The following is a 41,025-nucleotide window of genomic DNA, read 5'->3' as shown; positions in this document are numbered from 1 at the left end:
ATAAAAACTCATTTAAATCACTTTGCTATTAAGTACAAATTGATTCTTAGAGCGAACCAGATTGCTTGGCAGGAGCTTAAAAATATGGCAGCTTAAAATTGACCGTGCGTAACATGAGTTACTTAGATAATTTCAAGCCACAAAAACGGTCAAAATGATGTATAATTATACATAAGAAGGTTAAAGGAGAATATTATGAGACCAGGAGATAAATGCGACCATCCTGAGGTAATAGAATTTGCCCATATTTGTGCAGTTTCCCCTGATGCGGATGGTGCTAAAGAAATATGCGAGCTATTAAAAACCACTACAGTAACTGTAACAAAAAGTAAAACTAAAAAGAAAAAAATAAACAAAGATAAAATTTTAGATAAAGAATTGAAGGATACCTTTCCTGCTAGCGATCCAATAACACATTATTAAGCATGGCATTCCGCTTAGCAGTCCTTAAGTCCAAGGTAAAGTTTTACTTAGCTAGTTGAATTAAAGATTTAAGGGCTGCTTCACTTTCTTTTTCTGCTGCTTTAAAATTCATTTCCACCGAAAAACCTAAATCTTCATGGAGTTTTGTATCCACGGGATTATTAATAAGCGCAGTGGTTCTTTCTATTAACGCATTTAAAGCAATTTCATCCATATAGGTTAAGTATTGTTTTTGATTTTTTAACATCTGGGTAACGGTAACAAACAGAGGATATTTCAATAAATAGACGGCCTCTTTTGCATTGTTGTGTTTATTTATTATCCCTTGTTGATTATATAGATGAGTAAATTCAACTTGATCAGGAAAAAAATCTTCATTTAGAAAATCATCTTGATAGTAGTCTTCACAAACAGCTCTATAGTATAAAAATAATTCGTTTTTTGGATTTGGTTGAGTAATTTTATAATAACCTTGAAACACAATTGGTTTAGACCACACCGCAACCAGTACGGTAGTTTCAATATCAGCAGACAAGCGAGAGAATGAGTCCATTTTTTAGTTATTTTGTAGTTTTTATTATTATACGTGGCATAAATGTATTTTAAAATAAATTTTAAACCCTTAAAAATCATAAAAAATTAAAAAATACTTGACAGTACCGCGTCCGCTCATTAAACTGCAAACCTTCCTGGGGTTATAGCTCAGCTGGGAGAGCGCTTGCATGGCATGCAAGAGGTCGGCGGTTCGATCCCGCCTAGCTCCACCATCAACATGGTTGCATGTTGATGGAAAGAAAAAGTCTAGTCCCCATCGTCTAGAGGCCTAGGACACTGCCCTTTCACGGCGGTAACAGGGGTTCGAATCCCCTTGGGGACGCCATTATGGCGTTAGATTAGTAGTAAATGTAGTTGTTATAAAAGTAATATTTCTTAGGTCCCCATCGTCTAGAGGCCTAGGACACTGCCCTTTCACGGCGGTAACAGGGGTTCGAATCCCCTTGGGGACGCCATTAATTTGGTATCAATAAAACAGCTATTCCTTTTGGTTAAATGATCTGGCTCCTTCCCATTTAAGGGGGCAGCGATAATCACCCGCAGAGTACCTTAACCCGCACTTGATAATTTTCAAAATTCCTAAACCCATAAGCCCGTCGTTGTATTAGTTTCATCTTTCGATGAAAGCCTTCTGTTATTCCATTTGATTTAGTAAACCGCACATTAACTATGTTGCTACAAGGAATGGATTTAAAAATCAGTGGTGGCAAGCTCATTTGAGTTCATGCTTCTATTGGTCGGGTGAGAACTCGAGCCACACCGTAGGTTGGGCCGTTCGGCCCAACAATGATATTGCAAGTCCCCAATGATAAACATGGATGATTAAGGCGTGTTGGGCCGAACGGTCCAACCTAGAATAATCTTTCATTCTCAATTCCCTGCCCGACTTACTTTTCGTCTACCTAAGTATTTAAAGGGATGCGCTCATCGAAATTCAAAGATAAACTAGGCTTGACTTGAAAAAGCCCCCGCATAGGGTAAATAAGCGAGGGCAGTTTTTTTTAAATTAAGAGTATTTATGTTACAAACGTTCAAAAATGGTACGCGTATTGAAGCCAAATAACCGTTCATGCATGCGATAGGCATATTCATCAGTCATATTTGCTAAATAATCGCAAACCACTCTAAAGGCCTCGGTTTCATCTTGCGCTTGTTTGAATAAAACCCGGTTCTTGTTATCTAATAAACTACCTGGATTGGAGCTTATAGCATCAAATAATCTTAAAACTACCGTTTGTCCTCCATACTCAAAAGTACGAGCTTCTTGCGAATCAATTACATGATGATAGATGCAATCCATTAAGTAATTAAGAAGAAGGGCTGCTTCAGGAATAAGCTCAATATTGTACTTAAGTAAATTATTTTCAAAGGCTTCATGGGTGGTAATGATTTGCGTAGATGTAATAAAATAATTCACCATTTCTCCAATAGCTTGTTTACGTAAACACAGCTCTTGAGAAAATAAAGAATCAAGCAAGCGTTCTTGATGCTTGGCGAGTAGAGTATTACTTAAAAGCTGTCGAAATTCCGCAGTATCGAGTTGTGAACGATTAATTAGACGTAAATGAACAGCATCTTCTAAGTCATGCACGCCATAGGCAATATCATCCGCAATGTTCATAATAGAACAATCAAAGCTACGATAAGCTGATTTACCTGCTTGGGTGCCCTGAGGTTCTTTAATTAAACTTTGAAATAAGGAACGATCCTCATCCGTGAAGGGTGATAATAACCAATCAATTTCCATTTGTTCACAGTCAAAATAAGCTTTTGGGGGGAGCCAATCATTGACTTTAATGGTTTTATGGATTGATTCGTGAATTGGTGGTCGTTGGGGGGCGATAACCATTGAGCGTGCTACGGGATATTTTAAGATACCCAATAGGGCTCGACGAGTTAAATCTAAACCATAGGCTCCGTAACTGTTTTCTACCTTCGTAAGCAACCTTAAGGTTTGGCCATTACCTTCAAACCCTCCATAGTCGCGCATCATGTAATTTAAGGCAACTTCACCGCCATGACCAAAGGGGGGGTGACCTATATCATGTAATAAACAAATTACACTAACTAAATCATCGTTAGGTAATAAATTGCCTAAAATGGGTTGTTGTGTTTGATTAATGATTAAATTTCTGACAATACTTCGACCTATAGAATCAACTTCTAAAGAATGAGTAAGACGAGTACGATGAAAATCACCTTCATCAGTTCCTAAAATTTGAGTTTTTCTTTGTAATCTTCTAAAGGAAGGGCAGTGAATAACGCGAGTTCGGTCACGTTCATAAGGATCTCGATGGTCTTGAGCTCCTCGCTGATTGGTTTGTCCTGAGCGTCTATGAGTCCACATAATTTATTCTAATTAAAAGAGAATAGTGTACTTTATGATAGGACAATGATCTACAGCACAAAATTGTAAACTCTCCTATAATAAAGAAAAGAATAATTATAAGAAGAGGGACGATGATGAACTACAAATGGAAATATCTTGCATTAGGTTTATCTGCACTTAATTTATGTTCTTGTATGGTGACTGATAATGAAGGTTATTCACCTAGTTATCAAACTTATGCTTATGATAATAGTCAATTGTATCCACAAAGCAATTATTCTTACGATAGCTCCTACCGCTATCAAACGAGTGGGCAAATGGTAACTGTCCCCGACTCCTACCACGTGGGGGAATACCATTCACCGGTTTCTTTTAAAGATCGAGATAAAACATGGGTAAGTGACCAAAATCCTCAAGGTTATACCATTGAAGTAGCTGAGGGTGAAAAGGCATCACAAGTGGCGCAAAAGTTGTATAAAACACCAAAAAATGATCGAATGGCGCAAGTAAAATACCAAGCTAATGGTAAACCTTATTATAAAGGGGTTTACGGCACTTATCCGGATGCAGCATCAGCACAAAAGGCTCTCGATGCTTTGCCTGATGATGTAAAACAAGGAGCTAGTGTCAAAAGTTGGAGTTCAGTGCAACAGAATTTAGAGTAGTCAACCTTTTCTACAAGCTGAAATAAAGTTAATGACTAAAAGTAAGTTATACGCCAAGGGTAGAGTATAACTTACTTTCGCAAAAGAGAGTTTAAGAATAGAACCCTTCTAGCCGGGCAAACCCATCTAAATAGTGAACAGTTAAGTATTGTCTACGTACCGCGCTTTATGCGCGGTATCCAGACCATCGCGTGTGAGAATAGGGACTGGCTTACCCGCATGAAGCATGAAATGAAGGCTGTTCGGTCACTAATTTTAGAATTAGATGAGTTTGCTCCAACCTCTCTAGCTTAATAAAGCGATTTTCTCATTTCCAGTGACTTCAGGTTCCAGGCTATCTATTTCGTCTAATTCTACGCCTTCTTCATCGCCTGTGACAGGGGTATCTTTTAGCCGAGCCTCTAATATTTTAAGCACTTCCTCAGGAAGCTTCTTTCCTGTCTCAGGTACATTAACTAACTTATCATTGATATATAATTGCCCATCACGCACATCTACCAGAACTTGTTTGTAATCAGCCGGGAGCTTGTCGGTGGGTGTAGCTTCAAGAGGAACTCCACAAAAAACTGTCATGCCATCTGCTAAACGTATACCAGTCAATAGGGGTTTTTTAGAAGAAAAACTATAAGTGCCCACAGTTGCCGCCGCAGTCCAAATTAATTTATAGGCGAGATCTAAAGGCACACCCACGACAATACCTAAGCCTTGGCCGAGTAAGCCCATACTCACTCCTAGGATATGCGCTAAACTAATACTACAAAATGCACTGATTAAACGTTCTGCTATTGCTGGAGCAAATAAAGCAACGCCTGCGGGGCCAGCTGAACCAAAAACTAATAAGGTACTGCCAATTAATGCGGTGAATTTAGTTTTTGTTGATAAGGCTTTAGTCGAATGGCTCATCACATCGCCACTGATATAGCCTACAGTTGCACCTGTGTACGCACCAGCGGCACCAAATAGTTTTTGCGTAATATTAGTAATAGGATAATTAGCATAAGGATCTTTTGTGACTTTACTGATAGTTCTTGAGCTCAAAAAACCATGAAAATCACTCCATTCCTTTTCGGTAAAGCCCTTAAGCCCCGCTTCTCTTAATTTCTCATTGGCATCGTCTAAGGCAGAAATAGAAGACATCATTATCCTTTTGGCAGCAAGAATACATACTTCTTCATCTTCTTCATCAAGATAATTTTGCGCATTGATGCCCAGATCTTCATCAATAAGACTATAAAGTACCGATTTTCCTTTAGGATGGCGTAATTTATAGGTTTCTGAGATTTGATGCTTTATATACAAGGTAGCAGCAATCATAACCCGGGATGCGGTTAAGCTTGCTTGAAGTTCCTCAAGTTTGGTAATTTCTTCTTCTTTAAAGGTATTAGGTTTTAAAATAACACGAATTTTTTCTAAGAATTCAATTTGTGCTTTTCTAGCTTTATAATCTACACCTCCTAAAAAAGTAGGCATACTAAACAAAGAGGGAGGGGTACTTAAATCAATATCTTTAGCTTTTTGATATTTGTCACGAAGAAAATCTAAGTTTATTATTGTGTTAGGTGCAAGAATAAAGCGCATGTAGACCTCCTGTCATAGTAATTGCTTCTGGGTATTATTTTATATTACTTACTCACTGATTAAATGCAATCATCTTTGCTTATTTTTTATTAAATTGTGGCAAATATACTTCGAAATTTATTTTATTTGTGATTTAAGATCTTGAAATGATGCTTTTTTTTAAGATTATGCTACTTTAACAAAATAAAACTTACTTTCGATATAATAAGGGCTATAAACTCAGATGCCTGAATTGCTAAATACTAAGAGCAAAAAATATGAATAAACTGGCTGTATATTTTTCACTATTGCGAATTTCGCATTGGAGCAAGGCAATATTTGTTCTATTTGGTTTCTTTTATACCCCTGTGCGTGGTTATTTTGTCCCGGCCTTGCTCGCTGCCTTATCGTTTTGTCTAATCTCGAGTGCTGTTTATATTTATAACGATATTCAAGATAGAACGGAAGATAGCCTTCATCCCCATAAAAAGAAACGTCCTTTAGCAAGTAGAGATGTGTCTGTGTTTGAGGCACTTGCCTTATTATTTGTGCTTTTACTAGTGGGTTTAATCCTTGGTTGGCTGATATCAAAACAATTAGCTATGATTCTTACAATTTATTTGCTAGTTAATTTGGCTTACAACCAGGTCTTAAAACTCATCCCTATTTTGGATGTTTTGTGTATTGCTATCGGTTTCATGCTGCGGGTGTTGGCTGGAACTGTTGGAATTGGCCTATCCATTTCTTTGTGGCTAACTATTGCGGCTACCCTGCTTAGTTTATTTATTGCCTTAAATAAAAGACGTTTAGAACTGCAGTTGGGATTAAAACATTCTACACGTAAGGTGCTTAAAAAATACCATCCTTTACTTTTGCAACGTTTAATATTGGGAACGGGTAGTGCTTGCTTTGCTGTTTATCTTTTTTATGTCATCTATGCACGTGGCCAATCGTTCTATTTCATTTTAACCTTACCTTTTGCAGCGTTTGCTTTATGGCGCTTTGCTTGGTTGTCCACCCAAAATGTTGATAATGATGATCCTGTTGATGTGTTTATAGGTGATAGATTGTCGCGGGTTAACTTGTGGTGTTTTGCGGTATTAACCTTTATGGCTCTCACTCATTCCGCTTAGTCTTGGGTGGAGAAAGAGCCGTCTTCTTAAAATAATTGGTTTAATCTCAGTTTGTAAGATAAAATGAAGCCTCTTTTAGATGATATATTTGCTAACTTAGTATACTATTTCGAGTAAATTTAAAGAGGCTCATGGATTAAGATGCAAGCTCTTATACTAACAATAAGAAAGTTTTTTACTAAATTGCCGGTAATGACTTATGATATCTGTGCTATCCCTATGGCATGGTATTCAGCTTATTGGCTACGTTTTAATCTCCATCCTGAGCCAGGCATATTAACTTCACACCATTCTTTTCTAGCCCTTGGTTTTTTAATCGTAGTTCAATCGATTTGTTATTTTTATTTTAAAACCTATAGGGGCTTATGGCGTTTTTCCTCTTTAGATGACGTTATCCGGATCTTGAAAGCATCGGTTACTGCTGTTGTTTTAGTGATACCGGTATTATATCTGTCTTCTGTCTTACAGCATTTGCCTCGATCCGTTTTCCCGCTGTATTCACTTATTTTAGCGATGTTTCTTTGTGGGGGACGATTAATGATTCGCCTGCATCTAGATAAGTCTAGACGTGTAGAGCATTCAGAAAGTCAACGTGTATTAATCGTTGGTGCGGGTTTCGCAGGGGAAAGTTTAGCTCGTGATTTAAAACGTAGTGGCTATTATCACCCAATCGGTTTTGTTGATGACAATATCAGTAAGCGCGGGCTGGAAGTTCATCGCATACCTGTTTTAGGCGCAATTCGGGATATTGCCCAATTTGTGCGCGAATATTCAATCGACTTAATTTTCATTGCTATGCCTTCAGCGCGCTCAGCTACAATGCGTCGAATTGTTACCTACTGTGAAGAAACCAAAATACCTTTTAGAACACTCCCTAGTCTTAGCGCTTTAGCTAGCGGTTGTGTCGAGGTTAATGCCTTAAGACCGGTTAATATTGAGGATTTGTTAGGTCGCGATGAAGTTTGTTTGCAATGGGATAAGATAGCAAGTGCTATTGCGGGCAAAAAAATATTGGTAACTGGAGGCGGTGGCTCTATCGGTTCAGAGCTATGCAGACAAATTATGCAATTAAATCCTGCGTCTTTAGCCATCATAGAGAGCAGCGAATTTAATTTATACCAGATCGAGCAAGAGTTAAGCGCTAAATTTCCTCATATTCCTATTGAATTAGCTCTGATTAGCATTACTGATGCGGTTGCAGTTAACCACTTATTTAGTCACTATAAGCCGGAAATAGTATTTCATGCTGCAGCTTATAAACATGTTCCTATGTTGCAGAACCAAATCCGGGTAGCGGTATTTAATAACGTTGTGGGTACAGAAACCATTGCAAAAGCTTCTGTGGCTGTCGGCGTGGAAAAGTTTATCCTTATTTCTACTGATAAAGCAGTAAATCCCACTAATATTATGGGCACTACTAAGCGGGTGGCGGAAATTTATTGCCAAAATTTAAATATCCGTACTAAAACTCAATTTATTACCGTTCGTTTCGGAAATGTTCTAGGCTCAGCGGGCAGCGTTATTCCTTTATTCCAGAAACAGCTGCAAGCCGGTGGACCTTTAACGGTCACTCATCCTGATATGCAGCGTTATTTCATGACTATACCTGAAGCTTCACAGCTTATTTTACAAGCTATGGTTAATGGCGAGGGCGGTGAAATTTTTGTATTGGATATGGGCGAGCCGATTAAAATAAGCTATTTAGCGAAGCAAATGATTTTATTGGCAGGGAAGGAGCCAGGAAAAGACATTCTTATTGAATATACCGGTTTGCGTCCTGGAGAAAAACTTTATGAGGAATTATTCCATGAGTCCGAAGAACTCGTGCCAACTGATCATGAAAAATTATTTAAAGCAAAATTTAGAAAAATTGAATGGCAAGAATTAACTCAAACTATGAGAATGTTAAATCATTCTTGCTTTGAACATCAAAGTGATGAGCTTTTAGTATTATTAAAAAGCCTAGTGCCCGAGTTGCAATTAAATGAAATGGCGGTTTGATTTCAATTTTGACCTGACTATACGGATATTCGCATGATTATTACCTATGATGATTTTGAAAAAGTTGATTTACGATCTGGCACTGTAGTCAAAGTTGAGCTTTTTGAGCGCGCAAAAAAACCAGCCTATAAAATTTGGGTAGATTTTGGTAGTGAACTTGGTATTTTACAAACATCTGCCCAAATAACTGTTCACTATACCCCGGATTCCTTATTAGGAAAAACAGTGGTGGGTTGTGTTAATTTAGGCGAAAAAAACATTGCGGGTTTTTTGTCGCAGTTTTTGTTGGTCGGCTTTTCCGATACGAATGGAGCCATTTCTTTAATTACTTCTGATTATAAAGTCCCAAACGGTCAAAAGCTTCATTAGCCCTCTCTTTAAGGTAAAATTGTTGCGCTAAGACTCTATTGGTATTATTTAAAAAGTCGGTGGTGATAATTGAAAACATTCTTTGCCAAATTGACCTTTAATACTTTAATATACCGATTAACACTAATAGTGCGTTAAAGTCACTATTAACTAATAATGGATGTAATTTTAGGATTAAATTATGAATTTTGCTTTAATATTAGTCATCTTGTCTTTTGTAAGCGGATTGATTTATCTTTTAGATGTTTTGTTTTGGGCTAAAAAGCGGGATCAACAACAAAAACCTAATAAAATAATTGAATATGCCCGCTCCTTTTTTCCTGTTTTTTTAATTGTTTTATTATTACGTTCCTTTTTAGTTGAGCCCTTTAGAATTCCTTCTGGTTCTCTAGAGCCAACCTTATTAGTAGGGGATTTTGTTGCAGTTAATAAATTTGCTTATGGTTTAAGATTACCAGTCATTGAAAAGAAAATTATTCCTATTGCTGATCCTAAGACTGGGCAAATTGCCGTATTTCGTTGGCCACCAGAACCTAGTTATGATTATATTAAAAGGGTGATTGGTATGCCTGGTGATAAAGTGAGCTATCATAATAAAGTCTTAACCATCAATGGCAAAGAAGTGAAACAAACCTTTGTTGAATACACTATGGATGAAAGTTCTGGCAAACCCGTAGCTAAATACAAAGAAGATTTGAATGGGGTGGTACACGATATTTTTGTTCGTCCTGATTTGCCTGCAGTTGATTTTGATGTGGTGGTACCTGAAGGTAATTATTTTATGATGGGTGATAATAGAGATGACAGTGCAGATAGTCGTTTTTGGGGCTTTGTGCCAAATAGCTATTTAAGAGGAAAAGCCTTTTTAGTTTGGATGAGTTGGAATGGAAAAACCGATTCTGTGCGTTGGTCTAAAATTGGTAGTTTAATTCATTAAAGAATTTAATTAAGGAAAGCTGATGCAAAAACAACAAGGGATGACATTAATAGGAATGCTATTAACCATGGCAGTGGTGGTATTGGCCGCAGTCGTGGTGATGCGGATAGTACCGGTTGTAATCCAGCATTATTCTATTGTGACCTCGATTAAATCTTTAGCGCAAACTCCGGCTTCAAGTTTAACAGGCGACCCCGTTAGTGATGTAGCTGTTTTACGCGATAGCTTATCAAAGCGTTTGGATATAAATGGGCTCGAAGATTTAAAACCGGATGAGTTGGTAATCACCCCTGATGGTGCTAATAAATTTAAAATTCAATTAAAATACCAAGTTATTCGCCATTTAGTGTATAATATGAGCTTGTTGTTTAATTTTAACAGTACTATAGAGGTAGTTGTCGGTAGTGAAAAATGATTTAGATCCATTATGCCGACGCCTAAATTATCAATTTCAAAATAAAAAATTGTTAAAACAGGCGTTGAGTCATTGCAGTGTTGGTAGTGAAAATTATGAACGCCTTGAGTTTTTGGGCGATTCCATTTTAAGCTTTGTCATTGCCAATGAGCTTTTTAATAAATTTCCTTTATTAAGCGAGGGTGAATTAAGCCGTTTACGCTCTTTTTTAGTAAAAGGGGAGATGCTGGCTGAAATCGCCAAAGAGTTAAATTTAGGAACTTTTCTCTTTTTAGGTCAGGGGGAATTAAAAAGCGGAGGCTTCCGACGCGCATCGATTTTAGCAGATGCTTTAGAGGCTATTTTTGCAGCGATTTTCTTAGACAGTGGTATAAATGAAGCGCAGACCGTCATCTTAGCTCTATACCGCTCAAGGCTTGATTCTGCAGACTTAAGTTATTGTTTAAAAGATCCTAAAACCCAGTTGCAAGAATTTCTACAAGCAGCCAAACACCCTTTACCTGAATATACCTTGACTAAGGTCGAAGGAGAGGAGCATGATCAAATTTTTTATGTAAGCTGTAAAGTACCTGGCATTGATAAAATTGCTTATGGCGAAGGAACTAATCGTAGAAAAGCTGAGCAAATTTCTGCCAAATCCTTATTAAAGCAATTACAAATTCCTTAAAAACGCTCCCTAGGGATGGATAGAATAGTAAGCACTAAATGATTTCTATTCTATGTTTTTATCTTAGGGGGCTTTTGCAATCGAAATCTAAAAACTTCTACATTTAAATAAATATCTAATTTGTCCTTTATAAGTGCTTAATGGTATAATATTTGTTAATGTGATCTGCAAATATCCTTTGTGTCACTCAAGGAGTATTTCAATGCCTATTCCCTATATCTTAGAAGATAAAAAAGGTAATAATTATGTAGATAGAATCACCCGTAAAAGGGATGGTCAGGGTCAGATATACTATGAAATTGATGGACGAAATACAAAAGATGAACGTCGCCGCATTCAAATTTATGATAAAAATGTAGTAAAAGCCTTTATAGAAAATAATGGGGATTTTATTGAGGCGCTTTCCTTAGGTGTTGTTCATACCGAGATGCAGAAAAAATTGCCCGAACTGTTAAACTATTTTGACTTTCCTGAAACCTTAAACTTCACCCCTCCTTATATCATTTCTGATAGTGGTGGTGATAATTACGTAGACTCAGTCACCAGAAAAATAGATAAAAATGGCCAAGTTTATTATGAATTGAAGGGTAGAACTAATAATAACGAGGAAAGAATCATTCATCTCTACGAGCATGAGCGTCAATTTTATCTGGTAGAAGATGGAGTAAAAAAATTAGCAGACCGCAAACGCCTTGTTCATCAACAAATGGAAAAAGACTTGGAAAAGATATTAAGTCATTTTTCGATTAGTAAGCCATTAAATTTTATAAATCCTGCTCTTAAACCAGAAATAGTAATCCCTAAGAAGCCACCTGCTATAATTCCACCTAAACAGCAAGAAGAACTTCCTGCGCGTGAATTTTTCATTGCAGCGGCTCAAAGAGCCCTGGCATTAGGAGATACCGTATCCTCGAAACAAAAGGGTGTCCATTTTACCCGCGGTGCTTTAATAGGGACTGGATCGAGTTATTATGATGAAGGAAATTCTACGCGATTAAATTTATTTCACGATTTAGTGGATGGCACCAAAGATGGCTATTATCCCTTTGCTGCGACTACAGCCTATGGTTTATCTTTATTAACCTATATTGCCAGTAATTATGACCAATTAAATAAAACCGAACTACATCGGCTTTATTCCGTTTATAAAGCTGTAGCGGGAGATGTTCCAGCTTTAGATAGCGAGCCTTCGTCGGCAGAATACCGACGCGCTTTAGCAAAAGGACTAAAAGCGGAAGTGAATGAGATTACAGCCTTGCGTGAGCGTTTAGCCTATGGACATTCCATAGACGCCCAGCTCGCTAAATATCGCGAAGAACTAATTGAAGGCAATCCTTTAGGGCGGCCTATCGTTGACAAACAAACGAGCCTTAGTGGCACAACTTCAGCAGATGATGCCCTTACTCGCTTTATTCCAAGTTTTTTCCCTATACCGCCGAGCTTATCAAGCAATGATCAAATCGTCTTGCAAGCAGGAGGTTGTAGAACCCATAGCGCTATTGTCAGCCTCTGGAAACAAGGGGTAGATAGCGAGGGTAATCCTGTTTTGCCCGGGGATGGGAAACCCATAGCACGATATCGAGTTTATCGAACAGTTTGTAATGCGGGCTTTGGCACAACTTATGATGTAAGAACAAACCCACCAGCTCTGTATCATGAAATTTTTTCCCCCAGACCAGATGGTCAAACTTATTCTGTTTGTACACAAGAGGTATTATTACCACTTGGAGTACCCTACAGTGATGCGGCTATGCAAAAGCAGATCAGTAAGTTAATTGATACTGAACGAGCTATGCTTATCTTTCATGATTTGCCGGGTAAAAAAGGCCCTAATAAAGAAATAGGTACTTTGGATGCAGATAAACAAGCAAAATGGCGAGAGTTGAATCAAAGCATTCGCCTGGGATCTGTTGAAGAGAGTCATTCTGTTTTGAGTAAACCTCAAATCACAGGAAATTGTACCGTTCGCTCGATTGAAGAATATTTACGTTGGGAATTAGTCCGAAATGGGGTTCCTAAACCAGATGCCAATGCTATTTTAGAGAAACATTGGAATTTTGCAACTGGCAATGACTCTGCCACAATCACTAGCCAATTAAATCAATTATCGGCACGAATTGAGGCGGCAAAAAATGAGCCTTCGCATCCTAGTGAGATGAATATAGTCAAAGCTAAAGCATTTTTTGAAAGCCCTATTTTTCCCACCTTTCCTACATATAATCCAGATAGTGCCACATCGGCAGAAACTGCTTCTCTAATACAGGGCATTCGCTTGGGTAAAACGAGCTGTCCTAAGCCCACAATGATCTCAATTGGTGATTTATTGGCGCAAATACCCTCACAGCCTCAAGCTAAAGCAGGGGAGGGTATTGGCTTGCATCTTTTGCAAGGATGTGATGCGCGGACTGTGCCTAAGTTTTCATGCATGCAGGGCTCTGTCCGTCAAGTCGCATCACAATTTAATAATGGGGAATCTAAAGGACGGTATTTAACTCAACCAGATGATTTTAAAACAGATCCCACTCAAGGACCAGCCGAGCAAAGAACCTCGGGGGGCGCAGCCCTAGCCCGTTATGCTCATAATAAAGCGAGTGACTCTTTTGCAGTATTATTAGCAGATCCGGTCTTAAAGAACCAATTTAACACTCTATTTGATTATCAATATGGTTATTTGACTCCGAAAGAAGGACAAGAACAAAAAGGCGTAGAGTTTTTAAAACAACACAGTAACAAAATTGTTTTGAACGTTGAGCGTGTGCCTATAGATGGCGTCTCTGGTCAAACAGCAATACAAGTGCTTAATTCCGGTCTAGCTTTGGGGTTATATGAATTATTTCCTCGATCAGCGGAAGCCTCTGCACATTTAAGAGAGATGACAGAAATTTTGCTTACAGCACAATATAAAGCAGTATCAGCTGTAGCTATTTTAGAGGCTCAACAAAATCCCAAAACTCGTATACCTATCGCGTTTACCCTGGTGGGTGGTGGCGCTTTTGGCAACGATAAGGTGTCTATAGCTAAATCTGTTTCTCAGGCTATCAACCTGATCAAGGAATCAGGGGTAGATAATATTGATATTTGCTTATCTATATTTAACGCATCAGAGATTGAGGAGTATAAAAAAATAGCTGCTAAAGGTGCTGAGTTTGCTAATCTCAGAGCCTTGCTTAATCAAAAACCAATCAATCAACAACAATTACAGACCTTATCCACTTTAAAAGTGGAATCGATAAAAGAGAACATGGCTGACAAACCTAAGGTGGGCACTAATCCTAAAGATGAGTTAGTTAAAAAAGAAGAGCTAACCCCTCGGGTGTTTACTAATAATGTTGATAAGGAACTAGTAAAAGCGATGGGTGCTGCAATCAATGCTTTGAGTACAAAATCTCATCTTTCCACTGAGAGCCATCAGCAAAAAAAGGCTAAACTCGAACATTTATTGTCATTATATCAAAAATCAACAAGTGCAGAGGAAGCTAATAAACTGCTAGCGAACTTTGTTGGAATTGCCGCAAAACAACGGGAAAGCAATTGGTGTTCTTTATTTACGAGTAAATTTGGTGAGACGGCCTCTGCAAAAGCATTTTTTAATCATCTTCAGAATAATGAATTAAAAAATAAGGTATTAGAGGCAATAAAAATAGAACCCAAAGGAAAACCAATAGATTTTAAAGACTTTGCAAAAAGCCTACGTGATAAATATGAAGGCAGTCCTGAGGCTGATGATAATCTAGGTCACCGCTTATAATCCGAATTAAAATTAACTCAGTAGGGTTTATGACGAACGCTTCATCACGCTTGCAAAACTAAGGGTTGATCAAAACATTTGTCTATGAAAAAATTGACTATTTTATGGCTTATTGAAGAAATGACGACAAAACACTGGTCAAAAATAGAGCTTCTGCATCAAACGGTAAAAAACCCCAATATTCATATTAAAGGCACACACAGTTATTATTCTAATGCCTGGACAGGTAATTTTGAAGAGTCTGTTGTTCGCTATCTCTATGGCGATGAATACAGCTTGGCAAATTGGGAGGCTCGTTGGGAAATAGATCAATTATTCATTGGTGATTATGTTTGTATCGCCGCTGAGGTTGTAATTTTGATGGGTGGTAATAATACTCATAGGCTTGACTGGTTTAGTCTTTATCCTTTTGCCGATAAATACCAAGAGTCCTATGAATCTCGTGGTGATACTCTGATAGGTGATGGCGTCTGGATTGGGATGAGAGCAATGCTAATGCCCGGTGTTAAAATAGGAGAGGGGGCTGTTATTGCAGCTAATGCCGTGGTAACTAAAGATGTTGAGCCCTACTGTATTGTAGCAGGCAATCCAGCTAAATGTGTTAAAAAAAGATTTGCTCCTGAAATAATTGAACGCCTAGTCAAACTGAAAATTTATGAATGGCCAGATGAGAAAATAGAAGCAATGAAAGATTCACTTTGTTCTGCTGACATAGATAAATTAGAATCTTTGGCTAGATAAATAAATTTGGATAACATAAAAAAATTTCATCCTTTATTAAACAACTCTAATTCAACCTTAAGCAGGATAGCTTAGTCACTGCGCTCCTCGCAAGGACGGACTTCATCCTATCGTACAGAGAAAGAAATCAAGACCTGTTTGCAATCAAATTATTAATATTATAAATTAATAATTTATAAGGAATTTTTTAAAAAAACAGGAGAAATTTGTGAAATTTAAACTCAGTTTGCTTACGAGTGCTTGTCTATTATCTTTGAATGCTGCGGGTGGAACTATGGGGTCAGCAGTTCAGCCTGCCCAGCTTCCGTGGTCCCTAAACGGTGCGATCGGGTATACCTGGTATGATAATGCCTACCATGGTGGAGCCGGGGCTGACCCTACTGCCCAACATGCTATAGGAGACGGGCAGACAGCCTTTGGACGATTTGCAATTGGAAAGCAATTGGGAATGTTTAACACTATAACTTTAGGCGCCGAATTAGGTGTACAATCTGGGAACATTATGCGTCTTGGTATTTCCCAAGCCACTATGGATCAATTAGCTGGCTTGCCTATACAGCTTAATGTAAAGCCCATGCTTGATCTTTTAGCAACAGCATCAACTCAACCTCTTGGACAAACAGCGGTATTTGGCGTTGTAAAAGCAGGTATTGCTTATCGTCGTATGCAAATTGATGAACGAGTTACAGTAAATGATTTAGATCAAGTAGGTTTCGAATTACAAGCCGGATTAGGGATGTCTTTGTCAGAACGAGCCAGTTTGGTACTGCTTTACCAGGGTGTATTTAATGGAACTACTGATTTTACCGTAAATACTACGACTTCAACCGGTCATATTTCTAATATTCCAAGCCAAAATGGAGTCATGTTAAATCTTTCTTATACACTTTAAAGGATTAGAGAAAAAATGAATACTAAATTCAAACACACTGTCTATTCGCTGCTATTTATTATCCCTAGCCTAGCCTGTTCAGCAGCCCCCAATCCTGCCACTCAAACCTGGGTTTGAAACAGATTGGAACCTTGCGAGCGCAATTACTGCAAGTAATTTCTCGACTACCAACCCCCACCGAGACCTCTGGGACTCCTTGTCTATCATCAAATAAGCGATGTGCAATTTTCGCAACGAGAACTTTATTTGAAGGAATATGACTGTTACTAGTACTGACTCCTTACCTCCAGGTTTTACTGGTTTTAAAAATACTGCACCCACCCTTGCCGGCGCCTTGGCCCGAGCCACCCAAATTTGTAATGCTGAGGGCGTGTTACTTGTTCCTGGGTCAACTTGGAAACCCTGGCTTTCTTCTTCAGAGCAAGCAGCAGCTGCAACATTAAATGCATCAGCTAATTATTATCGTGCTGGCGGTGCTGGTTGGATTGGTACCGGAGCTGGGATAATCGCTGGTGGTAGTAGTATAGCATTTTTGGGAACTAGTATTGATGGAACTACCACCTCAACTGTATACACTGGAACGAATGCTGATGGACAATCTGCAGGTAGTGGGCAGTATGATAATTGTGCTGATTGGACTGATTTAAGCGGTGAGGCTGTAGGGGGTAAAAGGGATGCAAGTGATGCAGGCTGGACTATGAATAATCTTGTTGGTGTATGCAGTGAATCACAGCCCATTTATTGCGTGCAACAAGTTAAAAATGGCTAGGACTAATTTGTAGCTTTTAAAAGAAGGGTTTTTATTCAATACAGCCAATTTTGAAAATTTAATTGGCTGTATTCATCTAATTTTCTGGTAGCAGAAGAGCCTTTTTAGGGAAGATGAAAAGAATTGCTTTTAGTCAGCTTAGCCTCTGCTGTTTCCTGGGCGAGCGGGTTGTATTGTGGTAACAGGACACACTGCGAATTATCATAACAAAGATTAAGACTCTAAACTCGTTGATAACTCCAGCCACTCATCCTCAAGTTGTTGAAGGCTATCATGCACATCATTACGCTTTTTAAGTAAGTCCTCTAATTTGGTTTTTTTACTTGCATCCTCATAAAGGTCGCTATCACTTAGTTTATTATCTAAATCTTCTAATTGCTTTTGCTGATGCTCCATTAGTTGTTCTAATTTTTTTAGCCTATTTTGAGTAACTTTTTTCTCTTTGTAATCATTATTAACCGAAGCTGTGGTGGCTGTTTCTTTAATCGCATCTTTAGATTGCAGCCAAGAGTAATAATCATCAAGATCCCCGGCAAAGGCTTGAACCTTTTTTTGGTACACCAAATAAAAATCATCCACGGCAGTTTTAAGTAGATGTCGATCATGGGAAATAAGAATTAAAGCACCTTCATAACTTTGTAAAGCTAATTCAATTGCCGAACGCATTCCTAAATCTAAATGGTTAGTGGGCTCATCTAATAATAAAAGATTGGGCTTTTGCCATACTAGTTTTGCTAAAGCTAAGCGTGCTTTTTCCCCACCCGAAAAGTGATGAATAGCTTGCACCGCCATGTCGCCTACAAAATTAAAACCACCCAAAAAATCACGAATATTTTGTTCACGAGCTTCGGGAGATAATGCTTGTATTGTATCGACTGGGCTTAAGTTACAGTCTAATTGTTCCAACTGATGTTGGGCATAATAGCCTATTTTTAAATGTGGTGAGCGATGAATCTCGCCAGTTAGTGGAGCTAAAGAACCTGTTAGCGTTTTAATTAACGTGGATTTACCTTCCCCATTCGGTCCTAATAGTGCGATTCTATCACCTGGATTTAGGGAGAGATTGATTCGCTTTAAAGTAGCCGGATGATTTGCATAACCCGCATCCACTAAAGTGCATTGTATTAAAGGATTACCGGCACGTGGACAATTAAAAAACTCAAAAGAAAAAGGAGAATCTGCTTGTGCCGCAGCGATGATTTCCATTTTTTCTATGGCTTTGATTCTACTTTGTGCCTGCTTGGCTTTAGTAGCCTTTGCTTTAAAGCGATTTACAAAACTCATCATATGGCTGATTTTAGCTTGTTGACGCTCATGCATGATTTGTTGTAAAGCTAATTGTTGCGCATGGATGGTTTCAAAACTAGAATAATTACCGGCATATAAATTTAATTGTTTGTTTTCCACATGGACGATATGAGTGACAAACGCATCAAGAAATTCTCGATCATGAGAAATTAAAATAATGGTACTTGGGCTTTGTTTTAAATAGCGTTCCAGCCAAAATATCGCCTCCATATCTAAGTGGTTGGTAGGTTCGTCCAGTAAAAGCAATTGCGCGGGTTTCATTAAACAACGCGCGAGGCTTAACCGCATCCGCCAGCCACCAGAGAAGCTATTAACGGAGTCTTGTTGTTGAGTACTCGTGAAACCAAGGCCTGACATAATCGTTGCTGCTTGAGAGGGTTTACTATAGCCACCGGTTTGATTTAATAATTCATGACATAGTAGTACTTCTGCATCATGGCCAGTTTTTTCAGCTTGAGTTAAGCGGTCTAATAGCTTAATGTATTCTTCATCGCCACCGAGAACAAAGTCCAAGGCCTTTTCAACACTATCTGGCAATTGTTGAGAAAGATGGCTAATCGTCAATTGAGGGTTAATTAAAAATTCGCCTGTATCGGCGAGCATTTTTCCCAGCAGAAAATCAAATAAAGTGGATTTACCGCAGCCATTATGACCAATGAGTCCAATTTTTTGTTTTTCATAAAGACTAACACTGGCTTTTTCAAGGAGTATTTTATTACCTCTAGATAAGGTAATTTGACGCAAGCTAAGCATAGAAGAATTATTAAAGTAAAATTATATTTTATCATTATTTCTGCTTAACCTGCACTCAAATATGGTTATTAGCAAGTTTTAAAGGTTAAGGAAACGCTATTTAGAGGATCTTCTAGTACTTCATCTCGCTTATTTTTCTTGCGCTCCTCTTCCTGGGCATTGCTTTCTCTTGGGTGTTTACGTTTGTGAGAAAAAAATAGAGGTGAAGCGGAGTGGGTAGATGCAGAGGCAGCGGCCTCTAATTCCATATCAGAAAAGAACTTCTGGTATTCAACGTTGTTATCTCCAAAAAGAAGTGCTTCATGCTTTTCATCGGTATCATAGGTTATTTGATTAATAGTGTCTGGCTCGATTGCAAAAAAAGGCTCATGCTCCTCAAAGGTTTTATCTCCAAAAAGCAAGGCGTCTTCGTCATGGTTGTCCTCACTTGTCACAAATGAATGCAGGTATTCAGATAATTCATCCTCATCAATATCGCATAAAAGGGCATCGAGTCCTGTAGTTGAAGTGGTGGTGAGTGTTAGCTGAGTGCTTCCAGCGGTTATTACTTGGTCATGCCTACACATTAATGGCTCATTATGCTTGGGTTGCTGAATTTTTTTAGCTCCTCCGGTCCTTGCTGCCAGGGTACAAATGAAGTCTAGGCTATAAGCTTGAGTTAATAACTGGGGTGTGTGCTTTAATACCGCTGCTAGAGCCTGGGCGCCCCATTTATTCGCGGCAAGAGTAACTAGTTGTCTTGTTGTAAAACCTAAATGATGCAGCCGATTAAAAGAGCGTAATAGAGTATCTAGGGCCTGCGAACCTCCATCGTTTGCTAAGATACGCAACACCTCTTCAACCTGGAGATCTAGCGACGCCCATGATTTTTTTTGAGCTTGTAAAGTCTGGGTGTGTTTGATGTAGGCTTTCAACTTGTTGGCGTTACCACCATGAACCAAGAAGCGTAGCACGTCCTCGACCTTGAGGTTTAATGAAGCCCAGGATAGGTTTTGCGCCTGTAAAGCCTGGATTTGTTCGCTGTAGGCCTTCAAATTGCGGGAACCACCTGGGTGCGCTAAGAGTCGCAACACACTCCCCACATTGAGCTCTAGTGAAGCCCAGTTTTGATTGTTAACTTGTAAAGCCTGGCTTTGTTCGATGAAAGTTTTTAAATTTTTAGATCCACCATCGTGCGCTGCGAGTTGATAAATTTGTTGGGGAGTAAGTTCGTTTTTTATCAAGTCATCATGGAGATCAAGGAGGGTGGCTATTGTATTTTTAGACGATTTTCTGAAGATTAGGCGATTAATTTGTTCTTCTGAATAAGCACTGTTTCCCTTGCTGTTTTTTTTCTGCTCTAAATTGCCTTTTTCGGCAAGAAAACGGGTACGCGTCAAGTTGAACTTTCTACAATAGGCGTCAATTTCAGCATCCGATAAATTAATCATTTTATAATTAGTCATGCGATGTAAATCCTCAAAAGCAACACTGCTTTGGTTATTCTACGATGCTTACAGCATGTAGCTTGCGGGTTTAAACAATTCGTCCTCTTTTGTCTTTTTGCTCTCATCTTCCTTGGTATTGCTTTCTCTTGGGGATAGTTTACGTTTGTGAGAAAAAAATAGAGGTGAAGCGGAGTGAGTAGATGCAGAAGCAGCGGCTTCTAATTCCATCTCAGAAAAAAAAGTCTCGCGGTTATTACCGAAAAGAAGTGCTTTATGTTGTTCATCGGTATCATAGGGTATTTGAGTAATAGTGTGGTTCTTGATAGCAGAAAAGGGCTCATGCTCCTCAGCTGTTATATCCCCAAAAAGCCGGGCGTATTCTTCTTCGTTGTTCTCACTTGTTGCAAATGAATGCAGGTATTCAGATAATTCATCCTCATCAATATCGCATAAGTAGGCATCGAGTTCTTTAGTTGAACGGGCGTTGAGTGTTAGCTCTTGGGACCTTCCGGTAGTTACTTCATCATGCCTACACGTTAAAGATTCATTATGCTTGCTTTGCTGAATTTTTTTAGCTCCTCCGATCCTTGCCGCCAGGGTACAAATGAAGTCTAGGCTATAAGCTTGAGTTAATAACTGAGGGGTATGCTTTAAAACAGCGGCTAGAGCCTTAGCGCCTCCTTTCTTCTTGGCAATAGTAATCAGCTGTCTTGTTGTAAAACCTAAATGCCGTAGCTGATTAAAGGAGTCTAATAAAGTGTCTAGGGCTTGCGAACCCCCATCCTTTGCTAAGATGTGCAATACCTCTTTGACATTCAAGCCAAATACAGTCCCGGATAGGTTGTGAGCCTTTAAAGCCTGGGTTTGTTTGATATAAGCCTTCAAATTGCGGGAACCACCATTATGGGCTAAGAGACACAGCACATCATTAACCTTCAGACTTAATGAAGACCAGGATAGGTTTTGAGCCTGTAAAGCCTGCGTTTGTTCAATGTAGGCTTTAAGATTGTTGGAGCCTCCATTATGTGCAGCGAGTTGATAAATTTGTTGTGGGGTGAGCCCGCTTTTTATCAAGTCATCATGGCAATTAAGGAGGGTTTGGATTGTTTTTTTAGACGATTTTCTGAAGATTAGGCGATTGATTTGTTCTTCTGAATAGGCGCTGTTTCCTTGGCTGTCTTTTTTCTTCTCTAAGTTTCCTTTTTCGGCAAGGAAACGGGCGCGAGTCAAGTTGAGCTTGCTACAATAAGCAGCAATTTGGACATCCGATAAATTAGTCATTTTATGATAAGTCATTCGATGGAAATCCTCCAAAGGAATATCGGTGGTGTTTTGATAATATGATTATCAATGGAGCCGTATGATTCGATATTAAGCATTCTATCAACTTAGATAAAAAAATCAATTTTGATTGGTTTTAAATAAATTGAGATTGGAAGGTTAACGCGTTTGCTTGAAGAAGTAATGAGCGCAAGCTGAGCGAGGATAGATGGAAAAGTAGGGTGGGTTTGAGGTAACTGGTGGATCATTAACACAGTGATTATTAATTTAATATTGATTGAAAAATCTATTTTACTAATTAAGATAAACGACAGGAATTATCTTAGGATTTTTCAGTCTTGTTTATTGTTTTCTTTTGTGCTGATTGATAACGGGCTTGTTTTTCAATATCGATATAACGATCGGTTGTTGCACTTGAGCTATGGCCTGCATCATCACGGACATGTTCTCGTGGTCTTATTTTAACATCCTCCGAAATACCCGTATGGCGCAACCAATGCACTGTAGCTGCTGCAAGAGAGTCTGCCTCTTCATTCAAGCCTTTTATTCTTAACTGGGACTCCGCTAAATCAAAGCAACCTTGTACAATACGGCGAATAGGCGCTGTATCACTCATGGGACCATTGCCACGGATTCTGGGAATAAGCGGTGAGTTATCACCAGGGGAGGGAAGAGCGGTTAGCCCTAAGAATAAACGCCAACGAATTAAGCTATCTAACATGGCGTCACTTACGGCGATTTGTCGCTCTTTATTTCCTTTACCAACTGTTGTGAACCACCAATGACCATTACTGTCTTTAGCAAAATCATTCATGCTAGGTGCCCATCGATCACTAGCTACTAACTCAGAAATACGTAAATACATGCCAAATAAGAGACTCAAAATAAAACGAGTGCGCTCATGCTTCTCTGGGGATTCCGCGGCTAAAGTTTCTGCTGTAGCTAAAACAGTTTCCCATTGCACTAGACTTAAACGGCGAATAGGGGCATTTTGTTGGCGTTTACGAATAAATTTACTTTTTTGGCGGATTAAAGCAATGGGATTTGAAAGTAAATACTCTTCTGCAATAAGAAAATTAAAATAGGTACTTAAGATTGCAAAGATTTCTTGGATGGCACCCTGCGATAATTCAAATTGCTCTAAGGTAGGTCTTTGGCCATTTTTTGTGGCGGTTTTACTGAGAGTAACCACAAAAGGGCGCCATTCCTCATTAGGTACTCTAGTACCCTCTTTTTCAATAAAACGAGGAACTTTTTTGAGACTAATCCAGTTTTTAGGGGGGCTTTGACAAAAATAAAGGTATTGTTCTATATCCTCACGCTTTAAATGTTTCAATGTCGTTTGCTTAATCAGCCATGTCCATTGCAATAGACGTTCGGCTTCTCGACGGTAGCTATTAAATGTTCCTTGGCTACCCGTATAACTTTTTAAGAAGTTTAAACTGTAATTAAAGTCACTTTGAACATCAGGGTTGGGAAGCACAACATGCTCATGGTTTTTATGTAAATGATTTAAATTGTCAAAAAGTGGCAAGAGTTTATATTTCATAGTTGAACGGTACTAATTTTGGAATATTTTGATGCTAAGGGAAAATAAGAAATTAATACATAACAACAAGGATGTAAACAAATATACTTAATACCTAGAGATGAATTTGTTCTCTTAAGTAGACAGATCAACCCCATGGGTATTATTAATATTACCCATTGAATATAAAAAAAATACATCTTAATTAAAAATTACAAAATTAAAAATAAAAATTTAAAATTAATGCAAATAAGTTATTGACCTTAGGAAAAAGCCCTAGTATTATCTGCGCTCTGTCCTTGGGACGGATATGACGGGGTGTAGCGCAGTCTGGTAGCGCGCCTGCTTTGGGAGCAGGATGTCGGGGGTTCGAATCCCTCCTCCCCGACCAACTATGCGCCCGTAGCTCATCTGGATAGAGCATCGGCCTTCTAAGCCGAGGGTAGCAGGTTCGAATCCTGCCGGGCGTGCCAGCTCATGTGCAGTGATTTAAAGTTTTATGGTGAGCGTAGCTCAGTTGGTAGAGCCCCGGGTTGTGATCCCGGTTGTCGTGGGTTCGAGTCCCATCGTTCACCCCAAGTGTAAAAAATTTGTAGTCGAGCGCTAAAGATTCATCTAGGTCTTTACAAGATTACAGTACTGATTGATAATCCAACCTGATATGCGAAAGTGGCGGAATTGGTAGACGCACTGGATTTAGGTTCCAGCGGGGCAACCCGTGAGAGTTCGAGTCTCTCCTTTCGCACCATTTCATTGATAAATTCCAAGAGGTGAATGAATGCAAGTTTCTGTTGAGACCCTAAGTGGTTTGGAACGAAAGGTAACAGTTTCTGTGCCTACAGAGAAAGTTGAGGAAGAAGTGAGCCAGCGTCTCAAAAGTCTTGCTCATAAAGTTAAAATAGATGGTTTTCGTCCTGGAAAAGTCCCTTTTAACGAAGTTAAGAAACGTTATTCTAGTAGTGTTCGCGAAGAAGTTGCTCGTGAAATGGTGCAATCTACTTTATACGAAGCCTTACAAAAAAATGAATTGATTCCTGCTGGCTATCCTTCGGTTGAGCCTGAGCAAATTGAAGCAGGTAAGGATTTCAAATATACTGCTACTTTTGAAATATTCCCCACTTTTGACATTGTTGAACTTAATCAAGCTCCAGTTGAGTTAACTAAATCAGATGTTACTGAGAAAGATGTTAAAGAGATGCTTGATAAGCTACGTGAGCAAAACAAAGAGTGGCATGAAGTATCCCGTGCAGTAAAGAAAAATGACAAAGTAACTATTGATTTTGAAGGTTTTCTAGATGAGAAACCCTTTGAAGGTGGCAGTGCCAAAAATCATGAATTAGTTATCGGTTCAGGCGCTATGATTCCCGGTTTTGAAGATGGTATTATTGGTGGGAAAAAAGATAAACCCTTTGATATCAAAGTTACCTTCCCTGAAGATTATGGCCATGAAGGGTTAGCGGCTAAAGAAGCTGTGTTTAAAATTACCGTTCACAAGGTTATGGAAGGAAAATTACCTGAGCTTGATGATGCTTTCGCTGAAAAATTTAATATCAAAGAAGGCGGGATTGAGGCTCTTACTAAAGATATCCAATCTAACATGGCTCGAGAGTTAGAGCGCCGTGTTGGTATGATGAATAGAGAAAAACTATTTGATGCCTTGATGGAAGTTAATAAAGTTGACTTGCCTGTGGCTTTAATAGACAAAGAAATTGAACATTTAAAACATGACATGTACCACCGTATTTTTGGTCATGAGCATCACGATAATGAAAAAATTCCTGATTTCCCAAGAGAGTTATTTGAAGAACAAGCAAAACGACGTGTTCACTTAGGATTACTCTTTTCTGAATACGTGAAAAAGCACAATATTACCGCTGAGAAAGAAAAAGTTGAAGCGATGATTGATAAATTTGCTAGTGCTTATGAAAGCCCAGATGAGTTACGTTCTTGGTACCATAACAGTAAAGAACATATGGCTGAAATTGAAGCTTTAGTTATGGAAGAGGTTGTTGCAGATAAAATAGCTTCTGATGCAAAAGTGAGCTATAAGAAAATGGATTATGATTCAGTGATGAATCCTAAGAAAGGTACCGAAGAAAAAGGAGAGTAAAGTATGCCAGGCTATTCAGATAACTTAATTCGCAATGCCAGTGGCCTCGTGCCAATGGTAATTGAGCAAACTTCCCGTGGAGAGCGCTCATACGATATTTATTCACGCTTATTAAAAGAACGAATTATATTTCTTTTGGGTGAAGTTGAAGATCATATGGCTAATCTAGTGGTCGCTCAGTTATTGTTTCTTGAATCTGAAAATCCTGAGAAAGATATTTCTTTATATATTAATTCTCCAGGTGGTGTAGTGACTGCTGGTCTTGCAATCTATGACACCATGCAATTTATCAAACCTAATGTAAGTACTTTGTGTATAGGTCAAGCAGCGAGTGCCGCTGCTTTGCTACTCTGTGCTGGAGCTGATGGTAAACGTTTTTGCTTACCTAATGCACGTGTTATGATTCATCAGCCTCTAGGCGGTTATAGAGGTCAAGCTACTGATATTGAAATTCATGCACGCGAAACTTTAGCAGTTAGAGAGCGTTTAAACTCTATTATGGCAAAACATACTAAAAAGACTCCCGATCAGATTATGCGTGATACAGAGCGGGACAATTTTATGAGTGCCACACAAGCAATGGATTATGGGTTAATTGATAACGTAATTTACGACAGAGATTTAACATCTAAGAGTTCAGATTAATCAGGCTAATTTTACATACTCAGCTCTTTCGAGCTGAGTTTATTTTAATAAATTGGCATATCTTTTTCTGATGAACTAAAATTTTACATCTATATTACTTAATTATTTAGTAATTGTTGTAAGAAGGGGTTTGGTTATGAGTAAATCCGGTAGCGGAAGTGGAGATAAAGTTCTATATTGCTCTTTTTGTGGCAAAAGTCAGCATGAAGTAAAAAAATTAATCGCAGGACCTTCGGTATTTGTTTGTGACGAATGCGTTGAGTTATGCAATGATATCATTCGGGAAGAAACTCAAGAAGTTCATGAAGAATCCGAAACCCATTTACCTAAACCAAAAGAAATTTCATCATTCCTTGATGAATATGTAATTGGTCAAACGCATGCTAAAAAAGTATTATCTGTAGCAGTATACAATCATTACAAACGCTTACAGCATAAAAGCGATGATGGGGTTGAATTAGGTAAGAGTAATATATTATTAATCGGTCCTACAGGCAGCGGTAAGACGCTTTTAGCGCAAACTCTAGCTCGCATTTTAAATGTTCCTTTTGCCATGGCAGATGCTACCACATTAACTGAAGCTGGTTATGTGGGCGAGGACGTAGAAAATATTATTCAAAAATTATTACAAAAGTGTGACTATGATGTGGATAGAGCACAACAGGGTATTGTTTATATCGATGAAATTGATAAAATTTCTCGTAAATCGGATAACCCTTCTATAACTCGAGACGTTTCAGGTGAAGGCGTACAGCAAGCATTATTGAAGCTTATTGAGGGAACTGTCGCGTCTGTTCCTCCTCAGGGCGGTAGAAAGCATCCGCAACAAGAATTTTTGCAAGTAGATACTTCTAATATCCTCTTTATTTGCGGTGGTGCCTTTGCTGGTTTAGAAAAAGTAATCCGCGAACGTAATGATCAATCAAGCATTGGCTTCTCAGCACAACTTAAAAATAAGAAGAACTCGGGTGAAGAAGTATCCAAGGTTTTAACCCAGTTAGAATCAGATGATTTAATTAAATTTGGTTTAATTCCAGAGTTTGTTGGTCGTTTGCCCGTTATTACTACTTTACAAGAGCTAGATGAAGCAGCCTTAATCGATATCTTGACTAATCCTAAAAATGCTTTGACTAAGCAATTTATATCTTTGTTTAAAATGGAAGGTGTAGACCTGGAATTTAGACAAGAAGCTTTAGTGGCTATTGCTAAAAAAGCATTAGAGCGAAAAATGGGTGCTCGTGGTTTAAGATCTATACTTGAAAATATCCTTTTAGACACCATGTATGATCTACCTTCATTAGAAGGTGTGAATAAAGTTGTTATAGATGAGAGTGTAGTGAGTAATTTATCCAAACCCATTCTCATTTATGAGCAAGATGAGATAAAGAGTGCAGCTGGCTCTAAAGAATAAGTATCTATAATTTCCATGTTAGATTTAATTCTAACATGGAAATATCATCTCTTCTTCCTCAAGTGACTATTCTAGTAGCTGATTTAGCTTGCTTATGCTGGATGGTTACTAACTAAGATTCTAATTTAGGTTCTAGGACCTTAATTATGGGGTAAATCTGGAACGTCCTAATTTTATTCACGATTATACAGGCAGTGAGCACTTTAATAGTCTAAAATAAGGTTATCTTTTTGAAGGACATTTGGCTAAATGATAATAATCAATCACTTAGCTTATTTTTAACGAATTGTTCAGTGGTATTAATATCTGTATACTCCTAGTAATATAAGATCTATAACTAAGTTTTATTGAATAAGGGTCATTATGTCTATTGAAAATGAAATTGTATCGCATGAAGCAGGGGCAATGTCTCATTTACCCGTTTTACCACTAAGAGACGTAGTAGTATACCCACATATGGTTATCCCCTTGTTTGTTGGCCGAGGTAAGTCCATTAAAGCACTGGAAGCCGCAATGCTTGATAACAAGCAAATCTTCCTGGTAGCTCAGCGCAAATCAGCTAATGATGATCCCTCGCCAGAAGATATTTATGAAGTTGGAACTTTATCGAGCGTTTTGCAACTATTAAAACTTCCCGATGGTACAGTAAAAGTTCTAGTGGAAGGTGAGCAGCGTGCTAGGGTGAAAGAATATCACCAAGACAAAGGCTATTTAGAAGCAACCCTAGAAGCAATAGCGGATGCTAATGAAACATTAAAAGATCAGGAAGTAGGCATTTTAATGCGCTCTTTGATGTCTCAATTTGAACAATACATCAAATTAAATAAAAAAATTCCTCCAGAAGTTTTATCCCCTTTAGCGGGAATCGAAGAACCTGGCCGATTAGCTGATACCATTGCAGCACATCTGACGCTTAAAGTAGATGATAAGCAGGATCTGTTAGAAACTGTAGATGTTGGTACCCGTTTAGAGCGACTAATGGCCGCTATAGAGGGTGAAATTGATCTATTACACGTAGAAAAAAGGGTTCGCGGCCGGGTTAAACGGCAGATGGAAAAAAGCCAACGTGAATATTATTTAAATGAACAAATGAAGGCTATCCAAAAAGAATTAGGCGAGCTTGGCGAAGAGGGTAGTGAAATAGATCAATTAGAAAGCTCTATTAATAAAGCCGGAATGCCAAAAGAAGCTAAAGAAAAAGCACTGGCTGAGCTGCATAAACTAAAAATGATGTCGCCAATGTCCGCTGAAGCCACTGTCATTCGTAATTATTTAGATTGGATGCTTTTAGTACCATGGAAAAAACGTAATAAAATTCAATTCGATTTACTCAAAGCAGAAAAATTATTAGATAAAGAACACCATGGTTTAGAACAGGTTAAAGAGCGCATTATTGAGTATTTAGCAGTACAACAACGAGTTAAACGTTTGAAAGGCCCTATTTTATGCTTAGTAGGTCCTCCAGGGGTAGGTAAAACCTCTTTAGGTCAATCTATTGCTAATGCAACAGGACGTACTTTTATCCGTATCGCTTTGGGCGGTGTACGTGATGAAGCTGAGATTAGAGGCCACCGAAGAACTTACATTGGATCGATGCCAGGTAAAATCATCCAAAAACTTTGCAAAGCTGGAGTAAAAAACCCTTTAATTATGCTTGATGAAGTAGATAAGATGGCTATGGATTTTCGAGGGGATCCAGCATCTGCTTTGCTTGAAGTTCTAGATCCAGAACAAAATCATACGTTTAGCGATCATTATTTAGAGGTTGATTATGATTTAAGCGATGTAATGTTTATTGCTACAGCAAATTCATTGGAAATTCCTGCGCCTTTATTAGATAGAATGGAAGTTATCCGTTTAGCAGGATATACAGAGGATGAAAAAGTAAGCATTACTGAGAAATATTTAATTCCGAAACAAGTAGTACTCAATGGACTAACGAATCAAGAGATCACCATAAGTGAAGCTGCAGTGCGCGATATTATACGGCATTATACCCGTGAAGCAGGGGTACGTAATTTAGAGCGCGATATAGCGAATATTTGTAGGAAAGTCGTTAAAGAAATTCTTTCGAATAAAAAAATTAAAAAGATGAATGTGACAGTGAGTAATCTTGAAAAATATCTCGGAGTGAAAAAATTTAGATATGGGCTTGCGGAGCAATTTGATCAAATTGGCCAAGTAACAGGCCTGGCTTGGACCAGTGTTGGTGGTGAATTATTAACCATTGAAGCTTCAATAATGCCAGGTAAAGGTAAAGTCACCCATACTGGGCAACTCGGTGAGGTGATGCAAGAATCAATTCATGCTGCGATGACTGTGGTTCGGAGTAGAGCTGATAAATTAGGATTAAGTGCTGATTTTTATGATACGCATGATTTCCATGTGCATGTTCCTGAAGGGGCTACTCCTAAAGATGGACCTAGTGCTGGTATTGGAATGTGTACAGTCTTGATGTCTATTGTTACCCAAATCCCTGTAAAAGCTGATGTGGCAATGACCGGTGAAATTACCTTACGAGGCCAAGTCTTACCCATAGGTGGATTAAAAGAAAAACTTTTGGCAGCTCATCGTGGTGGAATTAAGCATGTAATTATTCCAGATGAGAATGTGAAAGATTTAGAGGAAATACCGGATAATGTCTTGCGCAAACTGAAAATTCATCCAGTGAAGACTATAGAACAAGTGTTAGAGCTTGCTTTACAGCGTAGCCCTTGGATAGAAAGTTCAGAAAATACACAAGATGCTGTTATAGTTGATAAAAAAGCAAAAAAAATTAAAAATAATGATTTACATACCCATTAAGAACGGGTATATTCCTTCTCGTTGACCCGCTACAGGCGGGCAGCAGCAAGGATGTGAAGACACTTGACTGGAGCAGTTCAATCTGTTTAAATCAGCTCTGGATAAGGATGATTAACAGTAAAGGGGAAAAGATGAATAAGAGTGAATTAGTTGATGCTATGGCAAGCGGCGCTGGTTTAACAAAAGCAGACGCAAGCAGAGTTCTTGAGACTTTTATGGCTACTGTTACAGATGCCCTAAAAAAAGGTGATCAAGTTGTAATACCTGGGTTTGGCTCTTTCTCTACAGGTAATCGCTCAGCTAGAACTGGAAGAAATCCACAGACTGGTAAAGTGATACAAATTAAAGCATCAAGAGTAGCTAAATTCAAAGCAGGTAAGAATTTAAAAGAAGCTGTACAAGAAGCTTAAGTTTTTCGGGTGCTTAGCTCAGCTGGGAGAGCATCGCCCTTACAAGGCGAGGGTCGTAGGTTCGATCCCTACAGCACCCACCAAAAATGGAGTGGTAGTTCAGTTGGTTAGAATACCGGCCTGTCACGCCGGGGGTCGCGGGTTCGAGCCCCGTCCACTCCGCCACGATTAACGCACCGCAAGGTGCGTTTTTTTTACTCATCAGCTGCAATTGTAATCATACGAGTGAATGAAACTGCGTCCGGATGGAATAATCTTTTTCTGTGATGATGGGGCATTGCTAAGCAATTTGCTCAAGCTTAAGCAATCTATAAGGATAATGATTTTACTAGTTTCAAGCTGAGCTTAGGTAGCGCTGCACAGATTGATTCCATTATACAGCAACATTAATATTCTGCCCCAAATTAGAAGGAAGATTACTCGCTGTGGGGGTTTTAATTGAATTAATCAACTGTAAACTAGCGCTCGCTTCTGAATCAAGAGCTTTTTTTAAAATGGCCACTCCTGCTTGCTGGGCTAATGAACCAGGTGACGTTGCACTTACTGCACTGGCAATGCTTGAAACATCCATAATTCACCATCTTATTTAAAACTTAATAATATATCGCCCCTTTTTTATATAACTTTAGAGTTTTTTGAAAAGATAAGTCTGGGGATGGATATCTATCCCAAACTAAGGCTATGAGACTTTCACTATAAATGTAGGCACTATAATTTTTATTACTCTAGTTTATCGACTTAATAATTACTTAAGTTATCTGATGTATGATGCCGTTAAATTTGATGGGATAAATGCTCATTAGGTTGCGAGTTAACAGGGTTAAATTGTTATTGTGTTCTTATTTTTTACCATAAAAATTGATAAATAGACTGTCCTTGAGTGGGAGACGTTATTACGTTAGAATACGCTCGCACTCAAGGCACTTAACAAAAATGGATCATGTAACATGTTACAGAAGTTAAACGAACGCATACAAGGTGTTGTAGCTTGGCTAGTAATAGTATTGATTGCTATAACCTTTACTCTTTTTGGTGTGGATTATTATTTACAAAGTCACCAAACTTCTAACGCCAAAGTCGTGATTAATGGTCAACCCTTAACCAATCAAGCCTTTGAGGTGAATTATCGTCGTGCTCGCGCTCAAGAAGATCTTGCACAATTGACTGCGGCTGATGAAAAGAACTTACAAAACCAAGTGTTAGATCAGATGGTTACGAATGAAGTAACCGTTCAATCAGCTCGTCGTAATGGCTTTGAAGTTGGGCCTGAGCAGGCCAATGCTGCGATAGTGAAAATTGCTCAATTTCAGGAAGACGGCCATTTTTCGAGTGAACGTTATCAACAAGCCTTAAATGCAGCCTTATTTACCCCGGAAAGCTTCCAGAACGAAGTGCGCCAAGGGATGTTACTCAATCAACAACGTTTTGCTTTCATGGGAAGTTCATTTGCCTTACCTTCAGAGATTAAACGTTTCGTTCGATTATATATGCAGACCCGCGATTATGATTATCTGACTATCCCGCTTGCAAGCTTAGAGAAGCAAATTACTATTTCTGCAGACGATATAAACAAATATTATAAAGAACACCAAAAAGAGTTCATGTCTCCGGAACAGGTCAGTGTAGATTATGTGACCTTATCGATGCGCGACCTCCGCTCCAAAATAAAAATCTCTGAAGATGATATCAGTCGCTATTATAACGAGAACCAAAGTAATTATTTAACTCCCGCCCAATGGAAAGTTGCTCATATTTTATTTGCAGTTCCTGAAGGTGCTTCGCTTGATGAAAAGGAGGAAATCAAAAAGAAAGCAGATAGCGCTTATGCTCAATTGCAAAAAAATCCTCAGGATTTTAAGCAATTACTCTCCCTGTCTGATGATAAATTATCCTTACCTGAACAAGGTATTCTTCCTTGGATTGTTGCAGGCCAAAGTGAATACAGTAAGTTATTATCTCCACTAACTCAAGCAGGTCAAATTTCAACACCCCTTGAAACAAAGCATGGCTTTGAAATTTTTAAATTAATTGATTACAAGCCTGTTACTACTAAAAATTTAACTGAAGTTAAGTCCACCATTGAAGAGCAATTAGCTGCAGATATGGTGCAGGCTCAATATGCCCAAGCCTTAGAACAGCTTACTGATTTAAGCTATCAAACTCCTGATTCCTTAGCGCCAGTAGCCGAAGCCTTAAATTTAAAAATTCAACACTCACTTCCTTTTTCTAGAGCAGGTGGAACGGAAGATCTGAGTAAAAATAAGCAGTTAGTTAACACCGCTTTCAGTCATGATGTAATGGAGTTAGGAAATAACAGCGAGCCGATTCAATTAGACAATGATTCGGTGGTGGTCTTGCGTGTAAAGGATCATATTGCTACTAAAGAACTCCCCTTAACCATGGTCCAAGAACAAATAAAAACTCTTTTGCTAAAAAATGCTGCAGAGATTAAAGCAAAAGAAATTGGCAAGAATTTATTAAATCCCGTCGAAGATCAAAAACAACGCGATTTAATTGCTGCCCATCAACTAAAGTGGAGTTCTGTAGAAAAGGCCTCTAGAGATGGTGAAAAATCCAATAATTTAGTTAATGATTTAGCCTTTAATCTTTTACGACCTGAAAGCCGTGATGGAGTCACTTTAGAGAACGGTGATTATGTTGTGGTAAGACTTAAGCACATTAATGATGGAACATTAGGTGCGCTGGATAAGGAGCAAAAAGATAGCTTGATTCAGCAAATCGAAGCGAGCTATGGGATGATGGACTATGACTTATATGTAAATAGTTTAATTAACCATGCCCAAATAGAGAGGCACTAAAGATGTAGGAGTAATAAATGCCAAATCGTACTAGCAAGTTTACAGATAATAATCTGAAGTTGTTTTACGGGAATTTATTAAACCATTACAAGGAATGCACCAAACGATTTGGTAGTAGTAATGTAGAGGCAGTATATAGAGAGTTGTTTTTAGCAACCCAATATGCTGTCGAATCTCCTCAAGGAAGCTTGAATCATTTACCCCGTGGGGAAAAAGAGAAGGTATATACGGCCTTTCATACCATCTTTTATGCCTTGCCGTTGTTTGCTGGGCTCTCGCCAGATAAACAACGTAGCTTTAACCCGCCGAGATCTCCTTATAATTATCTAATCAACACTTCCCCACAATATATATACAACTGTTCAGATCCAAAGCTCTTCAACTGGGTAGAATTAAACGAAAATTTAAATCCCAACTCCTCCCTCCTGCACAGACCCACTCTTATAAATAAATCAAATAAATCCACCCATTCCACGGCATTATGGGCAGCAATGATCATTACTGGTTTGGTTTTTTCGGCCGCTGCCGCTGCATTAACCGCCTGGTATTACTTATTTCACCAATTTATTAACAGTGCAGAGCGACTTTGGTATAACGAAGGTTGGATGCGCGCAGTCTTAATGTCATCAACAGCTTTGACTTTTAGTTCACTAGCAACGACGCTTACCTTACTCTTTGCTGCTGAGCCTATTGTACTAGTTGCTCTAGCCTTTAATATTAGTCCTGTTGGTATGCTTATCGCTGCCGGCATTTGTGTGGCAAGTGTAGGTGCAGGTCTCGGTGCTTTTACCATGAATTCAATTTATGATTTTGTTGAAAAAAGATCGAATAAACGAGCTATTGACCCGTCCGAACCCTTACGCTTTGCGGTAAGTGAAGATGAAGAGGATGCTCTAGTTGAAAAGCAAATTGATCCAGTTAAAGTGAGATGCGCTTTAGCAGCAATACGGATTGAAATAAATCGTGTATTACACAGCGAAGAGGCTTTACCTTCTTTTTTAAACCGTCATTTTGGAAACAAAAAGAATAAGGATACACAAGCCTTGTTACAAACAGCGCGGGCATTACGCAGAGGGGATATCACCGAAGCAACTATTGGTGATCTAAAATTTGACTGTAGGTATTACGAGCAGCTGCGCAAACAAGAAACAGTTGTAGTCCACCCCAAATCCGGTTTATATCCTAGTTTATTTAGTCCGGAAGAACTATCAATGACTGGATGTGCTATTCCTCCTCCTCAGTTACGTTCTCCAGAACTAGTATCCATCTAAATTAATGAGAGAGGTATACTACCTCTCTCAAATTTCAATCAAATCATTCAAATAATACTTGTTATTCTAATCTCTACTATACTGATTGTATGGATGTAGATGAAAATGTTTAAAAGATAAATTAGTGTCTTAAGTGGATTTAAATCAGGAGTAGGTAGTAAATATGCGAGCATAATAAATTTAATTATACGGAGAGCGATAAATGGAGAAATTGACCCGTGCCATGTATGGCATTGTTTGTGGGCTGACAGTGGGCAATGCTATATGCTCAACCTCTACAGGTAGTGCTTTTGAAGCGCTTAAAACAGTAAAAAAAAATAGTAGTGAAACCTTGCTAGACATGACCATTCATGATGCTATCGCTAAGTTATCAGCAGCCTTTCAAGTTAAAACCTCAGCTATCCAGACTGGTTGTATAGTTAAGGACAGTAAAAAACTTTGTCTCAAATCGGATGCTATGGCAACGATTCCTACTCCCTATGCCACTGCCGATGCAATGACGCTACCTGCTTTTGTGGATGCAGTTATTTACAGCCAGGCCAATTTTTTAGGAAGTAGTACACTACTGGCCTCATCATCCGCTGCGACAACCTTACCCCTATCAGGCTTAACACTCGGCTCAATTAAATTAATACGTAAAGCCTGTTTATATTATAATAAAAACTATACCGGTTCTATGAGCTGTGATTATGAACAAAGTGGGGCCTCAAGCACTATTCCTTTAGGATTTAATTCTTTGAAGTTGGCTTCAGGTATTTGGATTGAAGCTTTTCAAAATAGTGATCGTTCAGGCTTCCACCTTCCGTATAGTCAGGCATCAGCACAGTTGCTAGATGGTACGAATTTCTTTTCCACCCGTCCTATAAGTTATGTTATCTACAGTCAAAATGAAGCCGTGGATCTGGTTCATGTAAACCCTCCACCCAAAAAATAGAGTACGGCATGGTGGAAAATGGCGGTAAGATCATGGATTTCTCAACTGCAGGCTATATGGGAGGAGGGGTTGCACGCCCCATTGTGTTCCCCGTAATTACCCTAACAGCTCCGAAGGATCCTACTGTTGATGCTGGATTAATAATCCAACAAGCTATTGATGAACAGGCTAAACAACCGCTTGTTAATGGTTTTAGGAATGGGGGTTCTATTTTATTAAGTGCAGGCACGTGGAATATAGCTAGCACCATAAATATTAATACCAGCGGTATTGTACTGCAAGGAGATCCTAATGGAGCTACTGTTTTTGTAGCCCAAGGAGAGCCTAAGGTATTGTTCCAAATTGGTGCGAAAACTGCTGACCGATTAGAGACTAAAAAATACACGATTAGCGATAGCTATGTGCCTTTGGGCGCAGAGGTAATTAATCTTGATAGTACAAGCGGTTTAAAATCAGGAGATTCAATCAGTATTCAAATTCCAGTGACTGCTGAGTGGATTGCTTCGATGGGTATGGATAAGCTAGTACGTGATGGAGCGCCTCAAGTATGGTTAACGCCAGGAAGTAAGATTTCTATTGACCGGGTAATAAAAAATGTGAACTCTTCAACTCAAATTACCTTGGATGCGGCCTTACCACAACCTATTGATGCTTTGTACACACAATCCTTGGGGGGAGCATTTATAAGTAAATACACCACCAATAATCGTATTTCGCAAGTAGGCCTTGAGAATATTCAGGCTCAAGGTGCTTTTCTTAACGTACCTATTTCCTCTCCTCTGTGGAGCTTTGCTTCTATGAATAATGTCGTCGATGCATGGATGGAGAATATCCAAATGACGGATTTTGGTGGCGGAGCAGTGAGCTGTAATAAAAGATGCCAACGAATTACGTTAAACAATCTTTCAATTGCACGCTCTCAGTTGCAGCCAAGTACGGATGGTTCTGCAGCGGATTTTAACTTATCGGGCTCTCAAGTACTTATTCGGAATGCATCCATGTCGAGTCCGCAGTTACCCACAAGCAATGGAGGTAATTATTTTTTTGTAATGTCAGGATCTACCGTGGAGGGGCCTAATGTAATTCTTAATATGACTCAGATCAGTGGAAATAGAGGCAGCATACAGCCCCATATGCGCTGGAGCGCCGGGCTTTTAGTAGATAATGCGGTGCTTCCTAATGGTCGGGTTGAATTTATGAATAGAGGAAACATGGGATCAGGGCATGGCTGGACTATTGGCTATGGTGTCATATGGAACTCTATTACTAATAGTTTTCATAACCAAACTCCTCCTGGCTCAAATAATTGGGCTGTTGGCGTTTTAGGAAAACCAAGTCCTAAAAACTTTGATGGTAATTGGGGCACTGCTTTGCATCTAGGAAGTCTTTATAATGAGGTGCCTAGCTTATATCTTTACCAACTTAACGAGCGTTTAGGGCTGGATGCCTTACGTTGGTAGGGGTCTAAATTACTGTAGTTTTGGGGTAAGAGAAGCCTGTCTACAATTGCGGTAAGCCTATTTCAGCAGCTCCTCCGATAATATGGGTTAGGAGCTTAAAGCCACTAGGCAAGGTTTAAATGCCTTGCCTAGATTTATTTTCTATGGTTTCTTAAACTTGATCTCTAATAATATTGAACTATATGTTTAAAATATGATCTTTGTTATTGGAAAATATTATGCCAAGAACCCCATTATTTCCACCAAACGGTGTTAGGGCTGAAATAATTCAAGGTGAAGTCGGTAGCTGCTATCTATTAACGAGTTTAGATCTTGCTTTAAATGTGGTGGAGGGGGGAAGAGATTTAGCGAGACAACGTTTTATTGAGTATCCTGATGGTTCAATTGGAATAAAAATTCCCCGTAATCGGCATTCTTCCCATCTAGATCCTGCTGTTATTGGCTCCCGATATATTTTAGACAAGCGCGATCCTAATTTTGATGAATGGATAATACCTAAAGCTGAGGTGGATCGAATTGATAGTGATAGCAGAGTACCCAAACGAGGGGTATCGAGCAGCAATTGTTTGGCAGTAAAACTTTTAGAACGTTTAAGTACCTATTATTACGTAAAACCCCCTCGAGTGGCCGGAATTGGGGAAAGTATTTTAGCCCACAATCATATGGGACGTGGCGAGCGCTATTTAGACACCGCACCTGGTTTTGTTGCTACCCTAATGGGTATGCATACAGACAAGCTATTTGGTGATCATGACATGGTTTCTAGATCGAACAATTTTAACAGTAACATACAAAAGCTTATCCACCTCAAACAAATTAATCCCAATTCTCCAGTTTACATTGAGATGAATTATGGTCAACCAGATGCCTTTGGAAGAATACATAGCGCCCATGCATTAAGAGTCGATAAAATAACCCCACATCCCAGCATTCCAGGAGAGTATGAGTTTCATTTAGTTAACCCCTGGGATAATTCGCCAACTAAAATTGAAAAATTCACGATCGCTGAATTAAAAAGGCGGTCAGCTTGGTTCAGTCATTTTAGTATGACACCAACGCATGCTCTGGTGACTAATCTCTTATGCCAATGCGATGTAGAATTAGGAAAACGTGCTCATACCAATAGACATTTAATGAATGCCTTATTGATGGTGAGTTATTACAACCACCCCATAGACCATTGGATGTAAGCGATGTGCAATTTATCGGTAATTTACATAAAACCAACCCAGAGCTTTTCCCTATTCTAGAAAAGCTGCTCGCTGATCCAAATCAACGTGCTTTTGTTTGTAATAATATCCATTACTATAAGGGCAATCCCTCCCATTTTATTCAAGCCTTAGTCGGTCAGTTATTAGCTCATCCTGATCCAAGCTTACTAGCATCTTTGCCTATACAAACAACCGCCGGAGCCTTATATAGTTTTGGAGTCCATGCTAGATCATCCAATAATTTAGTCATGCAAGCGCAATTATCATCACCTACTTTTATAAAAGTATTTTTTGATAACGCAGTTAAAGAAATTACGGCCTTAGGTTATAGCCACTCTGCAGTTAAAGACCAAATTGAGCGAGAGTTGATGAACTGCTACCTAACCGGTAGTCTAAGTGAAGTAAAAAATTTGCATTTTAAAAATTTCCTTAGTGCCCATATTTTTAATATTGCCCAGGCTTGTCAGGTACTGCCTGTTTCAATTCAAAACTCAAAAATGCTCGATTATTTTTTAACAACGACTAATGCGATTAAGAGCGATTTACTTACTAAGGTGGCAGCAATAAATCCTGCTGCTATCGATAGCGTATTTATTAATGATTATTTTACCCGGAGTCTTTGTGCTAATCCGAAGGTGCTCTTTGAAGGTTTATATAGATTAAATAGCACTAATCCTGCTCTGGCCAAATATTTAACCGAAATTGCGCAACAGCAAATGGATGCTTTTCAACCGGGCTCCTCTGCTGGGTTTAAAAATGAAGTCTCCCGTAATGGTCCTGCCCATTTAGCTAGTTGGTTAACTGGTGAAAATGAGCTACAGGCAAGAGTTGCAGCCCAAGCAGTTATTGACAGGATCGCTGCGCAAATGAATGCAATGCCTGTAGTTTTTTCTGATGTTAATAATCGGGTAGCTATTAATCGCACTGCTAGTTATTTACGTACTCAGGCTGCGACTATCCTCAGTGCATTTGAATATCAAAATGCAAAACAAACACTTAATTTATTATCCGATCCACCAGAGGTTTATCATGCCTATATGGCAAAGTTAGAGGTAATTAATAGGGAATACAATAGACATTTAATTAATTGCAACCAACAAGAAGCAAGAGCTGTGATCGCAAAACATATTGATGATGTACAAAAATTTATTCCAAATACAACCGGTACAGCAAGAGAAATGGAGGAATCAGCGAGCCGTTTAAGGGCTATGCTTAATGAGCCTAAATATGTAGAAGCTAAACGTACTTTAGGTATGACCGCTGATCCCACAGAAATAACCCAGGCATTTATTGAAAAATCGCAAGCTATTGATCGGGCAATTGCGGAGCGAATTAACGCTGAAAAACCTCAGTTTGTGCAACATATCCAAGAAGAAGTTTCAGCTTCGCTACATAAAGCGAACAAAAAAGGGCCAGTGGAACTATTGAAAGCTTTTGAGCGCTTTAAAGATCAATATGAAGATCCTTACGGTGATGGCCTACTTAACATAAAAGAAAAAGAGAAATTATTTAAAGAGCTTACCCCTGAGCGCGTGATGAAATTAGCTGCCAAAGTTCAAGAAATTCATCTATTGAAGGATGACGATTTATTAAAAGCTCTTGAGCAAGCTAAAGCTCCCCTGCGTAAAGGAGTTCCTATCTCAGCTGAGATGGCGAAACTTTATGAGTTTCTTGACGTGAATGTAAAACCGCAAGTTTTGAGCTCAAAAGAACGAATTGCTCATTATGTAAAAGATATAGAAGTTCTGCATGTTCATTTTAGGGATGCCGGTACGAAAACAGAAATAAATGCCCGTAAAGAATTTTTATTAGCCGCACTTAATAAGTTAGCACTCAAACCAGAGTATGCTTCGATCAACGATAAGGCCGAAGTGGTCGCTGCTCGACAGGCTAAAACAGAGCAAATTAATAACATGGCAGAAGGCCTCATTAAACGGCTTATTGCAGGATATGAGGCACAAATTAAAACTTTTCCCATCCAATTCAGCGGCAATGCTACTAATGTTCAGGAGCTGCATAGAGAGGCTCGACAATTAAAACATCAACTAAACGATATTGTTAATAAGGCAATAAGGGATTTAGGCGAGCTCCCTCCCTCTTTACAGGAGGCTCGGCGTCAAACTGAGGAGCGTATAGATGCTGCGACTAAGCATGAACAATTAGCTTTTAATAAAGTAGAGGCAGCAATTGATTTCAAAAAACATGTTGCACACCATAAGCATGATTTGGGTACTTTTGAAAGGCATCTTATTGAAGTTGAAAAAATGGTGAAACGCGTTGAAGTAGAGCATCCAGCGAAGTACTCACATGCGAAAACCTTATATGATGCTTTAATAACTCATGTTACGCACGGTCAATTTTAAGCTGCCATATTTTTAAGCTCCTGCCAAGCAATCTGGTTCGCTCTAAGAATCAATTTGTACTTAATAGCAAAGTGATTTAAATGAGTTT

General features: G+C 38.8%; 31 protein-coding genes, 9 tRNA genes and 1 pseudogene. 32 read left to right on the top strand and 9 right to left on the bottom strand.

Going from position 1 to position 41,025, the window contains the following annotated elements; translation table 11 throughout:
* The first annotated feature begins 195 nt into the window (after positions 1 to 195).
* Entirely contained in the window at positions 196 to 423 is a 228-nt protein-coding gene (locus ELY15_RS02690; RefSeq protein WP_127098106.1) for a hypothetical protein, read from the top strand.
* A 43-nt stretch (positions 424 to 466) separates the two neighbouring features.
* On the opposite strand, the gene ELY15_RS02685 is transcribed toward ELY15_RS02690, so the two are convergent.
* A complete protein-coding gene (locus ELY15_RS02685; protein WP_127098105.1) occupies positions 467 to 976 on the bottom strand; it encodes a hypothetical protein in 510 nt (169 codons plus the stop codon).
* Positions 977 to 1,114: 138 nt separating this feature from the next.
* Between ELY15_RS02685 and ELY15_RS02680 the strand changes: the two genes are divergently transcribed.
* From ELY15_RS02680 to ELY15_RS02670, 3 genes are all read left to right on the top strand, one after another.
* Positions 1,115 to 1,190, top strand: a tRNA-Ala gene (locus ELY15_RS02680).
* 37 nt (positions 1,191 to 1,227) lie between these two features.
* Positions 1,228 to 1,303, top strand: a tRNA-Glu gene (locus tag ELY15_RS02675).
* 54 nt (positions 1,304 to 1,357) lie between these two features.
* Positions 1,358 to 1,433, top strand: a tRNA-Glu gene (locus ELY15_RS02670).
* 78 nt (positions 1,434 to 1,511) lie between these two features.
* On the opposite strand, the pseudogene ELY15_RS02665 reads toward ELY15_RS02670, so the two are convergent.
* Together ELY15_RS02665 and ELY15_RS02660 are read right to left on the bottom strand one after the other, a co-directional pair.
* Positions 1,512 to 1,637: pseudogene (locus tag ELY15_RS02665) on the bottom strand (transposase); the annotation flags it as partial.
* Between the two features lie 362 nt (positions 1,638 to 1,999).
* Positions 2,000 to 3,325: an anti-phage deoxyguanosine triphosphatase gene (locus tag ELY15_RS02660; protein WP_127098104.1), complete on the bottom strand. Its 1,326-nt coding sequence runs from the start codon at positions 3,323 to 3,325 to the stop codon at positions 2,000 to 2,002.
* Between the two features lie 113 nt (positions 3,326 to 3,438).
* Between ELY15_RS02660 and ELY15_RS02655 the strand changes: the two genes are divergently transcribed.
* The gene (locus ELY15_RS02655) at positions 3,439 to 3,972 is read left to right on the top strand and encodes an SPOR domain-containing protein (RefSeq protein ID WP_199744153.1); all 534 of its coding nucleotides are present in this window, start codon (positions 3,439 to 3,441) and stop codon (positions 3,970 to 3,972) included.
* 285 nt (positions 3,973 to 4,257) lie between these two features.
* Here the strand turns inward: ELY15_RS02655 and ELY15_RS02650 are convergent, their stop codons facing one another.
* Positions 4,258 to 5,550: a type IV secretion protein Dot gene (locus tag ELY15_RS02650; RefSeq protein WP_127098103.1), complete on the bottom strand. Its 1,293-nt coding sequence runs from the start codon at positions 5,548 to 5,550 to the stop codon at positions 4,258 to 4,260.
* 257 nt (positions 5,551 to 5,807) lie between these two features.
* Between ELY15_RS02650 and ELY15_RS02645 the strand changes: the two genes are divergently transcribed.
* From ELY15_RS02645 to ELY15_RS02600, 10 genes are all read left to right on the top strand, one after another.
* Positions 5,808 to 6,662 carry a decaprenyl-phosphate phosphoribosyltransferase gene (locus ELY15_RS02645; protein WP_127098102.1) on the top strand — a complete coding sequence of 285 codons (855 nt, stop codon included), beginning with the start codon at positions 5,808 to 5,810 and terminating at the stop codon, positions 6,660 to 6,662.
* A 141-nt stretch (positions 6,663 to 6,803) separates the two neighbouring features.
* The gene (locus tag ELY15_RS02640; protein WP_127098101.1) at positions 6,804 to 8,663 is read left to right on the top strand and encodes a nucleoside-diphosphate sugar epimerase/dehydratase; all 1,860 of its coding nucleotides are present in this window, start codon (positions 6,804 to 6,806) and stop codon (positions 8,661 to 8,663) included.
* A gap of 33 nt (positions 8,664 to 8,696) precedes the next feature.
* Entirely contained in the window at positions 8,697 to 9,032 is a 336-nt protein-coding gene (locus tag ELY15_RS02635; RefSeq protein WP_127098100.1) for a tRNA-binding protein, read from the top strand.
* 181 nt (positions 9,033 to 9,213) lie between these two features.
* Positions 9,214 to 9,969, top strand: coding sequence for a signal peptidase I (lepB, locus tag ELY15_RS02630; RefSeq protein WP_127098099.1), 756 nt, complete (start codon positions 9,214 to 9,216; stop codon positions 9,967 to 9,969).
* 22 nt (positions 9,970 to 9,991) lie between these two features.
* Positions 9,992 to 10,384 carry a DUF4845 domain-containing protein gene (locus ELY15_RS02625; protein ID WP_127098098.1) on the top strand — a complete coding sequence of 131 codons (393 nt, stop codon included), beginning with the start codon at positions 9,992 to 9,994 and terminating at the stop codon, positions 10,382 to 10,384.
* The gene (rnc, locus tag ELY15_RS02620) at positions 10,374 to 11,051 is read left to right on the top strand and encodes a ribonuclease III (RefSeq protein ID WP_127098097.1); all 678 of its coding nucleotides are present in this window, start codon (positions 10,374 to 10,376) and stop codon (positions 11,049 to 11,051) included. Before ELY15_RS02625 ends, rnc begins: the two co-directional genes overlap by 11 nt.
* Positions 11,052 to 11,253: 202 nt before the next feature.
* Positions 11,254 to 14,799 (top strand): hypothetical protein, encoded by a 3,546-nt coding sequence (locus tag ELY15_RS02615; RefSeq protein ID WP_127098096.1) that lies wholly within the window; start codon positions 11,254 to 11,256, stop codon positions 14,797 to 14,799.
* A gap of 84 nt (positions 14,800 to 14,883) precedes the next feature.
* Entirely contained in the window at positions 14,884 to 15,540 is a 657-nt protein-coding gene (locus ELY15_RS02610; protein ID WP_233586490.1) for a CatB-related O-acetyltransferase, read from the top strand.
* A gap of 208 nt (positions 15,541 to 15,748) precedes the next feature.
* Positions 15,749 to 16,432 carry a hypothetical protein gene (locus ELY15_RS02605; RefSeq protein WP_127098095.1) on the top strand — a complete coding sequence of 228 codons (684 nt, stop codon included), beginning with the start codon at positions 15,749 to 15,751 and terminating at the stop codon, positions 16,430 to 16,432.
* A gap of 256 nt (positions 16,433 to 16,688) precedes the next feature.
* On the top strand, positions 16,689 to 17,201 hold the full coding sequence (locus ELY15_RS02600; RefSeq protein WP_127098094.1) for a hypothetical protein: 513 nt from the start codon (positions 16,689 to 16,691) through the stop codon (positions 17,199 to 17,201).
* A gap of 213 nt (positions 17,202 to 17,414) precedes the next feature.
* Here ELY15_RS02600 and ELY15_RS02595 read toward each other — a convergent pair whose 3' ends face one another.
* The 4 genes from ELY15_RS02595 to ELY15_RS02580 form a co-directional block, all read right to left on the bottom strand.
* A complete protein-coding gene (locus tag ELY15_RS02595; protein ID WP_127098093.1) occupies positions 17,415 to 19,262 on the bottom strand; it encodes an ABC-F family ATP-binding cassette domain-containing protein in 1,848 nt (615 codons plus the stop codon).
* Between the two features lie 68 nt (positions 19,263 to 19,330).
* On the bottom strand, positions 19,331 to 20,707 hold the full coding sequence (locus ELY15_RS02590) for a hypothetical protein (RefSeq protein WP_127098092.1): 1,377 nt from the start codon (positions 20,705 to 20,707) through the stop codon (positions 19,331 to 19,333).
* A 48-nt stretch (positions 20,708 to 20,755) separates the two neighbouring features.
* Complete coding sequence (locus ELY15_RS02585) at positions 20,756 to 21,985, bottom strand: hypothetical protein (protein WP_127098091.1); 1,230 nt, start codon at positions 21,983 to 21,985, stop codon at positions 20,756 to 20,758.
* A 307-nt stretch (positions 21,986 to 22,292) separates the two neighbouring features.
* Positions 22,293 to 23,519: a site-specific integrase gene (locus ELY15_RS02580; RefSeq protein WP_127098090.1), complete on the bottom strand. Its 1,227-nt coding sequence runs from the start codon at positions 23,517 to 23,519 to the stop codon at positions 22,293 to 22,295.
* Positions 23,520 to 23,812: 293 nt separating this feature from the next.
* Between ELY15_RS02580 and ELY15_RS02575 the strand changes: the two genes are divergently transcribed.
* The 11 genes from ELY15_RS02575 to ELY15_RS02525 all read left to right on the top strand — a co-directional run bounded on the left by ELY15_RS02575 (position 23,813) and on the right by ELY15_RS02525 (position 31,044).
* Positions 23,813 to 23,889, top strand: a tRNA-Pro gene (locus tag ELY15_RS02575).
* 5 nt (positions 23,890 to 23,894) lie between these two features.
* Positions 23,895 to 23,971: transfer RNA gene (locus ELY15_RS02570), tRNA-Arg, on the top strand.
* A 29-nt stretch (positions 23,972 to 24,000) separates the two neighbouring features.
* Positions 24,001 to 24,076: transfer RNA gene (locus ELY15_RS02565), tRNA-His, on the top strand.
* Between the two features lie 85 nt (positions 24,077 to 24,161).
* Positions 24,162 to 24,246, top strand: a tRNA-Leu gene (locus ELY15_RS02560).
* 30 nt (positions 24,247 to 24,276) lie between these two features.
* Complete coding sequence (gene tig, locus ELY15_RS02555) at positions 24,277 to 25,608, top strand: trigger factor (RefSeq protein ID WP_127098089.1); 1,332 nt, start codon at positions 24,277 to 24,279, stop codon at positions 25,606 to 25,608.
* 3 nt (positions 25,609 to 25,611) lie between these two features.
* Positions 25,612 to 26,253, top strand: a complete 642-nt coding sequence (gene clpP / locus ELY15_RS02550) for an ATP-dependent Clp endopeptidase proteolytic subunit ClpP (protein WP_127098088.1) — start codon at positions 25,612 to 25,614, stop codon at positions 26,251 to 26,253.
* Positions 26,254 to 26,389: 136 nt separating this feature from the next.
* Positions 26,390 to 27,664 (top strand): ATP-dependent Clp protease ATP-binding subunit ClpX, encoded by a 1,275-nt coding sequence (clpX, locus tag ELY15_RS02545; RefSeq protein WP_199744152.1) that lies wholly within the window; start codon positions 26,390 to 26,392, stop codon positions 27,662 to 27,664.
* Positions 27,665 to 28,027: 363 nt separating this feature from the next.
* Entirely contained in the window at positions 28,028 to 30,469 is a 2,442-nt protein-coding gene (lon, locus tag ELY15_RS02540; RefSeq protein WP_127098086.1) for an endopeptidase La, read from the top strand.
* Between the two features lie 131 nt (positions 30,470 to 30,600).
* Complete coding sequence (locus tag ELY15_RS02535; protein ID WP_199744151.1) at positions 30,601 to 30,879, top strand: HU family DNA-binding protein; 279 nt, start codon at positions 30,601 to 30,603, stop codon at positions 30,877 to 30,879.
* A gap of 7 nt (positions 30,880 to 30,886) precedes the next feature.
* Positions 30,887 to 30,962, top strand: a tRNA-Val gene (locus ELY15_RS02530).
* Positions 30,963 to 30,967: 5 nt separating this feature from the next.
* Positions 30,968 to 31,044 (top strand) — tRNA-Asp (locus ELY15_RS02525).
* Between the two features lie 208 nt (positions 31,045 to 31,252).
* Here the strand turns inward: ELY15_RS02525 and ELY15_RS02520 are convergent.
* A complete protein-coding gene (locus ELY15_RS02520) occupies positions 31,253 to 31,450 on the bottom strand; it encodes a YjfB family protein (protein ID WP_127098084.1) in 198 nt (65 codons plus the stop codon).
* A gap of 376 nt (positions 31,451 to 31,826) precedes the next feature.
* On the opposite strand from ELY15_RS02520, the gene ELY15_RS02515 reads away from it, so the two are divergent.
* From ELY15_RS02515 to ELY15_RS02490, 6 genes are all read left to right on the top strand, one after another.
* Positions 31,827 to 33,698 carry a SurA N-terminal domain-containing protein gene (locus ELY15_RS02515; RefSeq protein ID WP_127098083.1) on the top strand — a complete coding sequence of 624 codons (1,872 nt, stop codon included), beginning with the start codon at positions 31,827 to 31,829 and terminating at the stop codon, positions 33,696 to 33,698.
* Between the two features lie 17 nt (positions 33,699 to 33,715).
* Complete coding sequence (locus ELY15_RS02510; protein WP_127098082.1) at positions 33,716 to 34,969, top strand: hypothetical protein; 1,254 nt, start codon at positions 33,716 to 33,718, stop codon at positions 34,967 to 34,969.
* 202 nt (positions 34,970 to 35,171) lie between these two features.
* A complete protein-coding gene (locus ELY15_RS02505; protein ID WP_127098081.1) occupies positions 35,172 to 35,903 on the top strand; it encodes a hypothetical protein in 732 nt (243 codons plus the stop codon).
* A 32-nt stretch (positions 35,904 to 35,935) separates the two neighbouring features.
* Positions 35,936 to 37,363, top strand: a complete 1,428-nt coding sequence (locus tag ELY15_RS02500; protein ID WP_127098080.1) for a hypothetical protein — start codon at positions 35,936 to 35,938, stop codon at positions 37,361 to 37,363.
* A gap of 218 nt (positions 37,364 to 37,581) precedes the next feature.
* Positions 37,582 to 38,553 carry a hypothetical protein gene (locus ELY15_RS02495; RefSeq protein ID WP_127098079.1) on the top strand — a complete coding sequence of 324 codons (972 nt, stop codon included), beginning with the start codon at positions 37,582 to 37,584 and terminating at the stop codon, positions 38,551 to 38,553.
* Between the two features lie 5 nt (positions 38,554 to 38,558).
* Positions 38,559 to 40,937 carry a hypothetical protein gene (locus ELY15_RS02490; RefSeq protein ID WP_158617401.1) on the top strand — a complete coding sequence of 793 codons (2,379 nt, stop codon included), beginning with the start codon at positions 38,559 to 38,561 and terminating at the stop codon, positions 40,935 to 40,937.
* Positions 40,938 to 41,025: the final 88 nt, after the last annotated feature.

Source organism: Legionella sp. km772 (assembly GCF_003989735.1).
In the GTDB taxonomy this organism is placed as follows: Bacteria; Pseudomonadota; Gammaproteobacteria; order Legionellales; family Legionellaceae; genus Legionella.
Note: the sequence above shows the minus strand (reverse complement) of the source record. Positions and strands in the feature narration are given on the sequence as shown.

Excerpts from the sequence above, each read along its gene's own strand:
- ELY15_RS02690 (WP_127098106.1), top strand. The coding sequence starts at position 196 with ATGAGACCAGGAGATAAATGCGACCATCCTGAGGTAATAGAATTTGCC.
- ELY15_RS02685 (WP_127098105.1), bottom strand. The coding sequence starts at position 976 with ATGGACTCATTCTCTCGCTTGTCTGCTGATATTGAAACTACCGTACTG.
- ELY15_RS02660 (WP_127098104.1), bottom strand. The coding sequence starts at position 3,325 with ATGTGGACTCATAGACGCTCAGGACAAACCAATCAGCGAGGAGCTCAA.
- ELY15_RS02655 (WP_199744153.1), top strand. The coding sequence starts at position 3,439 with ATGATGAACTACAAATGGAAATATCTTGCATTAGGTTTATCTGCACTT.
- ELY15_RS02650 (WP_127098103.1), bottom strand. The coding sequence starts at position 5,550 with ATGCGCTTTATTCTTGCACCTAACACAATAATAAACTTAGATTTTCTT.
- ELY15_RS02645 (WP_127098102.1), top strand. The coding sequence starts at position 5,808 with ATGAATAAACTGGCTGTATATTTTTCACTATTGCGAATTTCGCATTGG.
- ELY15_RS02640 (WP_127098101.1), top strand. The coding sequence starts at position 6,804 with ATGCAAGCTCTTATACTAACAATAAGAAAGTTTTTTACTAAATTGCCG.
- ELY15_RS02635 (WP_127098100.1), top strand. The coding sequence starts at position 8,697 with ATGATTATTACCTATGATGATTTTGAAAAAGTTGATTTACGATCTGGC.
- lepB (WP_127098099.1), top strand. The coding sequence starts at position 9,214 with ATGAATTTTGCTTTAATATTAGTCATCTTGTCTTTTGTAAGCGGATTG.
- ELY15_RS02625 (WP_127098098.1), top strand. The coding sequence starts at position 9,992 with ATGCAAAAACAACAAGGGATGACATTAATAGGAATGCTATTAACCATG.
- ELY15_RS02615 (WP_127098096.1), top strand. The coding sequence starts at position 11,254 with ATGCCTATTCCCTATATCTTAGAAGATAAAAAAGGTAATAATTATGTA.
- ELY15_RS02610 (WP_233586490.1), top strand. The coding sequence starts at position 14,884 with ATGAAAAAATTGACTATTTTATGGCTTATTGAAGAAATGACGACAAAA.
- ELY15_RS02600 (WP_127098094.1), top strand. The coding sequence starts at position 16,689 with ATGACTGTTACTAGTACTGACTCCTTACCTCCAGGTTTTACTGGTTTT.
- ELY15_RS02595 (WP_127098093.1), bottom strand. The coding sequence starts at position 19,262 with ATGCTTAGCTTGCGTCAAATTACCTTATCTAGAGGTAATAAAATACTC.
- ELY15_RS02590 (WP_127098092.1), bottom strand. The coding sequence starts at position 20,707 with ATGACTAATTATAAAATGATTAATTTATCGGATGCTGAAATTGACGCC.
- ELY15_RS02585 (WP_127098091.1), bottom strand. The coding sequence starts at position 21,985 with ATGACTTATCATAAAATGACTAATTTATCGGATGTCCAAATTGCTGCT.
- ELY15_RS02580 (WP_127098090.1), bottom strand. The coding sequence starts at position 23,519 with ATGAAATATAAACTCTTGCCACTTTTTGACAATTTAAATCATTTACAT.
- tig (WP_127098089.1), top strand. The coding sequence starts at position 24,277 with ATGCAAGTTTCTGTTGAGACCCTAAGTGGTTTGGAACGAAAGGTAACA.
- clpP (WP_127098088.1), top strand. The coding sequence starts at position 25,612 with ATGCCAGGCTATTCAGATAACTTAATTCGCAATGCCAGTGGCCTCGTG.
- clpX (WP_199744152.1), top strand. The coding sequence starts at position 26,390 with ATGAGTAAATCCGGTAGCGGAAGTGGAGATAAAGTTCTATATTGCTCT.
- lon (WP_127098086.1), top strand. The coding sequence starts at position 28,028 with ATGTCTATTGAAAATGAAATTGTATCGCATGAAGCAGGGGCAATGTCT.
- ELY15_RS02535 (WP_199744151.1), top strand. The coding sequence starts at position 30,601 with ATGAATAAGAGTGAATTAGTTGATGCTATGGCAAGCGGCGCTGGTTTA.
- ELY15_RS02520 (WP_127098084.1), bottom strand. The coding sequence starts at position 31,450 with ATGGATGTTTCAAGCATTGCCAGTGCAGTAAGTGCAACGTCACCTGGT.
- ELY15_RS02515 (WP_127098083.1), top strand. The coding sequence starts at position 31,827 with ATGTTACAGAAGTTAAACGAACGCATACAAGGTGTTGTAGCTTGGCTA.
- ELY15_RS02510 (WP_127098082.1), top strand. The coding sequence starts at position 33,716 with ATGCCAAATCGTACTAGCAAGTTTACAGATAATAATCTGAAGTTGTTT.
- ELY15_RS02505 (WP_127098081.1), top strand. The coding sequence starts at position 35,172 with ATGGAGAAATTGACCCGTGCCATGTATGGCATTGTTTGTGGGCTGACA.
- ELY15_RS02500 (WP_127098080.1), top strand. The coding sequence starts at position 35,936 with ATGGATTTCTCAACTGCAGGCTATATGGGAGGAGGGGTTGCACGCCCC.
- ELY15_RS02495 (WP_127098079.1), top strand. The coding sequence starts at position 37,582 with ATGCCAAGAACCCCATTATTTCCACCAAACGGTGTTAGGGCTGAAATA.